At 65.6% G+C, this 41,088-nt stretch carries 37 protein-coding genes and 4 pseudogenes (1 of these 41 cut by a window edge); 25 read left to right on the plus strand and 16 right to left on the minus strand.

Translation table 11 applies throughout. The features are described from left to right. Nucleotides 1-376 carry the 5' portion of a TetR/AcrR family transcriptional regulator gene (locus ON33_RS35220; RefSeq protein WP_040863475.1) on the minus strand. It extends 215 nt beyond the left edge of the window, so only the first 376 of its 591 coding nucleotides appear in the window; its start codon is at nt 374-376; its stop codon lies off the left edge, out of view. A 131-nt stretch (nt 377-507) separates the two neighbouring features. Here ON33_RS35220 and ON33_RS35225 point away from each other — a divergent pair, with 131 nt between their 5' ends. After that, complete coding sequence (locus ON33_RS35225; RefSeq protein WP_040863537.1) at nt 508-1,296, plus strand: SDR family NAD(P)-dependent oxidoreductase; 789 nt, start codon at nt 508-510, stop codon at nt 1,294-1,296. On the opposite strand, the pseudogene ON33_RS40330 reads toward ON33_RS35225, so the two are convergent. The 4 genes and pseudogenes from ON33_RS40330 to ON33_RS42085 form a co-directional block, all read right to left on the minus strand. Further along, nucleotides 1,290-1,578: pseudogene (locus ON33_RS40330) on the minus strand (hypothetical protein); the annotation flags it as partial. The gene ON33_RS35225 and the pseudogene ON33_RS40330 sit on opposite strands and share 7 nt — an antisense overlap. 170 nt (nt 1,579-1,748) lie before the next feature. Continuing rightward, a complete protein-coding gene (locus ON33_RS35230) occupies nt 1,749-1,994 on the minus strand; it encodes a three-helix bundle dimerization domain-containing protein (RefSeq protein ID WP_063711151.1) in 246 nt (81 codons plus the stop codon). A 419-nt stretch (nt 1,995-2,413) separates the two neighbouring features. Then, the gene (locus tag ON33_RS38890; protein WP_051153359.1) at nt 2,414-2,995 is read right to left on the minus strand and encodes a hypothetical protein; all 582 of its coding nucleotides are present in this window, start codon (nt 2,993-2,995) and stop codon (nt 2,414-2,416) included. Nucleotides 2,996-3,179: 184 nt separating this feature from the next. Next, nucleotides 3,180-3,470, minus strand: a complete 291-nt coding sequence (locus tag ON33_RS42085; RefSeq protein WP_157184908.1) for a hypothetical protein — start codon at nt 3,468-3,470, stop codon at nt 3,180-3,182. Nucleotides 3,471-3,705: 235 nt separating this feature from the next. Here ON33_RS42085 and ON33_RS35245 point away from each other — a divergent pair, with 235 nt between their 5' ends. The 3 genes from ON33_RS35245 (at nt 3,706) to ON33_RS35255 (ending at nt 6,967) form a co-directional block, all read left to right on the plus strand. Continuing rightward, a complete protein-coding gene (locus ON33_RS35245) occupies nt 3,706-5,010 on the plus strand; it encodes a family 1 glycosylhydrolase (protein ID WP_040863477.1) in 1,305 nt (434 codons plus the stop codon). Nucleotides 5,011-5,137: 127 nt separating this feature from the next. Then, nucleotides 5,138-6,058, plus strand: coding sequence for a universal stress protein (locus tag ON33_RS35250; protein WP_040863478.1), 921 nt, complete (start codon nt 5,138-5,140; stop codon nt 6,056-6,058). A gap of 21 nt (nt 6,059-6,079) precedes the next feature. Next, nucleotides 6,080-6,967 carry a universal stress protein gene (locus ON33_RS35255; RefSeq protein WP_051153360.1) on the plus strand — a complete coding sequence of 296 codons (888 nt, stop codon included), beginning with the start codon at nt 6,080-6,082 and terminating at the stop codon, nt 6,965-6,967. A 53-nt stretch (nt 6,968-7,020) separates the two neighbouring features. On the opposite strand, the gene ON33_RS35260 is transcribed toward ON33_RS35255, so the two are convergent. Then, complete coding sequence (locus tag ON33_RS35260; RefSeq protein ID WP_245551095.1) at nt 7,021-8,220, minus strand: AI-2E family transporter; 1,200 nt, start codon at nt 8,218-8,220, stop codon at nt 7,021-7,023. Between the two features lie 220 nt (nt 8,221-8,440). Here ON33_RS35260 and ON33_RS35265 point away from each other — a divergent pair, with 220 nt between their 5' ends. After that, entirely contained in the window at nt 8,441-9,220 is a 780-nt protein-coding gene (locus tag ON33_RS35265) for an MmyB family transcriptional regulator (RefSeq protein ID WP_245551097.1), read from the plus strand. A gap of 45 nt (nt 9,221-9,265) precedes the next feature. Here the strand turns inward: ON33_RS35265 and ON33_RS35270 are convergent, their stop codons facing one another. Then, nucleotides 9,266-9,688 (minus strand): guanyl-specific ribonuclease, encoded by a 423-nt coding sequence (locus ON33_RS35270; RefSeq protein WP_083869548.1) that lies wholly within the window; start codon nt 9,686-9,688, stop codon nt 9,266-9,268. A gap of 295 nt (nt 9,689-9,983) precedes the next feature. Here ON33_RS35270 and ON33_RS40335 point away from each other — a divergent pair, with 295 nt between their 5' ends. From ON33_RS40335 to ON33_RS35300, 4 genes and pseudogenes are all read left to right on the plus strand, one after another. Continuing rightward, a complete protein-coding gene (locus ON33_RS40335; RefSeq protein ID WP_245551123.1) occupies nt 9,984-10,688 on the plus strand; it encodes a Zn-ribbon domain-containing OB-fold protein in 705 nt (234 codons plus the stop codon). Continuing rightward, a pseudogene (locus ON33_RS43770) lies at nt 10,682-11,622 on the plus strand (serine/threonine-protein kinase); the annotation flags it as partial. The gene ON33_RS40335 and the pseudogene ON33_RS43770, both read left to right, overlap by 7 nt. 307 nt (nt 11,623-11,929) lie before the next feature. Then, on the plus strand, nt 11,930-12,265 hold the full coding sequence (locus tag ON33_RS42450) for a response regulator transcription factor (protein ID WP_245551099.1): 336 nt from the start codon (nt 11,930-11,932) through the stop codon (nt 12,263-12,265). Between the two features lie 489 nt (nt 12,266-12,754). Then, complete coding sequence (locus ON33_RS35300) at nt 12,755-13,021, plus strand: hypothetical protein (RefSeq protein ID WP_157184909.1); 267 nt, start codon at nt 12,755-12,757, stop codon at nt 13,019-13,021. On the opposite strand, the gene ON33_RS35305 is transcribed toward ON33_RS35300, so the two are convergent. Further along, nucleotides 12,966-13,625 carry a TetR/AcrR family transcriptional regulator gene (locus tag ON33_RS35305; protein WP_040863483.1) on the minus strand — a complete coding sequence of 220 codons (660 nt, stop codon included), beginning with the start codon at nt 13,623-13,625 and terminating at the stop codon, nt 12,966-12,968. The two genes, ON33_RS35300 and ON33_RS35305, sit on opposite strands and share 56 nt — an antisense overlap. A 135-nt stretch (nt 13,626-13,760) precedes the next feature. Between ON33_RS35305 and ON33_RS35310 the strand changes: the two genes are divergently transcribed. The 6 genes from ON33_RS35310 to ON33_RS42100 all read left to right on the plus strand — a co-directional run bounded on the left by ON33_RS35310 (nt 13,761) and on the right by ON33_RS42100 (nt 20,204). Continuing rightward, a complete protein-coding gene (locus tag ON33_RS35310) occupies nt 13,761-14,894 on the plus strand; it encodes a VOC family protein (protein ID WP_040863484.1) in 1,134 nt (377 codons plus the stop codon). Further along, nucleotides 14,891-15,829 carry a fumarylacetoacetate hydrolase family protein gene (locus ON33_RS35315; RefSeq protein ID WP_040863485.1) on the plus strand — a complete coding sequence of 313 codons (939 nt, stop codon included), beginning with the start codon at nt 14,891-14,893 and terminating at the stop codon, nt 15,827-15,829. Before ON33_RS35310 ends, ON33_RS35315 begins: the two co-directional genes overlap by 4 nt. Next, on the plus strand, nt 15,826-17,736 hold the full coding sequence (locus tag ON33_RS35320; protein ID WP_040863486.1) for an acyl-CoA synthetase: 1,911 nt from the start codon (nt 15,826-15,828) through the stop codon (nt 17,734-17,736). Before ON33_RS35315 ends, ON33_RS35320 begins: the two co-directional genes overlap by 4 nt. Next, complete coding sequence (locus ON33_RS35325) at nt 17,733-18,089, plus strand: DoxX family protein (RefSeq protein WP_040863487.1); 357 nt, start codon at nt 17,733-17,735, stop codon at nt 18,087-18,089. Before ON33_RS35320 ends, ON33_RS35325 begins: the two co-directional genes overlap by 4 nt. After that, entirely contained in the window at nt 18,086-19,615 is a 1,530-nt protein-coding gene (gene mhpA, locus ON33_RS35330) for a bifunctional 3-(3-hydroxy-phenyl)propionate/3-hydroxycinnamic acid hydroxylase MhpA (protein ID WP_051153361.1), read from the plus strand. Before ON33_RS35325 ends, mhpA begins: the two co-directional genes overlap by 4 nt. A 274-nt stretch (nt 19,616-19,889) precedes the next feature. Beyond that, nucleotides 19,890-20,204: a hypothetical protein gene (locus ON33_RS42100; RefSeq protein WP_157184910.1), complete on the plus strand. Its 315-nt coding sequence runs from the start codon at nt 19,890-19,892 to the stop codon at nt 20,202-20,204. A 439-nt stretch (nt 20,205-20,643) separates the two neighbouring features. Here ON33_RS42100 and ON33_RS40345 read toward each other — a convergent pair. The 3 genes and pseudogenes from ON33_RS40345 to ON33_RS35345 all read right to left on the minus strand — a co-directional run. Next, nucleotides 20,644-21,493, minus strand: a pseudogene (locus ON33_RS40345) (ABC transporter permease); the annotation flags it as partial. Nucleotides 21,494-21,706: 213 nt separating this feature from the next. Next, the gene (locus ON33_RS35340; protein WP_040863488.1) at nt 21,707-22,597 is read right to left on the minus strand and encodes an SDR family oxidoreductase; all 891 of its coding nucleotides are present in this window, start codon (nt 22,595-22,597) and stop codon (nt 21,707-21,709) included. 57 nt (nt 22,598-22,654) lie between these two features. After that, on the minus strand, nt 22,655-23,386 hold the full coding sequence (locus ON33_RS35345; RefSeq protein WP_040863489.1) for an SDR family oxidoreductase: 732 nt from the start codon (nt 23,384-23,386) through the stop codon (nt 22,655-22,657). Nucleotides 23,387-23,566: 180 nt separating this feature from the next. Between ON33_RS35345 and ON33_RS35350 the strand changes: the two genes are divergently transcribed. The 3 genes from ON33_RS35350 to ON33_RS35360 all read left to right on the plus strand — a co-directional run bounded on the left by ON33_RS35350 (nt 23,567) and on the right by ON33_RS35360 (nt 25,839). Further along, a complete protein-coding gene (locus ON33_RS35350; RefSeq protein WP_051153362.1) occupies nt 23,567-24,127 on the plus strand; it encodes a helix-turn-helix domain-containing protein in 561 nt (186 codons plus the stop codon). Nucleotides 24,128-24,168: 41 nt separating this feature from the next. Beyond that, a complete protein-coding gene (locus ON33_RS35355) occupies nt 24,169-25,011 on the plus strand; it encodes a helix-turn-helix transcriptional regulator (RefSeq protein WP_051153363.1) in 843 nt (280 codons plus the stop codon). Nucleotides 25,012-25,221: 210 nt separating this feature from the next. Next, nucleotides 25,222-25,839 (plus strand): alpha/beta hydrolase, encoded by a 618-nt coding sequence (locus ON33_RS35360; RefSeq protein ID WP_051153364.1) that lies wholly within the window; start codon nt 25,222-25,224, stop codon nt 25,837-25,839. Between the two features lie 288 nt (nt 25,840-26,127). Here the strand turns inward: ON33_RS35360 and ON33_RS35365 are convergent, their stop codons facing one another. Then, nucleotides 26,128-26,535 carry a four-helix bundle copper-binding protein gene (locus ON33_RS35365; protein ID WP_040863490.1) on the minus strand — a complete coding sequence of 136 codons (408 nt, stop codon included), beginning with the start codon at nt 26,533-26,535 and terminating at the stop codon, nt 26,128-26,130. Nucleotides 26,536-27,439: 904 nt separating this feature from the next. Between ON33_RS35365 and ON33_RS35370 the strand changes: the two genes are divergently transcribed. Beyond that, nucleotides 27,440-28,255, plus strand: coding sequence for a glycosyltransferase family 2 protein (locus ON33_RS35370; protein ID WP_281033267.1), 816 nt, complete (start codon nt 27,440-27,442; stop codon nt 28,253-28,255). A gap of 1,131 nt (nt 28,256-29,386) precedes the next feature. Here ON33_RS35370 and ON33_RS35375 read toward each other — a convergent pair. Then, the gene (locus tag ON33_RS35375; protein ID WP_040863492.1) at nt 29,387-29,818 is read right to left on the minus strand and encodes a nitroreductase/quinone reductase family protein; all 432 of its coding nucleotides are present in this window, start codon (nt 29,816-29,818) and stop codon (nt 29,387-29,389) included. A 250-nt stretch (nt 29,819-30,068) separates the two neighbouring features. Beyond that, nucleotides 30,069-30,749 (minus strand): annotated as a pseudogene (locus tag ON33_RS35380) (DUF4158 domain-containing protein); the annotation flags it as partial. Between the two features lie 201 nt (nt 30,750-30,950). On the opposite strand from ON33_RS35380, the gene ON33_RS35385 reads away from it, so the two are divergent. Continuing rightward, entirely contained in the window at nt 30,951-32,195 is a 1,245-nt protein-coding gene (locus tag ON33_RS35385; protein WP_040863494.1) for a wax ester/triacylglycerol synthase domain-containing protein, read from the plus strand. Nucleotides 32,196-32,588: 393 nt separating this feature from the next. On the opposite strand, the gene ON33_RS35390 is transcribed toward ON33_RS35385, so the two are convergent. Then, nucleotides 32,589-33,002 carry a hypothetical protein gene (locus ON33_RS35390; RefSeq protein ID WP_040863495.1) on the minus strand — a complete coding sequence of 138 codons (414 nt, stop codon included), beginning with the start codon at nt 33,000-33,002 and terminating at the stop codon, nt 32,589-32,591. 657 nt (nt 33,003-33,659) lie between these two features. Further along, nucleotides 33,660-34,169 (minus strand): hypothetical protein, encoded by a 510-nt coding sequence (locus tag ON33_RS35395; protein WP_157184911.1) that lies wholly within the window; start codon nt 34,167-34,169, stop codon nt 33,660-33,662. A 1,191-nt stretch (nt 34,170-35,360) separates the two neighbouring features. On the opposite strand from ON33_RS35395, the gene ON33_RS35410 reads away from it, so the two are divergent. From ON33_RS35410 to ON33_RS44600, 5 genes are all read left to right on the plus strand, one after another. Further along, a complete protein-coding gene (locus tag ON33_RS35410; protein ID WP_040863499.1) occupies nt 35,361-35,831 on the plus strand; it encodes a hypothetical protein in 471 nt (156 codons plus the stop codon). 596 nt (nt 35,832-36,427) lie between these two features. Continuing rightward, nucleotides 36,428-37,015 carry a hypothetical protein gene (locus ON33_RS35415; protein WP_040863550.1) on the plus strand — a complete coding sequence of 196 codons (588 nt, stop codon included), beginning with the start codon at nt 36,428-36,430 and terminating at the stop codon, nt 37,013-37,015. Nucleotides 37,016-37,613: 598 nt separating this feature from the next. Next, on the plus strand, nt 37,614-38,000 hold the full coding sequence (locus tag ON33_RS35425; protein WP_040863501.1) for a hypothetical protein: 387 nt from the start codon (nt 37,614-37,616) through the stop codon (nt 37,998-38,000). Nucleotides 38,001-38,847: 847 nt separating this feature from the next. Then, a complete protein-coding gene (locus tag ON33_RS35430) occupies nt 38,848-39,258 on the plus strand; it encodes an HIT family protein (protein WP_245551125.1) in 411 nt (136 codons plus the stop codon). A gap of 853 nt (nt 39,259-40,111) precedes the next feature. Beyond that, complete coding sequence (locus ON33_RS44600; RefSeq protein WP_373281085.1) at nt 40,112-40,786, plus strand: cupin domain-containing protein; 675 nt, start codon at nt 40,112-40,114, stop codon at nt 40,784-40,786. Nucleotides 40,787-41,088: the final 302 nt, after the last annotated feature.

Below are 41,088 nucleotides of genomic sequence, written 5' to 3' on the forward strand. Positions count from 1 at the left end.
GCCCGTCCAGCTCCCGCCGGATCACCGACACACCGCTCGCGTGCCCGCTCGAACGCAACGCGGCCTGCAGCCAAAGCTGTTGCTCCGGAGCGGTATTCAGCATCCCGGCCAGCAACCGGCCGAGCAGCTCGTCCTCCGGGCCCTCGGACAGCACCCGATGGCCCCGATCCGCCACGACTGCCCGGAACAGTTCGTCCTTGTTCCCGAAGTACCGGAACAGCAGCGCCTGATTCGCGCCGGCCCGCGCCGCGATCTCGCGCACGGTCGTGCCCTCGAATCCTTTCTCGGCGAACACTTCCCGCGCCGCCGCCAGCAGCGCCGACCGTGTGGCGCCGGCATCCTTCTGCCGTCCGCCAGACTCGCTCCCGGTACCCATTCGCCCTCCGATGCCGCCTCGCCGACGCGCGGCTCCTCCGCCGCCGGCTCCTGCGGCGACCATAGACTCGACCGCGGCGGAAGTTACCGCCGCGCACTGTGCCATCACACCACCGTGAAGGAGTGGCGCTCGTGAATATCGACCTGACCGGCAAGACCGCACTCGTCACCGGATCCACGCAGGGGATCGGGCTGGCCATCGCCGCCGGGCTGGCGCGCAGCGGCGCCCGGGTCGGGGTGAACGGCCGCACGCCCGACCGGGTCGAGAGCGCGGTGGACGAACTGCGCGCGGCCGGCGCGGACGTTTTCGGGCTGACCGCCGACCTCGCGTCCGCCGCCGGTGTGAATCGGCTGGTGAACGAGCTTTCCGTCGTGGACATTCTGGTGAACAACCTCGGGATCTTCGGGGCGGTGCCCGCGCTCGACATCAGTGATGAGCAGTGGCAGGCCATGTTCGAGGTCAATGTGCTGGCGGCCGCGCGGCTGATCCGGGGGTACATGCCGGGCATGATCGAGCGGGGGTGGGGGCGGGTGATCCAGATCGCCAGTGACTCCGCCGTGGTCATTCCCGAGGAGATGATCCACTACGGAGTGTCCAAAACCGCGCTGCTGTCGGTGTCTCGCGGTTTCGCCAAGGCCGCAGGCGGGACCGGGGTCACGGTCAATTCGGTCATTGCCGGACCGACCCACACCGGCGGCGTCGAGGACTTCGTCTATCAGCTCGTGGACCGGTCGCTGCCCTGGGAGCAGGCCCAGCGCGAGTTCATGCGTAAGCACCGGCCGCAATCATTGATCCAGCGGCTGATCGAGCCGGAGGAGATCGCCAATATGGTGGTCTACCTCAGCTCACCGTTCGCGTCGGCGACCACCGGCGGAGCTCTCCGCGTCGACGGCGGCTACGTCGACTCGATCCTGCCGTGACTCCGGCGCGGTCTCGGCGACCGTGCGGATTCGGTTGTAGCTGTCGGCGATTCCCGCCAGTACAGGGCGGGATGAAAGCGGCCGGCCCGCAATTGGGCCGCCAGGCTCGCGGCGAAGATACCCCAGGAACAATATCGACGCCGCCGCATAGCCGAGGTTAAGAGTCTGGGCGAGTAGATCGCCACCGGTCTCGCCGAGCGTGGTCGCCGCGATCTTCAGCACCCAGAACAGGGCGGTCACCTGGGGGAGCTTGTAGTTCGTATGCGGTTGCGCCGCGGACATGCGGGTCCCTGTTCGAGCGGTCGGTTACCGGACGAGGGGGAGTCTGCCCGCGCGTCGCTGAGAAGCCGCTGAGGCAGGCCCGAAGTCACCTCGTGGCGGTAACCCCCCGTGGCAGGGCCGAGGGGGTAGTGCCGAGGGGGTAGTGCCGACTCCCCCCGCCGGAGCCGGCACTACGGCCGTGCGACCTCGTGCCCGCTGACCCGCACGCTCGAGCTGTAACACGCCCGGCGGCTCAACTGCCGCTCGGCGATTCGCTCCACCAGCAGCGGGATGAACTCCCGAACCCGGTGCCCCTCGAAATCCCGATGAATACCCCGAACCACCTCCCCGACGACCCGAGCCGTCAGATCAGGAAATCGATTGGACAGCCGCGCGACAAGGTCGCTCATCTGCTGCTCTTCATCGGATTCCGTCATACCGTGCGCTCGCCTCCATCACCCGCGTTGGCGCCGCCATCCGTCCCGCCCCAACGGATGGCCAGCGAAGTGGACAACGGCCCGGGGTGCGCTGACCCCGGACCGTGCCCCTCGAGTGTTGCGGCAAATGCCGAGCTTTTCTCCCCCGAATCGCTATCTGGCACATTTTGTCCCGCACTAGGCACACCAAGTCCGCCCAGCTCACAGATGCAAAATACAAATGAAATTGCATTTGCAACAACATCATTCGAACCGCGGCACCCCCCGCCATTCGATCCGCCCAGCGCACTCCGTTTGCCCACCCGGCCACCCAGCCACCCCGCAGCGACCCCCGCCCGACATGTGGACGCTTGATCACGCGGTAACCAAACGATAGCTGTTGCACCCCTGTCTGCCAAGACCTTTCGCCCGGCGGAGCCTTATCGGGTCGGGAGCGGCCGGGCGCGTTCGCGGACCTCCGCCAGGTGTTCGCGAGGAGTCCATGCGTTGACCCACGCGGGCACTGAGAGTGCGGTGGCCGCGATGCCCAGGTCGCCGCGCGCGGCGGTAGCGAAGTCCTTGCGCAAGTGGTAGGCATCGCGATTGATGAGTCGCCAGTCGTCGGAATCGGTCAGCTTGCCCTGCGCGAACCACTCGAAAGTCCATGTGTATCTATTGAGTTCGTCGCCGAGGGCGACCGCGGACGGGCTACCCAGCAGCTGAACTTCCTGCCACCGCTGGATGCGCTCCCGCTCCAGGTCGGCGAGCTGAGTGAGGCCGTCCTCCAGCGAGGAGACATCGGGATCCACTTCGCCACTGCGCAATCCGACCAACTGTCCGGCGAGAGAGTGCATCTTCCTGGTGACGATCAGATACTCCGAATAGACCTGCAGCCGACGCTCGTCCCACCGCGCGGCCTGGGTGCGATTCCACTTGGATCGTTCGTTGACATACGACGCGAGGAAGGTGATCCCGCCGCCGATGACGACACCGCTGAGCGTGCCGAGTAACTGAAGAAGCACCGTCGAATCGTATTCGCCGCAACGGTTCTGGTGGGGATGACGGTCAGGCTCAGATGGTGGAGCCGGGGCGGATGACCATGAGGATGGTGACGCGGGACCGGGAGGTTGAAGATGCCGGTCAGTATGGCCAGGTGGATTGTGCTGGAAGCGTCTGTCAGGGTGGAAGTTGTTGTGGGCGTGGGGGTCAGGGTTTTCTTGAGGGGGTCCGGCCGCCGAGATCGATACCGGGACCTTCGTCATGCGACCGCGATTCGGGCTCGAGGCCCTCGTGACCGCCGACACCGTGATAGTTCCCGGTTGCTCGGAGGATGCCGGGTCCGCCGTCGGAGGCGGCGCCGCGCGCCGTGGCCGACCGCGGCACCCGCATCGCGTCCAACTGCACCGCTTCCGCGACCAACTCGGCACCACCCCACTCCAATGGCTCCTCCGCACCCGCATCCGCCGCGCCCAGCACCTGCTGGAGAACACCGACCACCCCATCGACCGCATCGGCACCACTACGGTGGCTTCGCGATGGCCGAGGATGCCGACCGGCTACTCGTCAGTGGCATCGTCGAACAAACCGCTCGCGACATGAGCAGTTCCCAAGGGGCAGCAGATCGGGCTGATCGGAATGCTGCTGGCGCAGACAGGAACGTGACGCATGCCGGAGGCATTCGATCCGGTGAGAGTGCCTCGGGACCGGTTCTCCGCCAGGTACCCTCGATCCGATGGGACAACGTGCGCTGTTCACGCTGGCATGTACCGTTCTGACCGCCTGGTGCATGGTGACCACGCCCGGCGCCGCTGCCGCCGATCCGGGTTTACCGCCGGTCGGCGGCGATTTCCTCTGGGGCGTGTCGAGCTCCGGTTTTCAGAGCGAAGGCTTTGCGCCGGACAGCAATTGGAGCCGGTACGCCGGATCCGGTCGCGCCGAGAACTACCGCAATTCGGTCGATTTTCTGCATCGCTACGACGAGGACATTCAACATGCCGCCGATCTCGGAGTCGGTGTCTATCGGGTCAGCGTGGAATGGGCGCGGGTGCAAACGAATCCGGGCGAATGGGATTTCTCGTTCTATGACGCCATGATCGGACGGATTCGCGCGGCCGGAATGCGGCCGATGATCACCCTGGACCACTGGGTGTTCCCGGGCTGGGAGGTCGATCGCGGCGGCTGGCGCAATCCGGGCATGGTCGACGACTGGCTGACCGAGGCCCGTGCGGTGGTGGACCGTTATTCGCAGCTCGATCCGCTGTGGGTCACCTTCAACGAGCCGCTCGCCTATACCGGAAAAGAGCAGCAGATCGGCGATCTCGGCACGCTCGATGTCACGCCCATGATCGATCGGATGGTCGCCGCGCATCGCTCGATCTACGACTACATCCATGTCCGGCAGCCCGGCGCGATGGTCACCAGCAATATCGCCTACTCCGACATCGGTGCGGCGCAGTCCGACGCGTCGTTCGTCGACCGGGTCGCCGACAAGCTCGACTACATCGGAATCGACTACTACTACGGCGGATCCCTCTCCAATCCGCCGAATCTGGCTGCCCAGCTGACCAATCAGCCGTCGAGCCTCGTCCTCGAACCCGACGGCATCTACTACGTCCTGCGCCGCTACGCGCAGAAGTTCCCGGGCCGCCCCCTCTACATCGTCGAGAACGGCATGCCCTCCGACAACGGCTCACCCACCACCGACGGCATGACCCGCGCGGACGACCTCCGCGACACCGTCTACTGGGTCCAGCGCGCGATAGCCGACGGCATGAATGTCATCGGCTACAACTACTGGAGCATCACCGACAACTACGAATGGGGCAGCTACTCACCCCGTTTCGGCCTCTACACCGTCGACGTCACCACCGACCCGTCGCTGACGCGCCACCCCACCGACGCCGTCGGCGCCTACCGCGACATCGCCACCTCCGGCGGCGTCCCCGCCGACTACCTCCCCACCCGTGCCCCGGCCCTGTGCTCCATCCAGGACCTCCCCTCCAGCTGCCTCGACCCGGTCACCGTCGCGGGCCGCTGATCAGCCCGCGGTGCCGGAACGGCGGCGGGCCCGGTGATGCCGAGGCGGGGGCGGGCGGTGATATGTTCGGATTCGCTAGACCAACTGGTTCTGCTCGGTTCACGAGATCCCAGGAGGTGGGCACCTCATGAGTTCACCGAAGACGCTCGATCCGCACTCGGTATCCACCGCGCCGATCGTGGTCGGAATCGATGATTCCCCCGCCGCGATGTCGGCCGTGCGCTGGGCGGCGGAGACCGCGGGGGCCCGCGGGCGGGAACTGCTCATCGCGCACGGGACGAACGTGAACGTGATCGTGGGGGTGATGGGCACCTTCTCGAGCGTGAACGCCGAAGTCGAGCAATCGATTCAGTCCTTCGGCGCCGACCTGGTGACCAGGGCCCAGGACGTCGCCGAGAAGACCTCGCCCGGCCTGACGGTTCGCACCGAGGTGTCCCCGGCGCATCCGGCGCGGCTGTTGATCGACCTCTCGGCCACCGCCCATCTGATGGTGATCGGCGGTCCGGCCGAACGCCGCGGGCTCAATCGGATCGGGTCCATCCTGGTCTCGGTCGCGAGCCAGGCGGAGGGGTCGGTGGTCGTGGTGCGCGACGACGGATCGGCCGACCGGCAGAGCGCGCCGGTCGTGGTCGGCGTCGACGGCAGCCCGGTCAGTGACGCGGCGGTCGGCGCCGCGTTCTACGAGGCATCGGTCCGCAAGGCCCCGCTGGTGGCGGTGCACACGTGGAGCGACATGTATCTGGCCCGGTACTCGGGATTCGTCGACACCACGATCGAGGCCGCGCAGACCACCGAAGCCGAGCGAGCGTTGCTGGTCCAACGGCTGGCCGGGTGGCAGGAGCAGTACCCCGACGTCCAGGTCAGCCGCGACATCCAGCTCGCCGGCCCGATCGATCACCTGCTTTCCTGGTCCGAGCGAGCCCAACTGGTGGTTGTCGGCAGTCGCGGTCGCGGCGGCTTCGCAGGCATGCTGCTCGGCTCCACCAGCAATGCCCTCGTGCAACGCGCGAGCTGCCCGGTCATGGTGGTCCATCCCAGCAAAGACTGACTGATCGAGAGGTGGGTCGATATGACCGGCGCCGAGGATATTGCCGAGGATATTTCAGCCCGGAATCAAGTGGTGGTCGCGGTGGACGGCACCACGAGCGCGGATGCGGCGGCAGCGTGGGCGGGGTCGGAGGCCGCGCTGCACGGGTGCGGGCTGCGCATCGTCTACTCGATCGGGCTGCCCTCGGGATTCGGGCCGGGCCTGGCCCTCGGCAATGCCCGGCCGGACTGGGGACGCACCGATGGCGAGCTGGTGCTGTCCCGAGCCCGGGAGATCGCGCAGCGGGCCGCCGGGCGCGCGATCGACATCGAGACCGATCTCAGTCTCGAGCTGATCACCGGTGAGCTGATCGAACAGTCGCGCCACGCCCGGCTGGTCGTGGTCGGCAGCACGGGCAAGAGCGGGCGCGCCGCACTCGGATCGGTGAGCATGGCGGTCACCCGGCATGCGCACAGCCCGGTGGCGGTGGTGCGTGATTACACCGAATCCTCCTCGCGGCCGGTGCTTGTCGGTGTGGACGGCAGCCCGGGCGGTGAGCGGGCCATGCGGCTGGCCTTCGAGGAAGCCGCCGCCAGGGGAGTCGGGGTCGTGGCGGTGTACGCGTGGAGCGACACCGCCGGTCTGGCGCTGACCGCCTTCGATTGGGATTCGATCGCCGATGCCGAGTACGCCGTCCTGACTCACTGGCTGTCCCCGTGGACCGAGAAGTATCCGACGGTCGCCGTGGAACCGAAAGTGGTGCTGGACGATCCGGCCGGCGCGCTGCTGACCGAGGCCGAGAACGCGCAGCTGGCGGTCATCGGAAGCCACGGTCGCGGCGGATTCGGCGGAATGCTGCTGGGTTCGACCGCCCATACCGTGTCGCAGAGTGCGGCCTGCCCGGTGATCGTCGCCCGCCCGGCGAGCTGACCGAGCCGGATCTTCCTTGCTCCGAAGGCTTTCGGAGGCGGCGAGGACGGAGGCTAGCCGCCATTGGGCGCGCGGCGGCGGGAATGGGTTCCGCGTTCGGGTTCAGAGGGTTCCGGGGTCTCCACGTCGTATCGGCGTACGTACGCGGCCAGGAAAGCTTGCGCGGTGGCCGTCACCGGAATCGCCAGCAGCGCACCCGTCGCGCCGAACAGCGCGGCGCCCGCGAGCACCGCGCCGAAGGCGACCGCGGGATGCATGTCCAGGGTGGTCGCGGTGATGCGCGGCTGCAGCACGTAGTTCTCGAATTGCTGGTAGACGACGATGAATCCGAGAATCCACAGCGCCGTCCGCGGATTGTGCGCCAGCGCCACCACCACCGGAAGCGCGCCCGCCAGGTAGGTGCCGACCGTCGGGATGAACTGCGACAGCACGCCCACCCACAGTGCGAGCGCGAACGCCGACGGAATCCCCAGTACCCGCATCGCGGCGTAGTGCGCCACGGCGGAGAACAAGGCGAGCAGCGCCCGCGAGTACAGGTAGCCACCGGTCTTCTCGACCGCGATATCCCAGGCGCGCAGCACATGTCGCTGCCGTTGCGGCGGCAGCAGCGAGCAGACCGTGTTGCGGAAGCGCGGGCCGTCGGTGGCGAAGTAGTAGGTGAACAGCAGCACGCCCAGGCCCTGGAACAGCACACCGAGCGCCGTGGTGCCGATGCCCCAGACGTCGTCGGCCAGGTCCAGCGCCCAGGACTGCAGCTTGGTGCTCATCTCCGAGGTGCGGTCGGTGATATCGGTGGCCGACAGATCGGTGTGGAAGGTGTTGTTTATCCAGGTGACCGCGCTCTGCATGTCCTGCGGCAGATTCTTGATCAGCGTCGTCACCTGACCGACCACCAATTCGCCCATGGTCCAGACGAATCCGACCAGCACCACGGTCACCACGAGGAACACGGCCAGTGTCGCCGCGCCGCGCTTCCAGCCGCGGGCGGACAGCCAGTTCACCGCGGGCTCGATGGCGAACGCCAGGAACAACGACACCACCAGCACCGTCAGCAGACCGCGCAGTCGCATCAGGCCCCAGAAGGTGATGACAACACCGGCCACGGTGGCGGCGGCCAGCAGGTAGGCGCGCGGCAACCAGGCCGGGACTACCGACGCGACCAGTCGGTCGGGCCTGAGATCGGCGGTCGCGTCCGTGTCGTCCACCGTGTCGTCCGCGCTCTGATCGGGTTTCGGGGAATCATCCTGGGGCACTCCGCCAACGTAGTGTCGTCCGGTCGGTTCGCGCCGCAGTGGCGCGTATGCCCGCGTGTTCTGTTGGGGCGCTCCGTTTCATCCGCGCGATCGCCGGTAAACACAATGCCCTGCCATCGGCTGGTCGACTTGCTGCTGATCTTTGGACGGGGTAATCAAGTGTTCAACGCCGGTGGGGTGATCGAAACAGTGTCCGGGGGGATCCAGAAAGGCAGCCGCGATGGAGTTCGACGCCGACCCGGCCGCGCTGGCGCTGCCCGTGCCACCGACCTTCGGCTCGGTGCTGCGGCGACTCCGTGACGAAAGGGGTGCCTCGCGCGAACGGCTCGCATTCAACGCGGGCGTCAGCGCGAGCTACGTGACCCACTTGGAAAAGGGCGAAAGAGATCGCCCCGCCCGCGAAGTCGTGAGTGCCCTGACACGGTATCTGGACCGGCTCTCACCGCTCGCCCCGGAGGAACAGCGGCAACTCCTGGACCTCGCCGGCCTCGAACCACTGGAGCAGCCGAGCATGGCCGACCTGCGCACCGACCTCGGGCGCGGCATCGAGCACACTCTGTCACTGTACGAACCACACCTGGCCGCCTACCTGGACACGAGACTGAATGTCCTTGTCGCCAACCGGAGTTTCGACCGCGCCTTCCCCGGCCTGTCCGACGACGTGAACCTCCTGCGCTGGATGCTCGGAAACCCTTATGCCAAAGCGGTTCTCGTCGAATGGGAGAAGGAACTGCGGATCGCGATCCAATGGTTCAACGGCTCGAGCGCGCAGAACGGCGAGCCAGCCTGGTCCGAGGACCTGCTGCGCGAACTGAGCAGCTACCCGCTGTTCATGGAGATCTGGTCGAAGACCACGGCCAGATACGGAGGCGTCCGCCCTCTCGTCCGGCTGCGAGACCACCTCACCGGCCGCCAGACCACCGTCGTCGGACAACTCTTCAGCGTCTACAGCACGGCATATCCGGGGAAGCTGCAGATCTTCATCGGTCTACGGAGCTGACCGCCGGCATCAGTCGCTGAACACTCACGTCGCGCCGGCGCGAGATCAGCGCATTTGCGTGAAGGTGGAGTAGTGGTCGCTGGTGTACCAGGCCGAGCCGTTGTCGCCGGTCACGATCCGCTCGGCATCGCGGTTTCGGCCCGGCTGCTTGCAGTTGACGTCCCACTCCCGATACCCGACGCCACCGGGCAACAGCCCGCCCCGGTTCTGCCAGGTGGTACCGCCATGGGTGCCGGGACAGTCGGCCGGCGGCCACTTGCCCTGGTCGATCAGGCCCAAGGTCGTCCAGGCTCGCTGGGGTACCGCGGAATCCACCAGGCGAACCTCCGCACCGACCACCGTCGAGTGCGCGCTCGCGTGTTCCGTGTATCCGCCCGACAACAGCACCGCCACTGTGGCGAGCACTGCCGACGCGACAGCAATTGCCTTGCCCCACAACGTTCTCAACGCGTTCGTCTCCACCGTCATGGGTGCTCACGGTGCCACACGGGTCTGAATCAGCCCTCACGCCGAGCTGTCGTGCGGGTGAATGCGGACCGGATGGCAGAGCCCTGGAGCGGACCGCGGCGCGGCCGTCGGGCCGGGCGCGCTGATCGGGCGTAGGTATCCAGAAAATAGGTATACCCACGGGTCGTTCTACCGTCGTGATTTCGCGGCGCGTGGGTGAGTCTTGCTTCGACCGGATGGAAAACATCGCCGCGAGGTAGTCATGAACGATCTCCAACAATTCGTCAGTCGAAATGCCGCGGGCGTCGAGAGCCTGATGCTGCGCCGGTGTGCGGGGTGCCGGGCATTGCACTCGCCGTTCATCGCGACGTGTTCGTCCTGCAGGTCGGAGGACTTCGAGTGGACCGACTCGTCCGGTTTCGGTGCCATCGTCTCGTGGCGACTGGTGCATCGGAACGTGGAGCAGGGATCCAGCGATGTCGTTCCGACCCTGATCGCCATCGTTGAACTGGACGAAGGTCCATGGATTTACACGACGATCGAAGGCGATGTTCCGCCCATCTCGGACGAGCCTGTTCGCGTCCGATTCGAGCCGCGACCTCGAACAGACCGCTTTCCGGTGTACACGGTGTGCCCCGAGCCCGCGCCGACCGAGGATGATGCGCAGGCCACGACCGCAATCGAGACCACCCGGCCGCAAGCGAAGCCGGAGTACGACAGTTCCTGGATTCGAACCGCACTGCACGACTGTGACCAGCTCGAGCGAGCGCACTGCCTCGATGCGAGCGCGAAGTCTATGCTCGGCTTCGCCGTCCGCTGGGCGCCGTTCGGCGGCGCCACCGCGGCCGAGCTGCTCGTGACATTCGGCATGAGCCGTCGGCGGTTCCTGCGAGCCGTCGAAGAAGCACTGCGCTCCGCACGCACCGACACCGATGTCGTGCGCAGGCTGAAGCGTCAGCTGAAGCAGTCGTTGAGCGAGGCGTGGCGGGCCGACCTCACGGCCCTGCCGGTCGGCGGCTGACCGGACATCCGAACATTGTCACAGTCCATGCACGTGGGGGCCACGACGAGCGGGCGGCCATATCTTGTGATGCCCTACTACCCGCTGGATTCCCTCGCCGCCCGGATACGCCGTGAGGGGCCCGTGCCGGTGGAGACGGTGCTGCAGATCGGGGTGAAGATCGCGAGCGCGTGGCGAGCGCGCACCGGATGGGCATCATCCATCGGGATGTGAAGCCGGACGACATACTGCTCACCGAATACGGTGATCCGGCCTTGACCGACTTAGGTATTGCGGGGGCGCGGGTGGATTCGAGACGGAGTCGGGTCTGCTGACGGCGTCCCCGGCGTTCACGGCACCGTAGGTTCTGGCTGGGGAACCGGTCACCGGTGCCGCCGATATCTGTGGGCTCGGGGCGACGCTGTTCTGTGCGTTGTTTCGAACGTCGAAGCGGTGAGCAGGTGGTGGCGCAGTTCCTACGGATTGCCAGTCAGCCGATACCCGACCTTCGTGAGCAAGGGATCTCCAATGATCTTGCGGCCCTGGTGGAATCAGCGATGCGTGCGGACCCGGCGCGTCGACCATCCGCATCCGAGTTGGGCGCAGCGATCCAGGAGGTACAGCTGGCCGAGTCCTGTTGTCGGCCTGTCCGGACCCGCGGATCCTGGCGACCAGTCGCGAACCGCTGGATATCGCCGGGGAAGTGGTGGTGCGTGTCCTGCCGTTGTCGACTCCGTCGGGTGACGGCCTGCACCGGCTGGGTGGGCTTCCCAAATACGATGAGGTCACCCTGTTCGCCGACCGCGCGGCGGCTGTCGTTCCTGGTTTCGAAATCACCGGGGAGAACAAGGAAGCCGTCGCCGGCATTTGTTCTCGGCTGGATGGTCTGCCGTCGGCGATCGAATTGGCGGCGGCCAGAATGCGGACAATGTCGCCGGAGCAGATCCTGCAACGCTCGCGATCACCGAAAAGTACGGCGAATACCTGTGCGCTGTGGGGTTTGGGGATCGCCACGCTGCGCCGAGGAGAACGAGGCGAAGCCCAGCAGCATTTGCAGGAGTCGCTCCGATTGGACCGAGCCGCACACAGTCCCGTCATCGCGGCGCTCGACCTCGAGGGACTCGTATGCGCCGTCGGCGCAAGCGATTACAGCCGTGCGGCTGTCCTCATGGGCGCCGCGGAGCACCTGCTGAAAATCGTCCGCCTCCGAGTGCTCGGTATATCCCGAGCTGGACCGCGCGCACAACCAATTTCAGGCGGAAGTGCGTGGCGCCCTCGGAGAGCGTCGTTTCGAAGCGGATTTTCCGCCGTGGCTTGTCGATGGGGCGTCGGGAAGCCGCGTCGCGGCCTTCGCCCTCCGCGAACCAATCGAGGAACCCGCTGGCGGCCCCGGAACTATTTTGACCAAACGTGAGCGTCAGGTCGCCGACCTGATTGCCCGGGGCCTCACCAACAGGCAGATCGCAACAAACCTCGTAATCTCCCAACGCACCGTGCAAGGCCACGTCGAACATATCCTCACCAAATTCGGGTTCAACTCCCGCACTCAGATCGCGGCCTCGGTCGTCGAGTCGGCGGATTCGCTCGAGCAGCTGTGAGCCGCACGCCTCCTGCGCGGGCCAAATGTCAAGCACATTCGATTCCAGTGGTTGCACTCTTTAGTGCCCACCACTCCTCCGGGCAGATATCTGTGGTTACAGCGGAAGGGACTGATGTTTACCGTTGAAGATGAGGTTCTACTCGGATGTGCGGAACTCACGAAGCAGGAGTTGATGAAATGATCGCAAGAATCGTCGGTTTGGCGGCTGCGACCGCTGTAGCGCTCTCACTCGGTGTCGTCGGGGCATCGACTGCATCCGCCAGCGAACCACAGGCCGCGCCTGTGGATGGCTCGATTGGATTCTGTTTCGCGATTCCGTTCCCAGGATCCGCGAGCTTGGTCTGGTGCCTCTGAGAAATCGCCCCGTATAGCGGCGCCCCGAACCTGATCGACGATTCGAAGGGGGTCGGTGGTACCTGATCGCCACGCCGCGCGCTGTGTTGATCGGGCGGACCAGCACAAGATCGCGTTGGTACAGAATGCGTGCGTGAGCATCGCGGACATCGATCACCTCGAGTGGTGGTCCGTGGTGCTCCGCGGCGCGGGGGAAGGCGTCTACGTCGTGATCGACGAAGCGCGGCAGGGGGAAGCCACGACCGAAGAGGTCGAAAATCGCGCGGCCGCCCGCGAGCCGAGGGCGGGGCAGATCGCCGTCGGCCCGCTGCCGAGTGTGGCCCTCGATATCCGAACGCGCAGCTTCAGGCGGGCATATCGGCTTGTGCGACAACGAGAGCCGGGAGTGGGCGTCGGCTGATCTCGTGTGCTTCCTCCGGAGGGAGTCCGAACATGCGCAGCAGGTCCTCGGTGATCTGATCGGAAGCCGCCGCATCGTCGCGTTCGGGATGTTCGTGTAGCAGCTGGCCGAGGCAGAGTGCGCTGCCGGCGACGATCGTCATCGCCAATTCCGGGTCGTGGACCTGGAATCGGCCCGCGCGCACCGCGGCATCGACGTCACGGCGGGCCCGCGGCGCGAGTCCTTTCTCGGAGCTGATGAGGCTCAGTCCGTCATTGAGCAGCACCTTGCTCAGCGTCGGATTCAGCCGGTGCAGGCGGCCGGTCAGGCGGAAGCTCTGGGCGAAGACCTGCGCGGGATCGTCGATGTCCTCGCACAATTGGTCGAGCAGCGCGCCGTGGCGGTCGAGCGCCTCCTCGATCGCGGCGTGGAACAGCTCTTCGCGGCTCTGGAAGTGGTTGTAGAACGACCCCATGCCGACGTCGGCGGCCTGGGTGATCTCGAGAATCGGCGCGTTGAGCTTGCCGTCGGCCAGGAACGATTGCGCGGCGCTCACGAGCGCGGCCCGGGTTCGCGCCTTGCGGCGTTCGAGACGGTTGGGTTCCGAGCCGTTGCGCGCGCTCATCGCTGCTCACCTCTCCTCGCGGGTTCGTACGCCATCGTAGCGGTCACCACTCAGTGTTGACGAATACGTCAGAAGGTCTTGACTGACTCCTTCCTCGTAAGTGACGATATCGTCAGTACTTGGAAGGAGTGGTCGATGAGCGGCCATCACGACGTGCATCGCGATCTGCACAGCGAACAGGGTGCGCTGCCGGGGGAACATCCCGGTCGAGCGGCGAATCCGGTGGTCAAGGTGCTCGATCTGGCATGGCTCGAGTTCGAGAAGCCGGACCTGGATCGTGCCGAGGCGTTCGCGCACGCTTTCGGTTTCGCCACCGCGCTGCGCACCCCGGAGGAGTTGCAGCTGCGCGGCACCGATCCCGGATCGCCGTGCGTACTCATCCGTCGCGGCACTCGGTCGAGGTTCGTGGGTCCGGCATTTCGGGCCGCGGAGATGGCCGATCTGTCTCGTCTGGCGAGAGACGCCGGTCCGAGCCCGCGACCGCTGCCGGAGTCGCTGGGTGGACAGAGCGTGGATCTCGTGGATCCGAGCGGTCTGCGAGTGCGGGTGGTAGCGGATACGCGCGAGTTGCCGGTGCTGGCGGCTCAGTCGCCGCATGTGCTCAATGCGGGACATGAACTGGCGCGGATCAATACGACGCAGCGTCCGCCCAGGGAACCCGCACGGGTGCAGCGGCTCGGTCATGTGGTCGTCCAGTCGACGAAGTACCACGAGACGCTCGATTGGTACCTGCGGTACCTGGGCCTGATCGTCAGCGATTTCCTGTACTACCCGGGTCAACGTGATCAGGGGCCGGTGATGAGCTTCATCCGGTGTGACAGGGGCGCTACTCCGACCGACCATCACACGCTGGCGCTGACCCTGGGGCCGTCCAACAGGTACGTGCACTCCGCGTATCAGGTCGCCGACCTGGATGCGCTCGCGGCCGGCGGAGAATATCTGCGCGAGCGCGGATATCGACGATCGTGGGGGATCGGCCGCCATATTCAGGGCAGCCAGATCTTCGACTATTGGCGTGACCCCGACGGTTTCATGGTCGAGCACTTCAGTGACGGGGACATGTTCGACTGCTCGCTGGAACCCGGCTGGGCTCCGATGAGCGCATCGGGCCTGGCGCAGTGGGGACCGCCGGCCACCAATGACTTCCTCGGCATTTCGCCTGGGGCCCAGTCTTTTCGAGAATTGCGCGCAATCGTGGACGCGCTACGTCAGGACAATGAATTCGATCTCCGCCGACTGCGCGGACTGCTGAAAGTAGCCAACTCATGAGCATTTCCGTCCTCCGGACCGCCGACGCCTGGTGGGTCCGGACATCCACCGGTGCGGCGCGCATCGCTACCGCCGCCGTGACGACCCGCGAACTCCTCGCCGACCGGGCTGCAATCGAGGCCGCGAGGAATTCGTCCGATACCGTTGCGGTGGAGGGTCTTTCGCTGATCTCGCCGGTGAGCGCGCCGTGCCGCGTGGTGGCGCAGATGACGAATTTCGTGTCCCACGTCGAGGACTCGGGCATGGACGCGAAGACCGTGCCGCTCACGTTCTTCCGCAAGAGTTCGGGATCGATCAGCGGCCCCCACGACGATGTGGTTCGCCCCGCCCATGTCCGATTGCTCGATTACGAGGTGGAGATCGGGCTCGTCTTCGGTCGCGAGATGCCGGTGGGTTCCACCATCACCGACGACAATCTGGCCGACTACGTCGCGGGCCTGGTCGTGACGAACGATGTCTCGGCCCGCGACGTCCAGTTGCCGAAAACCCAGTTCTACGAGGCGAAGTCGTACCCCACCTTCACCCCGGTCGGTCCGGCGCTGGTGCTGCTGGACGCCGATGAGCTGAAGCGATTCACCGATCTTCGGTTGCGGCTGTGGGTCAATGGGCAGGTCCGCCAGAACATGACGGTCGCCGACATGATCTACCGGCCCGTCGAGACGCTGAACGAGTTGACCCGTTTTCAGCGGATGGACGCCGGAGACCTACTGCTCACCGGGACCCCCGTCGGCACCGCCATCAGCGCCCCGCCGAAGCCCGTCGCGATCATCGGATCGCTGCTCCCGCCGAAGCTCAAGTGGAAGCTGTTCTTCGAAGGGCAAGCCAAGAATCCGAAGTATCTGCACGAGGGCGACGTGGTGGAAGCCACGATCGGGACCGATGACGGCGTGATCGACCTGGGGCGACAGCGCACGGTCGTGAGGTTCGCCCGGTGAACGAGACCCCCGAGCTCGTCGGCGCGGACCTGCTGTGGCCCCGATACACCGCGCCCGAAAACTTGGCAGAGATCGAATCGCTGCCGCTCGCTTCCCGCGGTCTTCCCGAATCGACCTACGCGCTATTGGAGCGTGCGGCGGCGCGGTGGCCGGACCGCACCGCGGTTACGGTGCTTCCGGATGCGGCGCGTTGGCGAGAACCGTTGCGGCGCAGCTACGCCGAGCTGCTCGCCGATGTCCACCGGTACGCGAACCTGCTCCACGAGCTGGGCGTTCGCCGCGGTGACGCGGTTGCGCTCATCGCGCCGAATTGCGCGGACCTGATTCCCGCGTTGCTCGCGGCGCAACTGGCGGGGATTGCGGCGCCGATCAACGGTGGTCTCTCCGGTGACCACATCGCCGAGTTGCTGCGGCGTTCGGGGGCACGGGTTCTGGTCGCGGCGGGACCTGAGCTGGCGGCGGAGACCTGGGCAGTCGCGCACGAGCTGGCTACGCAGGGATTGCTGGACGCGCTGCTGGTCTTGCGCCCGAGTGCTACCTCAGGGTCGGCGCCCGCCTTGCCGTTGGTGGATAGCGTGCGGGTCGGCTATCTGACTGACCTCGCGGCCGAACATGATTCGAGCAGTTTTGTCGGCATACCGCCTGTCGCAACGGATCTGGCAGCGCTCTTTCACACCGGGGGGACCACCGGGGTGCCGAAACTGGCCGCGCACAGGCACTCCGGGGAGGTCGCGAACGCTTGGATGATCGCCGCCAATTCCCTGCTCGACGAGGACGCGGTGGTCTTCGCGGCGCTGCCGCTCTTCCACGTCAACGCGTTGATCGTGACACTGCTCGCCCCATTGTTCCGTGGCCAATCGGTCGTCTGGGCCGGGCCACTGGGATACCGGGACCTGTCCTTGTACGCGCAGTTCTGGAACATCGTGGAGCACTACCGAATCGCGGCGATGAGTGCTGTCCCGACCGTGTACGCCGTCCTTGCTCAATGCCCGGTAAACGCCGATATCTCGAGCCTGCGATACGCCATGGTCGGCGCGTCACCGCTGCCGCCGGCAGTCCGGGACAGTTTTCAGGAGCACACCGGCGTCATGCTGGTGGAGGGCTACGGGCTGACCGAGGGCACATGCGCGACCGCACGCAGCTTCCCCGACGCGCCGCGACCGGGTGCGGTCGGGCAGCGCATGCCCTACCAGCGGGTCGCGATCGTTCGAGTCCGCGAGGACGGTGTCTGGGAGGAGCTGCCGGTAGGTGAGATCGGCGCGCTGGCGGTTGGCGGCCCAGCGGTTTTCGCGGGATACGTGATCAGCCGTGACGCGAACGGTCACCTGACCGATGGGCTCGGCGCACTGCACCAAGGGTGGTTGAACACCGGCGACCTCGCTCATATCGATGAGGACGGCTTCATCTACCTGCATGGCCGGGTGAAGGACCTCATCATCCGCGGCGGCCACAACATCGATCCAGCGACGATCGAGGACGCCCTGCTGGCGCACCCCCACGTGAGCGCCGCCAGCGCGGTCGGCCGTCCCGACGCGCACGCCGGCGAAGTACCCGTCGCCTATGTAGCGGTGGTCGCGGACTCGGACGTGACCGAGGCCGAGTTGGTCGCGTGGGCCGCCGAACGTGTCGCCGAGCGCGCGGCGGCCCCGAAGACGGTGACGATCCTCGACGCGCTGCCGGTGACCGATGTCGGCAAGCCGTACAAGCTCGGACTGCGCGCGGATGCCACCCGTCGCGAATTGCGCGGCGTACTCGCGGAGATCCACGGCGTCATCGATGTCACGGCGACTGTCGTGGACGGTATGGCCGTGGCGACGATCGAACTCGACGCGTCCGATGCGCGGGAGGAAGTCGAGCGGATCCTCGGCCGCTATGCGATCAGGTGGAATATCGAGGTGCGGCAATGAAATTCGTGTCGATCATTCTTGCCGCGTTGTTGGCCGGCGAATTCCTGTTCTTGGGGATGGGCAAGCTGGCGGCGATCACACCGATGCGGGAACGCGCGGAACATCTCGGCTTCACGACGACCGCCTACCGAATCATCGGTGCTCTCGAAGTCGCGGCAGCGGTAGGGGTGCTGGCCGGACTGGCCAGTCCGTCGGTCGGCATCGCGGCGGGAATCGGCCTCACGGTGTTGATGACCGGGGCAATGGCCGCCCATCTTCGGAATCGTGACGGTGCAATGGAAATCGCTCCCGCGGTCGTCACCGGCGTCGTCGCCGTCGCCTACTCGGCTGCGCTGGCTGGAGCGATCCTGTGACCTCGCCAATGGTTCCCGTCGTGATCATCGGTGCGGGTCCGACAGGACTCACCGCGGCTACGTTGCTGGCCCAGTCAGGTATCGAGTCCCTCGTACTCGAGCGGTGGGAGGATATCTATCCACAGCCGCGAGCCGTCCATCTCGACGGTGAAGTCCGCCGAATCATCGAACGTCTGGGTGTCGGAAAGCAATTCGACGCAATTTCCCGGCCCGCGCTCGGGCTGCGCCTGCTCGATCCGGACCACCGGGTTCTGGCTCAGATCGATCGCGATCCGGCGGGCGGTCGCAATGGATACCCGGAAGCGAATCTCTTCGACCAACCGGAACTCGAGGCGATCCTGCGCGACAACCTCGGTCGGTACCCGGTCGCCCGCCTGCGCGGTGGCGCTGAAGTGACAGCGATTGCAGACGAAGGCGATTGCGTACGAATCACTTTCACTGATCGTGCCACCGGCCAGGTCGAAACAGTGTGTGCCGAGTACGTCTTGGGCTGCGATGGGGCCAACAGCCTTGTGCGTCGCACGATCGAAGCGCGGATGCGCGACATGGGATTCGAACAACGCTGGTTGGTCGTGGATATCGCCACGGCAGCGGAGATCGGTCAGTGGGAAGGGGTGCACCAGGTCTGCGACCCCACGCGAGCGGCGACCTACATGCGCATCGGGCAGACTCGCCACCGGTGGGAGTTCCGGCTGCTGCCGGGCGAGACCGCGGCCGACTACGGTGACCTGTTCCGGATCCGGCCCTTGCTCGTACCGTGGATCGACGACATCCTCTTCGATTCACTCGAATTGGTGCGGATCGCCGACTACACCTTCCGTGCCCAGCTGGCCGACCGATGGCGTCGAGGCCGGGTGTTCCTGCTCGGGGATGCCGCCCATCTCACCCCGCCCTTCATCGGCCAGGGAATGGGGGCGGGTATACGCGATGCCGTCAACCTGACCTGGAAGCTGGCCGGGGTGCTGCGCGGCAACCTGCCGGACAGGACGCTCGAAACCTATGAGATCGAGCGAAAACCGCACGCGCAGGCCATGATCCGACTGGCCAAACTCACCGGCATCATCATGACCGAGGGCGGTGAGCAGGGAAACCGCCTGCGCCGCATCATGGCACCGCGGCTGCACCTTGTACCGGGCCTGACGTCGATGATCACCAGCGGCGAGTCGCCTCGACTACATCGCTCGGATCTGGTTCTGGCTCCGCCGCTTCGGCATGGGCTGGCCGGGCACTTGATCCCGAACGGGCGGCTCGCGGATGGGCGTCAGGTCGACGACGTGATAGCCGGTAGGTTCGCGGTGATCGCTACGGTCGATATCCCCGCGAAGGATCGGGAACGAATCGAGGACTGCGGCGCAGCCGTGATATTCGCGCCCTCGGGCACAGCCCTGCATCACTGGCTACGCCGCCGACGCACACTCGCAGTCGTCGTCCGCCCCGATGGAACCGTTCACAGCAGCGGAACCGACCTGTCTGTCCTCGTCGCTCGACTGCGGGAATTAGCGCGCGACCACTGCCGGCGGTATTGAGGTTGCGGCGAGCGCCCGGTCGTACACGGCCTGACCTATCTCGATTCAGCTGCTGCTACGAACGCACCACAGCCGGTTGGGGGTCCTGATAGCAGGTGTGCCCAACCGGAGCCGTATTCAGGCATTGGTCATAGGTATCCCACCCGGTCTAGATGTTAGATATGACGGCCTGTGCAGTCCGTGGCCTCTGGGCCGCCCATGGAAATCATGGCAGCATTCTGAAATCGATCTATTTTAGAGTTCTTGGAACATTGCACCCCCAAGGAGTCCGTAGTTGAAACCTCTTCTGGCCTACCGGCTCCCCACCATCGCGACCGCCTGTGCAGTCGCAGCCATCCTGTACGGCACCGGGGTCGCGACCGCCGCTCCGCTCACCCTCGATCCGGTGGCCACGACAACCGCTTCGGGCTCGGCGGACTCGGGATCGGTCACATCCGGTTCAGCGACGCAGACTCTCGACGCGAATGCGAACACTGGCTCCAGCTCGGCCCAGCTGCTGTGGCGCCAGTTCTGGTGTCAATGGTCCGGCGGCGACTGGCACCCAGAAACCGGTTACTGTCAACATTATGACGGCTCCAGGGTGGGCTAGCTCGGGCCGAAGACCTCCCTTTGATCGTGTGTCGGCGCTTATCGCCTTCGGACCCCGGATGCGCCGGGGACGGGGCCGCCATGCGTCCCGGACCCCATCCGGCTTGGTCTCGGTCAGTAGCTCACCGCAGTCGACGCCGTGACGGCGGTGATAGTTGCAGAGCGAACCGATCGCAGCCAGCTTCCGGTTGATCGTCGATGCCGAACACGCCGAGCCCGGACTCGGAAACGCCGTCACCTGCGCCGACTGTAGAACCACCGGGATCCGAAGCCGATGCGCCGAACAGCCGGAGCGTGTCCGGCAGACGTCCGCTCAATGCCGCATACCGCGCTGGCCGAACCGGCCAGCGCGGGGCATCGGAAGATCAACCGGCCGTGCCGATCCAAGGCCGGCGGAACGTCCGCAACTGCCGGATGCTGCGTGTTTTGTTGGTCTGCTGAACCCAATAGGGGACGCGTGCCCGGTACTTCGTCATTGCAGCGATGGCGAGCGCCCATCCCAACATCGTGATCACGCCGACAACGATCCAGTGACTGGCGTGCGAGGCTTGGCCGAGCAGAGGCGCTCGAATGATCTCCAGATAGTGAAGGTGGGAACCCATTCGAGGAGTCGGACTCGTCCGGCGGTTCCCGCCGGACCTTGGGTGAGATCAGTGGGCCAGGTAACCGGCGTCAGGATGAACAGGGTGAGCGTGGCACTGGTGAGGATGGGGAGTAGATCTCGGTGTCGAGCGCTGAAGATGCCGAACACTATTGCGACCCAGACCGCGTTCAGGACCAACAGTCCCAGCGCGGGGATCGCTAGTAGCACGGTCCAGTTCAGGTGGTGCCAGGTGCCGAACACCGCTACCGCCAACACGTAGATCGCGAGGTTGCGGACAAGAAATAGCAGCTGGCGCCACACGAGTCGATAGACATCAATGCTCAATGCCGAAGGGAGTTGTTTGATGAGGCCCTCGTTGGCGACGAAGTCTCCGATCCGTCGATGATGCTGGCGTGGATCAGATTCCAAACGATCATCCCGACTGCCACATAGGGCAGGAACTCTGACACCGGACGGTTCATCAGCATCGCGATGAATCCGCCCATCGCAGCCGCCTGCAGCCCGGTCGAGATCGTGATCCAGAAGGGTCCCAGGACCGAGCGGCTGTAGCGCTGCTTGATGTCCTGCCAGCCCAGCGCGAGCCATAGCTCTCGCTGGTGTAACCCGTTGCGCAGATCAGCCGCAGCACGGAAGAAACTCCGCGAATCGGGCGCGGGTCGGAAAACTGTTGCGACAGTGGACAACACCCTCGCGAACCCACCCACTGGCGATTCTAGGGAGCGTCAACTACCTGGCTGCCCTGGAACAACGCACTCATCTGCCGCATACCGCGCTGCTACTGCCGAGTTTCGTGCGATTGGTGTACTCCTCCTCGTTGTTTGTCCGCTGGACCGGAGGATCAGCGTCCCTCCCCGGCCGCGCCGCTGGTGATGCGGTCACCGGATCCGGGGTGGCGCTGGTCAGTTATGGGGGTGGAGCAGGTCGGTGAGCTGCACGCGGGTGAGGAATTCGGCGCGGATGCGGTCGGCGACGGCGCTGACCACTTCGGCGCCGTCGTCGGCGGGGTCGATGTGGACTCGGAACGGGCGGGCGCCGTGGGGCGTGTCGACGAGGGTGACAATGGCGCGGGCCACGTCGGCGGCATCGGCGTCGGCGGGTGCCAGCTCGGCGAGTCGTTGGGCGATCTGGTCCATCAGTCCGGCGTATTTGTGGTCGTAGGCGGCGACGGTCGTGGTGTCGGCGGGGTGTCCGCTGTGGGCGAAGTGGTTGGTGCCGTTGGTGAACGAGCCGGGGACGACGATGGCGGTTTCGATGTCGAAGCGGGCCAGTTCGGCAGCGTAGCTGACCGCCAAGGAATCCATGGCCGCCTTGGCGGCGAAGTAGGGCCCCAGGTAGGGCGGCGTGCCGCCGCGGGTGCTGCTGGACCCGATCCACACCAGCAATGCGCGCCCGTGGGATCGCATGTGCGGCAGCACGGCTCGGTTGAGGCGTTGGGTGCCGAGCACGTTGACGTCGTAGACGGCGGCCAGTTCGGTGTCGGTGAATGCCTCGGTCGGGCCGGTGACCATGTGTCCGGCGTTGTGGATCAGCACGTCCAGTCGTCCGTGTTCGGCGATGATCGCCGAGACTGCCGAGTCGATCGACGGCTGGGATTGCACGTCGAGTTCGATGGTGCGCAGGTCCGCATGCTCGGTGGCGGCGAACGCCCTCGCCTCGGCCACGGCCGGTGCGTTGCGGCCGGCGGTATCGCGCATGGACGCGTAGACGGTGTGTCCCGCCCGGGCCAGGGCGCGTGCGGTGAGCGCGCCGAATCCGCTGGATGCTCCGGTGATCAGGATGGTCTTGGTCATGACGGTCCTCGAGGTCGAAGGTGAGATCAGGGGTGGCTGCTCGGATCAGGCTGGGGCTCAGATGATTCCGCCGTTGGCCCGCAGGGTCTGCCCGTTGACCCAGTGCCCAGCGGGGGATGCGAGGAAGGCGACGACCTCAGCGATGTCGGTGGGTGTGCCGAGACGTTCCAACGGCGGCTGGGCGGCCAGCCGGCCGATGGTGTCGCTGTCCTTGCCGTCGAGGAACAGTTCGGTGGCGGTCGGGCCGGGCGCGACGGCGTTGACGGTGATGTCACGAACGCGCAGTTCCCGGGCCAGGATCAGCATCAGTGCTTCGACCGCGCCCTTGCTGGCGGCATAGGCGCCATAGCCGGGCATCGCGAGCCCCAGCACCGAGCTGGACAGGGTAACCAGCGTGCCACCGGAGCGCAGGTGCCGCGCCGCCTGCTGGGCCACCACGAAGGTGCCGCGAGTGTTGGTGCGGTACATGCGGTCCAGAACGGCCAGGTCCAGATCCGCGACGGGAGCGAGCGCCATGATCCCGGCGGCGTTGACCACGATGTCGACGCCGCCGAACCGTGCTGCGGCCGCGTTGAACACCGCCTCCGTCGCGGCTTCGTCACCCACGTCGCCACGCACGCAGATCGCGGTGCCACCGGCGGCGGTGATCTCCTCGACGGTGGCCTCGGCCGCTGCCGCGTTGCCGGCGAAATTGACGACCACGGCGCACTTTTCCGCGGCCAGCCGCAGCGCGATGGCGCGGCCGATGCCGCGAGAGCCGCCGGTCACGATCGCCACTCGTGTAGTCATGGGGTTTGTTCCTTCCCTGCGGGATTTCGTTGTGGTGCCGATAACGATTCCGCCGCAGGAACTTCCGAGCCAGAGTGCCGTTCACCCTGGGGTTGTCGCCCCCTGGATAACGTCGGCCGCCACGGCCGACCCTGGAGGAGAGCCGGCGACCCGAGTCGGCACGACCCTCGGAGGAACACCATGAGCGTCATCAGCGTCGCCGCGCAGCTACGCGCGCGGCGGCAACAACTGCAACCCGGTGAGGCCGGGCTCACCGCGGGCGCGCGGCGGCGGGTGCCCGGGCTGCGGCGCAGTGAGGTTGCCTGGCAGGCGGGCATCTCGTCGGCTCATTACGCTCGACTCGAAAACGGTGCCAGGCCGAGCGAATCGACCACCGCGGCCCTGGCGCGCGCATTGCGCATGGACTGGATCGAGTACGTACGTCTTGCCGAAAGCGCCGGCCGTCGGCCCCGCCCCGACCTGCATGTGGCTCCGGGGCACCTGACGGTGCTCGACGCCCTCGACGCGTATGACATCCCGGCGTGGCTCACCACCGACGGCGGCGCCCGGCTCGAAAGCCGCACGGCCGGACTGGTATCGAAGTGGGGCATCGCGCCATGGCAGTCGAAACCATTGGAACGCATCGTGTTTCATGCCGACAATGGGGGTGCGCAGTTGGTCTGCCACGTCCCGGTCCCGGGCACCGGTGCGGCCGACTGGCTGGCGTTCCTCCGGGTCGTCGGGGTCCCGCCGGTGCCGTGATCCAATTTCCGCGTACCCCTTGGTCGTGCCAGGATCGGCGGGTGGATCGCGCTGAACTCGGATCGTTCCTGAAATCCCGGCGGGACCGGATACGCCCTGCCGACGTCGGTCTGCCGCCGGGCACGCGGCGAAGGGTTCCGGGACTGCGACGCGATGAGGTGGCCGTCCTCGCCGGCATGTCCAGCGACTATTACGTCGAACTGGAACAAGGCAAGGGCGCCCGCCCGTCCGAGCAGATGCTGACGGTGCTCGCGCGAACCCTGCGTTTGACCGACGATGAACGCGATTACCTGTTCCGCCTGTGCGACTACGCGCCCCCGCGTGCCGTCCCGTCCCATCAGGTCAATCCGCGCCTGGCCGACCTGCTCGGCAAGCTCGACGACACCCCTGCCCTGGTCATCACCGATCTGCACGAAGTCCTCGCCCAAAACACCCTGGCCATCGCACTGCTGGGCCGGCACGAACTCGGGCCCTGGCCGCACGGCAGCTTCGCCTACCACTGGTTCGCCCACCCCGACCAGCGCGGCATCTACCCAGAGGGCGACCACGCCTACCACTCGCAGGTCTTCTGCTCGGACCTGCGTGCCGCGATCGCCCGCCGCGGCGGCGCACACGACCTGATGGCCGGACTGCGCGCCATCAGCCCAGAGTTCGCCGCGCTCTGGGACGACCATGAAGTGGAGGTCCGCCACAGCACCCGCAAACGCATCGTCCACCCCGACCAGGGCGTCATCGAGCTCTACTGCAACAACATCCCCGCCGACGACGGCACCCAACGCCTGCTCTGGTTCTCCCCGATTCCCGAGAACAACTCGGCTCGACAACTCGTCGCACTCATCCCCGGCGCCACCGGCACCCTCACGCCCGGCACGGTCCGGCCGTGAACGCCAACCACCAGATCGAACGCCACCGAGGCGCCCGCATCGCTCACTGGCCGTGCGATGGATTCTCCTCGGCGGCTGGGCGACTGGTGTGCGATGCGATGTTCGACCTCCAGGATCTCGCGAAGAATGCTTGATCGGCGACGGAGTCGATCGCAGCGGCGACCGTGTCCGAGCCCCTGGCCATCGCGAGCGAATCCCGTCGACTATTACTTGGAATGTCGCGGTCGCCTTCAGGGGGAGGGGCTCGAACCTGCACACGACGCGGTCGAATCGTATCGGTATCTGCTGGAGCAGGGCTTCCGGGCCGAGCGCATCATCGTCTCTGGTGATTCGGCCGGCGGCGGGCTCGCTTTCCGGCTCGCGCTGGCGACTCGGGAGCGCGGGCTGCCGATGCCTGGTGGCATCTCCGCGATCGCACCGTGGGCGGATCTGGACTCGACCGTGCGAGACGCCCACCCGAATCGGCATCGCGATTCGTATATTCCGGCCCGGGCTTTGGAGGTCATCGCACGCCGGGGCTTTGCTGCTGACGGAGAACTCGACCCTGCTTGGTCACCGGTCAACGGTGACTTCACCGGCCTGCCACCGGTCCTGATCCAGGTCGGCTCCACCGAATGCCTGCTGCCCGACTCGCAGATGCTGGCCCGCCGTTGCGCCGAAGCTCGGGTACCGACGCTGCTGCAGATCTGGGACCGTGCCTCCCATGTCCATCACATGGGCGCGGATCTGCTGTCGGATGCCCGCGCGGCGATCGATCACCTCGGGCAGTTCCACCAGCAGCTGATGACCGGCCAGATTTCATCGACCACACTGCCCGACGCCGGCTGAATTGGTCGAGCACCGCCGGCCCAGCTGCCGACCGCGCGCTCCACCACGCCAAAACCAGAGGTGAAGATCAGCGCGGGAACAGACGCGCCGCCCGGCCGGTGACGGAGGTGCACGCCCAGCCGGACACGGCGGCGCGCGCCGCTACCGAGAGCAGCAGCTCGGTGGTGATGTCGGCAACTCCGCCACACGCGGATTGTTCCGCATCACGGGTCCCGCCTAGAACATGCGCCTCGGCGACTGTCGCGTACAGCGAAATCCGTCGGCACACACGAACACGGGCACCACCCATCAGTGATGAATCGCGCGCAGTAGCTCTCTGCTCGTCTCGATGCACCGCTCGGTGGCCTGCGCGCACAAGCGGCAATGCTCATGCTCCTCGGCGTGGACGCGACACAGCTGGCGGCTGCGTTCACATGCCAGCAGACACGCCTCGAGCTGCGCACTGATCACACTGGTGTCCGAGCCCGAATGCCGGGTAAGGAGTCTGCGCGTGGCTGCTACCACATCCGCACAGTCCAGATCGGCGGCCACCGCCGAGATCAGTGGGCCCACATTCGGTTCCGACAGCATGCCCGCTGCACAGGCGGTGACGGCTTCCTCGCATTCCAGCAGAGTGTCCACACCGGCCGCGATCTGTGTACTGCCGAAGCCGCTGCTGATATTCAAGCTTTCGAAGAGTTCATGAGTACGAGACATACCGGCCTCCCATATGAGGAGTTGATTGGTGCTTCCTCCATTCTCCGCCGCAGACCGAGGTTCCGGAACACCGCACGCATTGTGGCCGGCGGTCAGTCGATGATGTCGGGTGAGGGCGCCGATAGTGCTCGACCTTGGCCAAATTTTCGCCGGAATGTGTCAGGCGAAGCCGGCCCTGACAAGAAACCGGCTGCCGCCCAAGGCAGCTCGGACTACGTTCCAGCAGCTCAGCACGACTTTTCGCGCCACTGGCCCTGATGGGCCTGATCGACTACCGGTACTCGCCTCGCCGGTAGTCGGGCAGCCTGACCCAGACCTCGACAGCTGATCGTCCCGGTACTAACGGCGCAGAAAGCAACGAAGTTCGTGTAGTTGCTGGTCAGCGTCGTCGTTCCACTCCGAAGACCGGTGAGGTTTCGCATGGCCTGCGGCGGCGGTTTGAAGTAGCGGCGCAGGTTTTCCGGCCTGCGGTGACGGGATTGGCCATGAGGTCGAGCAGGCTGGCCTCGGATCACCCAGGTATGTGAGGCCGGAGTGCCAGTTCGTGCAGGTTCCGGTCCCGGTCGATCCGCTTCATCCGGTCGGTAAAGTCGGCGAATTCTTCTCAGGCTTCGCATTTCACGCACCCCCTGGCCGAAAACCGAAGGGCCGGCTAGGCGTTATGTCCGTTCCTGACCCGCGTCGTGGAATTGGTACCCGCCCAAAAGGACTGAAGTCATGCGCGGCCTCGAGTGCATTGATAGTGTGGCCTCCGCACTATGGAAGCTCGGGGGGCGATGCGCCGATTCCCCCCGGCTCGCTGGAGATTCGGATACCCGAAGCCGAGCGTTTCCGTAGGCGTTCCGATCGACGATTCGCTTGAGGGGAGCTTTCGTTGCCCGATTCACAACTCACTCTGTCTGTGGTGATCCCAGCCTTGAACGAGGCAGGTGATATCGAGCGTTGCCTGGCGAGGCTGGCAGGCCAGGACGCCATTGACGAGATCATCGTCGTCGACAATGGCAGCGACGACGGCACCCCTGAGATCGTGCGGGCCTTCGCGGCGATGCACCCCAAGGTGCAGGTGATCCACGAACCGACACGCGGCGTCAGCCATGCCCGCAATGCCGGATTCGACAAGGCGCGAGGCGATTTCATCGCACGCACCGACGCCGACACACTGGTCCCGCCCGAATGGGGGCAGACCATCCGGGCGTTTCTCACCGCGAACCCGGAGACGGCGGCGGTGACCGGAATCTGCACCTATCACGACTCACCGATCGGATTTCTGCTGGAATTCGGTGTGTACCTGCAGGATCGACGCGGCGTCCTGGGTGGGCAGGTCGGCAACCTGTACGGGCCGAACATGGCCATCCGGCGTACAGCGTGGCTGGAAGTCCGCGAGGACACTCAGGTCCGGGCCGATGTTGCCGAGGATCTGGATCTGGCACTGTGTCTGACCAAGCGGGGCCTGCGGATCGACCAGCTCAAGGGGATGCACGCGCTGACCTCATCGCGTCGCCGCCGCACCAGTCCTCGCGAGTGGTGGAAGTTCCAACTCATGGGTTTGCGCACCATCAGCCACCATGGCTACCGGGTACTTCCGGTCCATCGTATGGTGATCGCCGGTGCCTGGGCCGCACATACTGTCCAGTGGCCCGTCTACCGGTTCTGGGATTTCGGCCGCAAGCGCTTCGCGCTCCGGCCCGGCGCCGCCCGCATCTCCGCCGTCGGCGCCTGACAACCGCCCCCGCCTGGGCTTCCGGGTCGAGCTATCGCTCGCGCCGTGACTTCGGCTACGCGACAGCGCGCCACATCCAGAAGGCTACGGGCGGTGGGTCAAGGCGGTCGGGGTGGCAGGAACTGCGCGCCGCTCGGCAGGTTCGCGCCGCTCAGGGATGGTTGCGCCGGGTCGGGCAGCCGATGGACCTGGTGGTGAGGACGCGATGCGGCGCCGTCTCGCCGAACTGCGGATGCTCCACGAACAGATCTGTCGGTTGCGTCATCTGGCCAGGATCCATGGCCCGACACAGAATCTGAAGTCGCCAGGTCCGCCGGACCTGGCGGCCGTGGCGAGCCGATACAGCTCATACGTCACAATCAGCTGCCACGGACGCACGGTCCACGCACTCGTGTTGCCGGTGTGTTGGGACGTTCTGCAGATACGAGCCGGTGACCTCGTCGTGGTGACCACCGAACATGGCCACCGCCCGCCCGGTGACGAAGATCGTCACGCCCTACAAGACTTCGTCGATAGCTTCCACCGATTTGCCGCGCCCCCGCGAACATTCGCCCTCCAATAGACCTCCCAGAGGCCGGTCCCCGAATCCGGAACACGAAGAAAGCCCTGGGTCCAGCATCCGAACGTCCGCCTCTGGCTTCCTGGCGGCGCGGGCCGAAGCGGCCAGCCTGCGGTTGGCCTAACGCGCGGGGCACCGTCGACCAGTGAAATGATCTGTGTATGAACGAGTTCGGTGGTTCGTTGGGTCAGAACGGTGTCATTCATGGCACCCCCGAGAACGAATACGGTTGGGCTGAATCCGAATACAAGATAAGGATGGTTCGGATACCGGACGATGCCCGGCTGTTCTTCGCTCCTCTCGGGTGATCCACAGCTTCCTGCGACCACTGCAGCGAATATCCGCTCTTGCCGCGTGGCGCGCGGTTCGAATCGGCCAGGCGGTCGGCCCCGAAGGCCAACGGGCCGACCGTTTTTGATCTCCGCTCCGGCGCCACTGACCAGACCGGCCGGTCCACGGCACGCCGGGAGTACTCGCTCATGCCGAGGTGCGGTTGTTCTGCCAATGCCAGGGCGCGCCCGCCGCGTCGGGTTCGCGTGTAAGGGCCGGTGGTCGGTCTGCGTTGAATCTGTTCAGTCCCGTGGGGTCAGCAGGACCAGCGGAATTTCGCGAGTGGTGCGCTGCTGATAGGCGGCGTAGCCGTCATATCTCGCGATCACTTTCGGCCATAGCTCGGCCCGTTCCTCCGCAGTCGCCATCCGGGCGTTCATTCGTCGACGGGGGCCGCTGCGGAACGACACGTCGACCTCGGGCCGGTCTCGCAGATTCAGATACCACGCCGGGTGGACCGGACCGCCACCGCGGGACGCCACTACGACGATCGTGTCGCCATCGACCAGCGGGGCGGTAAGCATCACCGTGTGCGATCGTCCCGACTTCCGTCCGACCGTGGTCAGTTCCAGCGACGGCATGCCGCTGAAGGAGTTGCCCAACTTCCCGCCGCTCGCCCGGAGCAGGCCGCGGTGCGCGATGTTCATTGCCTTCAAGGCCAGGTTTGGTGGCAAGGGGGTCTCCTGTGTCGAGGTTCGGCCGGTCGGAGAGCTCGGCGAGTGAGAATCGAGTACTTGCAGGCGGTCGCCGAGCACACGGCACAAGGCAACCAGGCTGGCCCAGCCGCAGTATTGGATAAACGCGACAGCCTGGACTCGGACGCTTCAGCCGCGGTCGGCCGGACCAGGAGGAGCGAAGCACAGACGATTGGCGAACACACTCTCGAGCCGCATGGCGGGGCTACGTGGTCGTTTTGTTGAGGCGCTGCGCGCACCGCTCGGGGGTTGGTTCGTGCGCCAGTCGACCATAGGTCTCCTGCCGCGCCTGCTGGCGAGCATGGGCAACCCGCTCCACCACCGTGACCGGCCCGGGCCGGATCACCCGAGCCGAGATCAGGTACTCACACGCCGGCCGGAACAGCAGCGTGGGCGAATCATGCTCCATTGCCCGCGCCAGCAAGAACTCGTCCAGCTCCTTGAACTCCATCGCCCCAGCCGACCGCCAGCCCAGGTACTGCGCCACCAGCCGCAGATGCTCGGTACGCGTTTGCGCCCGCTTGCCGTACGAACGGAGTTGGGCAGCATCAACTTTCAGTTGCTCGGCCCGCCTGGCCACCACCACCGCCGGTGCCGAGGCGACTTTGTCCGGCACGAATCCCAGCCACGGTAGGGTGCACAGCGCGACTGCTACACCCAGACGGTCTGCCGCGCCACGCCCTCGGCCGGGATCAACGAACGCGACGGCCAGTGGGTCGAGGGCGAGGACGTTCCGGAACTGTTGTGCCGCACAGGTGTCGCGGGCTGGTCTCCGACCGTGCTGGAACCGACGCGGGCGGAGGTCACCTGTGCCCGTTGTCTGCGCAGGTTGGCGGCCCCACCAGCTCAGCGCAGCAGCTTCCGCTGTTCGGAGACGAGTCCCGGGATCGATAGGCGTCCTGGAGTTCAAACGCCAGCGGTTGCTCCTGGAGCGGATTCATCATTCCGGGGAGTGTCGGGGGTGCTGCGTATCCTTGCCGAGCAAGGCGTAGGCGGTTACGGCGCCGAGCAGGGCACACTGGCCATGCAGGTCAATCATGACGACGGTCGATCGTGAATGTCGTCTACAGTGCCGTGCAGGCGGACCTGCGGTGCGAAGGAGTTCGAGTAGATGACCGGCCCGAACGCAGAGATTCCCATCTCGGCGGTGGACACCGCGATCCTCGGCATCAACGCCACAGGCCAGCCCTATGTGGTAACCCTCGCCGGGTTGCTGGGCCCGGGCGGTTTCGTCAACGCCGCCGGCCACCCCGACATCGAACGCCTGACCGCGTTCCTGACACCGCGCGTGGAACGGGAACCCGACCTACAGCACTGTCCGCAACGCCGCGACGGCCGCTGGTGGTGGGTGCGCATGCCCGTCGACATATCGGCACACATCACTGTCGAATCCGCAGCGGGCCCCGGCGGCTTCGAGGCTCTGTGCGGGCGCACGGTCATGAAACCACTTCCACTCGATCGTCCGCTGTGGCACATCACCGTTGCCCCCGCTGCCCGCCCCGGGCAGTGCGGCATCGTCGTGCGACTGCATCACGCGGTGGTCGACGGCACCCGGGCCACCGCCCTGCTCGAGCGGCTTTTCGGCCCAGACCAGGAGCCGGGCGCGACAACAGTAGCCCAGACCGGCGCGGCCCGCCCGGACTCGAGAGGCCCGACGCTCCCCTCACGCGTGCGTCACGGCCTGCACATGTTCCTCCGGCGAACCGTCCGCTCACCGGTGCTGCTCGGCACGGTCGGCGACACACGGGACGTCGCCGCGGCAAGCGTGGACCTGGCCGAACTCGAAACGGCCGCGCGAGCGTCTGGCGCCACGGTCAACGACGCCTACCTCGTCGCCGTCGGACAGGGACTACGCGCGGTGCTGATGGACGCCGGCGAACCGATCCCGGAAACGCTGACGGTCTCGGTGCCAGTACAAGTCGACTCCCGCGGGGCGGCGCACAATGCGGTCGGAGTCATGCTCGTCGCGGTGCCTCTCACCGAATCGGTGGCAGCGCTGCGGACGGTCGCGCGCCGGACGTCGGAGGCGAAACCGCTCGCCCGGGCCTCGGGGACCACGATCGGCTCGCCTCGGCTGGTGCGACTGTTCAACGTATTCACTCGCCACCAGCGCGTCATCGCAACGGTCGCGTCCAACGTCCATGGACCACGACAGCCCCTCACCGTCGACGGCGCCCCACTGACGGAAATGTGGGCACTCGGCCCACTCGCCGGGAACGTCCGGGTCGGCTTCACCGCCGTGTCGTACGCCGGTCGACTGTCGGTCGGCATCGAGTCCGACGCCGACCACCTGCCTCCCGCCTCTCGCATCGCTGACTCCGTCGGCCGGGCACTGCAGTCGATCATCGACACCTGACTCATCAGACGACACAAAGACGCGATAGTCGAACATGCCCGTGTTGCGGGTCCCCTACCGCAAGCGTTAAGTGGCCGCGTACCGCGCTGACTGAACCGGCCAGCGTGGGCGGCGGAAGATCAACCGGCCGTGCCCATCTGACGTCGGCCGAACGTCCGCTACTGCCGATTACACGATGCACAGCGCGCCCGATGGACAAGGGTCAAGCTGGTCTCGGGTCATTAACCGAACCGGCCAGCGCAGGGTGCCGGCGGTCGGAACCTGGTGCGGTGCAGAACGTCCGCTGCTGCCGATTCCAGTGCGCGTCTTCGACACGACCGCAGTAAGCTCGGCAACCGGTGATGGTGCGCAGTTCGGTGTGCGACGGAGGTACCGGGTTCAGATCTCGTGGCGTCACGACACTGTGTAGACCCAGGAACCGTTACATCCCCGGTCCCGGTCCCAATCGGATTCGTAGCGCCAGGTACCAGACGGAGCTTGGATGCTCCAGTCGCCGTCGGCGGTTGCGATGGCCTTGCCGTCGTCGAGTGTCAGGATGGTGGTGACGTTCGGGCCGATCTTCCAGCTTGCTCCTTGGAACAGAAGATTTTGCACGACGACCGTCACACCGTCCGACGTCTCGTTCTCGATCACCAGGCATGCGTTCTGAACCGGGCCAGTAGCGTGGGCTGGTGCGGCCGCGAGCAGGAGACCAACGATCGCGGCGCCAGCGAGTCCGGCGCGGGCGGTGAATGAGATTTTCATGGAGGTCCCCTCGGCTGCACTCTTCAGGAGTTGAATTCCATTGGAGTAGAAGATGTTCGGCACCTGACGAATGGAACCGTAGCTTCCTTGCGACTGTCTTATGAAAAGCTTTGTGCCTATGAACTTTTCGGTCCCCGTTCCTGATTCGCGGAACGGAGACGACAGACGTGGCACTCAACCGATCGGTACCGGGTCGGCCTGTTAGCGTTCGCGCTGCTGAAGTTCGAGCAGGCGGCTGCCTTCCACATCGCCGGGTCGATTGGCCACGGCGCGAACCGAACTGCTTCCATCAACTGCCTGGCTGCAGCCAAGGCTGCTCGCTGCGATCCAGAGTCGAGCGAATATCCGCTTCTGCCACATACCGCGCTGACCGAACCGGCCAGCGCGAGGCATCGGAAGATCAACGGGCAGAGCGTAGTACGACCGCCGGCGGTGCGCGCTGATGCCGCGACCCGCGCGGTTCGATGCGGCCACGGCCACCGCCGGCGACCGCACTGAACTGCCGATGAGTACATCCACTCGATGCAGGCCTGATGTCCGGTCATGCCGCACCCGCGTTGAGCTGACCGGCTGGCGCGGAGTCAGCAGGGCGATCCAGCGACGAGCATGCATTGCTGCGTTCGAACGCCGAGTCGGCGGCGAGGCTACGGTTGTGAGAATCACTGCGGTGTAAGCACTCCCGGTGCTGGAGATGGTTGCGGCGGAGCCGATCGAGAGTGATCATTGCAAGGGGATCGTGGACGCGGTTCCGCGAATGTGGCAGCCGAACCGGTTGCCCTGGGGGGAGACGAAATGATCACCGGCGTTGTGCTCGTAGTGATTGCGGCCGCACTTGTGGCATTGACGTGGCGGGCTGTATCCGCCGCCAAAAGCCGACAGCCACAACAGCTCAACCGCGAAGATGGCGCTGCCACCACTGCGCACACCTGGGTGTGGAGCTGGATTCGCTGATCGGGCCGCCAGTCCGAGGTCGTATCTTCCCGCCCAGACGCCCGCGGTTCGGCGTTGCAAGGGTATTGGCAGGTTCAGGGCTTTGTTGTCCAGGTCGTCGATGATGAGATGGTCGTGAGTGGCGGGTACCGAGGTGTCGGGTATACGGGCCACGGTGTCGAAGACATACATCTCCTCCCATGATGGCCACTGGTTGCCCGACAGGTCGCATTGCGCATCGAACAGTGCATCGACCGCTGCCAGCATGGCTGACTCGTCGATCGTTTCGACATCGATCACCTGGGCGCGCGTGTATAGGGAAATGGTTCTGCTCCTGGTGGCTTCAGATACCAATGTCCTTCTGCCAGCGGTTCCTGCGCGATCAACGAGAGTCCCTCCGTGTGGAAGCGTACGCACTTGATGAGCCCGAACTCCTGGGGTTCGATCAAGTCGCGGGTGAGCTCGACGATCGCTGATACCGCGTGTTCGACCCCTGCGCGCTCGCACTGGGTTGTTGTTGTGCCGCAACGTAAATCCCACTCGAGGTCTAGTCTCAGCTTGTAGGAATGGCCCGAGTTGTAGATGACATGTCCGGAATGCTGATCGTGCACAGTGCGTGATGGTGTATGACTCGGCCCGTTCAGAGCAACCGGCGGTTTCGGTAATGGCACGGTTGGCATTGCGCGCTATTGCCGATTGCAGGATGGGTTTGGACCGACGGCCACGTTCAGACCGGGTGCAGGGCGACGCATTCCGTACAGCGGTCCCGTCAATCAGGGATCGGGTCCGGCCACTGGAATCCGTGCGGGAGCACCTGTACATCCGTCCCGCACTCCGGCCGGCTGGCTCCTACCGCCACCGTGTGAGCGACAGGCGGCCCGTCGCTGACAAACGTGATGTTCCGGTAGTTCGCGTTGTCGATCGGACGGGTCGGATCGGCTGCTACCAGCCGAACGTTCCCGTGGAACCACGTCTCATAGTCCACAACGAGACCATAGCGCTCCGATAAGGGGCGGCTGGGCCCAAGCGCGTCGGCTGCTGCGTCGAACATCCGCTACTGCCGCATCCCGCGCTGACTGAACCGGCTACAACGGGCGGGCGAAGGTCAACCGGCCGCGCCGATCCGAGGCCGAGCCGAACGCACCGTCGCTCCCTCGACAATTCGTCTTCTTCGGTATCTGGTCGGCGAACTGGCCTGCGGCGCGCCGCAGCCGGTGAACGTCACCGCCGCCCAGCGCTACGCCACCGACGGGACCACCGGCCTTTTCGAGGGCACCACGCCCAGAGCCGACTCTATGGAAGCCGCTCCCGGCGTCCAGGCGCTCGCGGCGCATGAAGAAGCCACTATGACGCGCATGCGAAGGCGCAGGGACATGTTGAAGTATGGGCTTTTCAATTTGTACGCGCGGGGCCTCACTACGCGGTTACCGTCGGAGCGGCACTCAGGTGCCGGCTAACGACTACTCCAACGGGAAAGTACAGATGAGGCAAATGAGTTGGGCCGCCGTCACGGTGGCCATGCTGGCGATACCGGTCGTCGCGGCGGCATCGGCGTCGGCCACGGTCGACAATGTGAATCTGACACAGGTCGACACCGGCATCGGCGGATGTGAAGGGGCAGGCAATACCTGCACGATATTGGTGACCACCAGCGGCGCGGACGCCCTGGCACCGGTCACGGTCACCTTGGACGGGCAGAACGTCGGCACCTTCACCCCGCAAGCCGGATCCACGGCCGGCACCGGGATCATCCAGTACGTCTATCGCTCGAAGCTTCCCGAAGGCGTCTATAGCCTCACCGCCACGCAGGGCTCGTCGACCAAGTCCATGACGGTGCAGAACTGCGGCAGCCAGCCGACCGGCAGCTCCAGCGCCTCGGCCCAGTGCACCGGAAACGATATTCTCGGCGCTCTGATGATGCCGCTGATCATCCTCACCGGCTCCGGGCACACGCAGCTCTGACCGACCAGTTGGGACAGTGGGTCGGTGGACGGTACGGAGTGCAGTGGTCGACGGCCCCCCCCAGGCACACAAAGTGAATCGAACGCCGTTACGCGGCAATGGTTTTTGGCCTATCGGCGAGGTCGATCTTCTTCATCGACTCCAGTGCGCACGCAAATGGCACGAAAACGGCCGGTCATCGCAACACCTGCGATGACCGGCCGCGTCCTGTGGTTCTAGCTGGATCGAACCATCGATCATGTGACGGAGGTCGGATCTGGCCTTTTGCTCCACTTTCGGTGCCTCTGAGTCAGGAAACTGCTTGAAACCACTCGAGAATGGAGCAACAGGCCAGTCCGCCGCCATAGGCCGGCTGCCAGGCAGCTCCCGAACGCGCCGTCATGCCGCGTGGCGAGCGGTTCGAACCGGCCAGCGCGGTCCTGTGGAAGATCAACGGCCCGAGACAACTCGGGCCGTTCCTGTGTCCGCACATGCCGAATGCCGAGCGATCGTGGGCTCAGCGAGACTTGAACTCCGGCGGGATGTCGATCTCACACCGGCCGACGACTTGCGGTCGAGTGTTTGACCGGTTTCCGGTACCACCGATAGGAGATGTGTTGCTCTCGGACTATCAGCAACGGCTGCGCGATCACTTCCTGGCCGCGCCCGTCGAGCCGACCCCGGCGCCCTGGAAACCGTTGTCCGCCGGTAGGATTCCGGTCGGCGGGCTGTTGGGCATCGGCTTCGCGGTCCGTCCCGACAATGGACATGATCTGGTGATGGTGGTGTCCTCCAACGGTCATGGACTCTTCGACGCAGTCACCGGAGAGAAAATCGCCCGAGACTACGATCCCGACACCAGCACGCCCGATTGCTCCCCGGACCTGACCTGCCCCGGGCTCGGACCGATCGCGGGCACCCCGGTGCACATCGCGGGTCTCTTCGGCGGCGGCCTCCACCACACCACCCTCGACGGTTGGTGTTTGGATATCGTCTCTCCCGATTGGCCCAATGACCGCGTCCTTCTCTCCGCTGACGGCGGCATCTACAAGGACCCACCCGGCCGGGGCTGGTGGCATATCTTCCACTCCAACTACTCCACCTTCCGCGCCGCCGGATTCTCCAGCTCCGGGTTCACCCTGGCGGTCGCTACCAGTAGCGACCTCACCATCTGGCACCGGTCAAGCCTCGATATCCGTACTTGAGAATGGGTTTCACCGCTCGAGAACATTCACGAACGGGACACAGCGGTCAGAGTCGGCACCGGTTCTGAAGCTAGGGGAGTCGAGCGTGTCGCGAATGAGCGATGTGCGTGTCACCGCACCTGCGGTAGTGCCCGTTCGCAAACTCCGCCCCGGTCAGATCGCAAGCAGCGTGGGGAGGCATCACCACCGACGACTTCGAGCTTGACTATCCTGACCCGGAATCCGGCGCGACCATCGCGTTCTTCAGCGCCCGCTCCGGGGGATCCGGGCGTCGGATCAGTCGCCGACAGGAGCTATCTGGCCGGATGCCGTCGACCGACGCCGGCAACCCTCCGCCCCATGTCCGCTCCAGCGTCACCCCTGGCTGGTCCTCGATCAGCGCGAGGGACTGCAACACGGCGCCGATCACCTGGCCGGTGCCGTTCTCTGGTGCATCTGGACGTCGATTACGTACCCCGGCATCACGAGCGGCTGCACCGTGATGGGGGCACGGAGGGACGGTGGGCAAGAGAATCTCTGCGCCGCTGACTGCGATCGTGTGTTCGGTTCGACGAGCACCGGATATCGTCGTCCCACGAGCAGGGAGGGACGACACCGCATGACCGATGTAGCGGGTGACCGTTCGACTAGGATCAAGCGTTTCCTCGCCGTGTGGATCATGTTGGGCGTGCTCGGGTCGCTGCCGGCGGGGTTTGCGTCATTGATCGTGTGGATGGCGCTGGATCAGCCTACGCATTGCGGTTACCAGGCGCCCTGCTCGGCGAACGCTATTCTGTCGCACGGTCGTGCGTCATTGGGCTGGGTGTGGGGCTTGTGGTTCGGTGCGGGCGTGATCGCCTGGCTGATCGGTCAGCGTGCCGCTGCGAAGAATAGCCGCTTCGGTTCGGCGCCGGCCTTGATAGGTGGCGCGCTGGTATTCGGAATCGGATTGTTCGCCGCCGGATGGACGCTTGTACATGGCATAGACGCCACACACGGACCTTGACCAGTGCGGGCGCGGTCATAGACCGATGACTCCGAGCATCTGCCGCGGAGCGCGCTGACCGGATCAGTCAGAGCGAGCTCTCGAAAGATTGACTGGCCGAGAACATCCGGGCCGTGACGAAGGTCCTTGCGCGACCCGCGCGTTCGAAGCGGTCGAACCGACGCCAGGCCGGGCGGGGAGACCGCCCGCGGCGGGTGTGCTTTCGTTGCTTCGGCTGGACCTCGGCCATGACGATCGTCGATTGAGATTGCTGAGACGTGTATACGCTGCATGTCCCGACTCCGTTGGGCCTCGATCCTTGCGCCCTGCCGGGGTGAAGGCGGGCACTGATGGGTGAGGTGCACGGTCGCCGTCCTGACCCCATCGGTCGTCCCACCCAGAACGATCACGTGGGTGGTCTCGGCGCCCCGCCGGTGAGTACCAAGGACGCCCGCTGTCGTTCTTGCCGCATCCCGCGGCTGCCAAGCACCCGACGGCGATCACCACCAAGCCGAGCCTGCGCACCGCGATCAGATCGAATCTAGATCAGCAACAACGAATCCCGGTAGCTCAGCTGTCACCTTCGCCGGACTGCGCGACGTGCGTGATGCCGCTGAACGTCCTGGAGAACTGCATTGCCTGCAATCTCGCTGAACATGCCACGGTCGGCATCAGTTCGACCGACCCGCATCAGATATCCGGCCGCCTGCATCGGTTTCGCCGAGTCAGCATGGGATGTTCGGCCGGAGATGCGGGTGCTCCACTCAACCCATTCCGGATTTGAAACCAACTGGTTACTGTCGGGAGCATGGGTGACTGGCGGAACGACCGGATCGGCACTGCCGTGCGTGGGGCGAATCCGACGGTGATGCGCCGGCTGACCGCTGGGTTCGCCGTCATCGGCGACACCCAGTTTCTGCCGGGGTACTCACTGCTGCTGACCGATGAGCCTGGGGTACAGCGCCTTTCCGAGCTGCCGCGACCGCGCCGGGCAGCGTTTCTCGCCGATATGGATCGACTGGGAGAGGCGGTCGAGCGGGCCTGTGCGCAACTGGATTCGGGCTTCCGGCGGGTGAATCTGGAGATACTGGGCAATACGGACCCGTTCCTGCACGTTCATGTGTGGCCGCGATTTGATTGGGAGCCAACCGATCTGGTGACCGGCCCGGTGTGGCTCTACCCGCGCGATCGGTGGACGGATGAGCGCTACGCGCTCGGTACGAGACATGACGAGATCCGGCAAGCGATCACCAATGCGCTGGATGCACTGCTGGCCTGAGATGGCTCGACCTTGGTCGAAATACGATACGCTGCAACAGAACTCATTGCACGCATCCCTAGCCTGGTCGGCAGTGGCTGCGGACTGCCGCGCTCGGTGCGACGGCGGTGATCGACACCGTAGCGCGCACAGTCACCTCCACCGTGCGCGTGCGGTGACCGCCCCGGTCTCGGGGCAAAAATCCAATCTCGGTGGCTGTGGATTCGTTCAGCCGCAACGCCTTTGTCATGGACACGGGCGCGGTGTCGGTGATCGCGACAGTGTCCTGACTGGGCCGCCTGACTTGCTCTCCCGCCTCGTTCTGGCCACGGTCAGCCCTTGCACCGAGGGTCTCCACGAGCGCGAGCCGGTTGTCGAAAGATCGAATGATGTAGTGATGTCGGTGAACTCGTTCTCCAATGCGAAGATGCCACCACCCCTGCGGAGTTGCGAGCCGCAGCTACCTCCGTCGTGGGCACGGCCAGGGTAGCGGAGCCGACGTTGGAGTCGCTGTCCGGACAACCAGGGATTCTGCTGTATCCGCTTGCGGCCTACCCGCTCGATCAGCGGTCGAACCATGCGAATGAGGTTGGTAGCCAGCGACTTCGACGTGCCGACATCGACCGGGCGGATCCGAATGACCGGTGGTTCTGTGGTGGCTCATTGAATCCGGATGTTGCTCGTCATGGTGATGCCGGTCGAGCTTCGGCGCATCCCGCGGTGGCCGGTACCACCAGGTCGGCATCCGACCGCGCGAAAGTGCTTCCTACTGTCGATCGACCGAATCGGCTGGGGCCAGTTTTTCCTGGGCACTCAGCCGGTTGGGGCGGAGTAAAATTCTCGGCGGGGTGGCTTCTGCAAAGGAGTACCGACAATGACCAGGTTCGTTCAGACGATCGAGTTCAAGACCACTCACATCGATGAGTTCAATGAGAAGCTCGACGCCTGGCTCGCCGCGACGGCGGGCAAACGCACAGCTCTCCGCGGTATGGAGGCCAAGGATCGCGACCATCCGGACACGTATCTGCAGATGGTCGAATTCTCCTCCTACGACGAGGCGATGCAGAATTCCGATCTTCCCGAGACGACGCGGTTCGCCGAGGAACTGGCCGCGCTGTGTGACGGCCCGGCCGTCTTCCACAATCTCGATCTGCTGCGCGAGGACGACATGTCCGACGGCCAGGCGCGGAACCTGGTCGTGAAAAGCCTCGACAACCCCGACGAATCACGGCCCTTCGAATCCGGAACCGGCCGGATGGACCTGGTCGAGACACCGCACGGTCCCGTCGGCCGCGCCGTGTTCGAACCGGGCTGGCGCTGGTCACAACACGTCAAGCCGATCGCCGGAACCGACAGCTGCCAGGCCATGCACGTGGGCTACTGTGTGTCCGGCCGACTGCGGATCCAGATGGACGACGGTACCGAAAACGAAATCGGCCCCGGCGATTTCCTGTTCTGCCCACCCGGCCACGACGCGTGGGTCGTCGGCAACGAGGCGTGCGTGATGATCGACTGGGCCGGCGCGGCCCGGTACGCGAAACGAGGCTGACCCCGAACCAACCCCGCCAACGGGCCGAAGTGGTCGTCGAGTTCGGCGACGCGCGGGAGCCGGCGCGCCGGATTTCGGCCCGACGGCGGCGGACCATCGGCTCGCCACGCAGGTCATCAACCGCAACTCGAGCGTGTCGCCAAAGGATCTGAAGCGGCCGCGCGACGAGCTGCTTCCACGAAAAGGCATGGCTACCGGCAAGAAAGGTGACTTCGACACATTCGCCGCCGGTTTGCCGGTAGCGGCTCTTGAACCAGTGTGCTGGACAGGTCAATGTCCACTCTCATGCTTCCCTGCTAGAC

This window comes from Nocardia niigatensis NBRC 100131, from assembly GCF_000308655.1.
Taxonomy (GTDB): domain Bacteria; phylum Actinomycetota; class Actinomycetes; order Mycobacteriales; family Mycobacteriaceae; genus Nocardia; species Nocardia niigatensis.

Coding starts and splice junctions, on each gene's coding strand:
- ON33_RS35230 (WP_063711151.1), bottom strand. CDS start 1,994: ATGACGGAATCCGATGAAGAGCAGCAGATGAGCGACCTTGTCGCGCGG.
- ON33_RS35245 (WP_040863477.1), top strand. CDS start 3,706: ATGGGACAACGTGCGCTGTTCACGCTGGCATGTACCGTTCTGACCGCC.
- ON33_RS35250 (WP_040863478.1), top strand. CDS start 5,138: ATGAGTTCACCGAAGACGCTCGATCCGCACTCGGTATCCACCGCGCCG.
- ON33_RS35255 (WP_051153360.1), top strand. CDS start 6,080: ATGACCGGCGCCGAGGATATTGCCGAGGATATTTCAGCCCGGAATCAA.
- ON33_RS35265 (WP_245551097.1), top strand. CDS start 8,441: ATGGAGTTCGACGCCGACCCGGCCGCGCTGGCGCTGCCCGTGCCACCG.
- ON33_RS35270 (WP_083869548.1), bottom strand. CDS start 9,688: ATGACGGTGGAGACGAACGCGTTGAGAACGTTGTGGGGCAAGGCAATT.
- ON33_RS40335 (WP_245551123.1), top strand. CDS start 9,984: ATGCTGCGCCGGTGTGCGGGGTGCCGGGCATTGCACTCGCCGTTCATC.
- ON33_RS35305 (WP_040863483.1), bottom strand. CDS start 13,625: ATGAGCGCGCGCAACGGCTCGGAACCCAACCGTCTCGAACGCCGCAAG.
- ON33_RS35310 (WP_040863484.1), top strand. CDS start 13,761: ATGAGCGGCCATCACGACGTGCATCGCGATCTGCACAGCGAACAGGGT.
- ON33_RS35315 (WP_040863485.1), top strand. CDS start 14,891: ATGAGCATTTCCGTCCTCCGGACCGCCGACGCCTGGTGGGTCCGGACA.
- ON33_RS35325 (WP_040863487.1), top strand. CDS start 17,733: ATGAAATTCGTGTCGATCATTCTTGCCGCGTTGTTGGCCGGCGAATTC.
- ON33_RS35340 (WP_040863488.1), bottom strand. CDS start 22,597: ATGACCAAGACCATCCTGATCACCGGAGCATCCAGCGGATTCGGCGCG.
- ON33_RS35345 (WP_040863489.1), bottom strand. CDS start 23,386: ATGACTACACGAGTGGCGATCGTGACCGGCGGCTCTCGCGGCATCGGC.
- ON33_RS35350 (WP_051153362.1), top strand. CDS start 23,567: ATGAGCGTCATCAGCGTCGCCGCGCAGCTACGCGCGCGGCGGCAACAA.
- ON33_RS35365 (WP_040863490.1), bottom strand. CDS start 26,535: ATGTCTCGTACTCATGAACTCTTCGAAAGCTTGAATATCAGCAGCGGC.
- ON33_RS35385 (WP_040863494.1), top strand. CDS start 30,951: ATGACCGGCCCGAACGCAGAGATTCCCATCTCGGCGGTGGACACCGCG.
- ON33_RS35410 (WP_040863499.1), top strand. CDS start 35,361: ATGAGTTGGGCCGCCGTCACGGTGGCCATGCTGGCGATACCGGTCGTC.
- ON33_RS35425 (WP_040863501.1), top strand. CDS start 37,614: ATGACCGATGTAGCGGGTGACCGTTCGACTAGGATCAAGCGTTTCCTC.
- ON33_RS35430 (WP_245551125.1), top strand. CDS start 38,848: ATGCGCCGGCTGACCGCTGGGTTCGCCGTCATCGGCGACACCCAGTTT.
- ON33_RS44600 (WP_373281085.1), top strand. CDS start 40,112: ATGACCAGGTTCGTTCAGACGATCGAGTTCAAGACCACTCACATCGAT.